The sequence below is a fragment of the Sphingomonas bacterium genome (genome assembly GCF_028292945.1).
Lineage (GTDB): Bacteria > Pseudomonadota > Alphaproteobacteria > Sphingomonadales > Sphingomonadaceae > Sphingomonas.
The window spans coordinates 1-57671 of sequence record NZ_JAQGLJ010000040.1; the positions used below are offsets into that span (position 1 = coordinate 1).

Genomic DNA, 57671 nt, shown 5'->3' on the forward strand with positions numbered 1-57671 from the left:
GAGAGCCTGCAGCACGTCGACCATACGATCTTCGAGATCGCCGAGACGCTTGCGCCCAAGGCCTATTCCAGCCGCGCGTTCATTCGCGAGATGGGCAAGTATCTGGTCGAGCATGGCAAGAAGGAGAACAGTCTCGTCAAGCTCGCCTATGAGCATGACGTGCCGATCTTCTGCCCGGCGTTCACCGATTCATCCGCGGGGTTCGGACTCGTCAAGCATCAGGTCGATGCGATGAAGGCGGGCAAGCCGTACCTGACGATCGATTCAATCGCGGACTTCCGCGAACTGACCGACATCAAGATCGCGGCGGGCACGACGGGCCTGCTGATGATCGGCGGCGGCGTGCCCAAGAACTTCATCCAGGACACGGTCGTCTGCGCCGAGATCCTGGGGCATCACGATGTCGAGGTACATAAGTACGCGGTGCAGATCACCGTCGCCGATGTGCGCGACGGGGCGTGCTCGTCCTCGACGCTGCAGGAGGCGGCATCGTGGGGCAAGGTCAATACCGGCATCGAGCAGATGGTGTTCGCCGAGGCGGGGTCGGTGATGCCGCTGCTGGCGTCGGATGCGTGGCACCGCGGGCTGTGGAAGGATCGCGAGCCGCGGCGCTGGGCGAAGCTGTTTGCCGGGGTAGACGCGTAGGATGAGCGCGATCGATCGCACGTTGCTGCAGCCCGCGATCGTCCTGGCGATCTGGACGCTGGTCATGCTGTTCTGGACGCTGGCCACACGGCTGCCGGCGATGCGCAGGGCTGGCGTGAACATGGGCGATCTGGTCGGCACCAAGCCAGCCGATGCCGACCGCGCGCTGCCCGCCGGAACCCAGTGGAAGGCGCACAACTACATGCACCTGCTGGAGCAGCCGGTGCTGTTCTACGTCGTGGTGTTCGCGCTGGTGCTGATGGGGGTAAACGACTTCGAGACGCGGCTGGTGGCGTGGGGCTATGTCACCTTCCGCATCCTGCATTCGATCTGGCAGGCGACCGTCAACCGGGTCCGGCCGCGCTTCTATCTGTTTGCGATCTCGACCGCGTTGCTGACCGGGCTGGCCGTGCGCGCGGCGCTGGCGGCGTGGGGTGTGGAGCCGTTCTGATGGCGAAGGACGGCGCGTTCGAACGGCATCGCCAGCCCTGGACGACCGACGAGATCCAGAAGCTGCACCAGCTCGCCAAAAAGGGCATGGCGCTGAAGGCGATCGCCAAGGCGATGACGCGGTCGGAGGAGTCGATCAAGGAACGCGCCAAGGCGGACGGGCTGGCGATCACGAAATTGCGCTAAAATCTGGCACGAGTCCCCGCATCTTCCTTCCCGGGAAAGCCGGGGTCCAGTTGCGGATAGCCGACGATGCGTATGGCATTTATCCAGCGCGGCTGACTGCGCCCCGGCTTCCGCCGGGGAAGCAGTGACGTTTCAGTCCGAGCGATACTAACCAAACAGCCGCTTAAGGCTCTTCTCCAGCATCAGGAACTGCCACAGCGTGCGACCGTGTTCGGCGCGGCCGGTGCGGTGGTCTTCGGCGAGGCGGCCGAGCGCGGCGAGATCGAACCAGCCGGTGTCCGCGAGCGTCTTCGATCGCGCCAGCGCGGCGGCCTCGGGGGCGAGACGGTCGCGGAACCAGGCGCTGACCGGGGTGACGAAGCCCATCTTGGGCCGGTACAGCACCTCGCGCGGCAGATAGGGCTCGAGCGCGCGCTTGAGCAGCCATTTGCCCTGCCCGCCGCGCACCCGCATCCTGGCGGGAATCGTCGCGGCGAACTCGACCAGGCGGTGATCGAGCAGCGGCTCGCGCGCCTCCAGCCCCACGGCCATGCTGGTGCGATCGACCTTGGTCAGCATCCCGCCGGGCAGCCAGCGCGTCAGATCGGCGTACTGCGCGCGGTCGAGCGGCTCGCGCGCTGGCGCGGCGCGCATCGCCGCGATCCAGGCGTCCTCCGCGCGATAGCCGCCAAGCTCGCGGCGCGCGTCGGCGGAAAGCAGCGTGCGGCGAACCTCGGGCGTGGTGACGCCGACGGCGCGCGCATATGCCTCGTCACCATCGGCGGCGAGCGAGAGCAGCGTCGTCTTGGCCCGCAGGGGGCGTGGCGCCCAGTCCGCCTTTGGATAGATCGCACCCAGCATCCCGGCGCCGCGCCGCAACGCGGCGGGCATGAAGCCTCGCACGCGCTCTTCGGCATGCTGAAACCGCTGGCGGCGATAACCCGCAAACGCCTCGTCCGCGCCGTCGCCGGACAGCGCCACCGTCACCGTCTCGCGCGCGAGCGCGGACACCTGATAGGTAGCGAGCGCGCTGGCGTCGGCGAACGGCTCGTCGAACGCCGCCACCAGCGTATCGAGCAGGTGGAGGTCGTCGGGACTGACGACCTGTTCGCGATGGTCGGTATGGAAGCGTTGCGCGACCAGATCGGCATAGCCGCGCTCGTCATGGCCGCGCTCGTCGAAGCCGATCGTGCAGGTCTTGACCGCGCGCTGCGACGCCTCGGCCATCAGCGCCACGACGGCGGAGCTGTCGACCCCGCCCGACAGGAACGCGCCCAGCGGCACGTCGGCGACGAGGCGACTGCGGACGGCGGTACGCAGATGGTCGACCAGTTCGGCGGCGAGATCGTCGGCCGAGCCGCGCGCACGCTCGGCGAACGAGACCTGCCACCAGCGGCGCGGCTCGGGGACCGGGCGCCCACGTTCGAGCAGCAGGAAATGGCCGGCCGGCAGCTTGCGCACGCCGGCGACAATGCAGCTGTCGTCGGGCACATAGCCCCAGGCGAGATAGTCCTCGACCGCGCGCAAATCGGGTGCGCGACGCACGAGCGGGTGGGCGAGCAGGCCCTTCAACTCGGACGCGAAGGCGACACTGCCATCGGCCAGCTCGGCATAGTGAAGCGGCTTCACCCCCAGCCGGTCGCGCGCCAGGAACAGCGACTGCGCGTCCGCATCGTGCAGCGCGAACGCAAACATGCCATTCAGGCGATCGAGCAGCCCCGGCCCCCACGCCCGCCAGCCGTGCAGCAACACCTCCGTGTCGCCCTGCGTACGGAAGCGCGCGCCCTGCCCCTCCAGCTCGCTGCGCAACTCGGCGAAATTATAGATCTCGCCATTATAGGTGACGGTGAGCGCGCCGTCCCCCATCGGCTGCGGCGAGCCGGCCACGTCGATGATCGACAGTCGGCGATGGCCCAGCCCGACGCCGGGCGCGGTCCATACGCCCTCCCCGTCCGGCCCGCGATGCGCGAGCGCGTCGATCATGCGATGGATGCGCAGCGGCTCGACCGGCTTGGGGGTGCCGGGGTGAAACAGCCCGGCAATGCCGCACATGCTACAGACCCGCCGCGCGCGGCAGCGGCCCGAGCGCATGGCGGAAGCGCGCTATTGTCGCGGCGGCGTCACGGCCGGGCGTCACCTCGGCGGAAAGGTGGACGACGAGCGCGCGATTGGAGCGGCCGAGCAGGCGTGCTTGCGCGGTGTGGCGCTTCACTTGCAGAGGACTGGCGGCATCGACATCGCCGACGCGATACCAGCTTGCGACCACGCGCTCCACTGGTCCGGGTGCGGTAATGCGCATGGCCCGGCCGCCGGCGATCGGGGGCAGATCGGCGACGCGCAACCAGCGATCCGCCTCGCGCAGCACGCCCGTGCCGAAGGAGACGAGTTCCGCGCCCTCGCGTTGGCGGGCGAAGACGGCAACGCCGACATCGACGGCATTGCCGCGGGCATCGACATAGCGGCCGAACAGCGTGTGATCGGCACCGGGATGGTGCGGCTGCCACGGCGCGGTCGTGGAGATCGGCGCCCTGGTCCAGCCCGGCAGTTCGGGCAGCGAGAGTTGCGGCGGCAGCGGCGCGGCACGATTGGCGGCGGCGCTCCAGCTGGGGAAGATCGTGGCGGTCGCGAGTACCAGAAGAACCGCGACGGCGAGCGGCACTGTGCGCGCGACCGGGGCTTGCAAGCGGTCGGGATCGAACGCGGGCGCGTCGGGGGCACGGTCGAACCAGCGCCACGCCGCGGCCAGCAGGCCCGCCATGACGACGGCGAAGAACAGCCAGCCATAGACGATGTGGTCCGCCCCCGTCGCCGCTTCCAGCGAGGTCAGATGCGCGGCGTAGATCGTCCCGAACGCACGCACGCCGTTGGCGATGACCGGTACGACGACGCATGCGGCGAGGAACACCGCGCGTCGCCGCCAGCGGGTGAAGCACAGGTTTGCGACCAGCACGCCGAACGCCAGCATCGCGAGCACGAACTTGCTGCCGGAGCAGGCCTCCGCGACCTCGAACCAATAACGCCCGGCGTGGATCAGCACGCCGTCGACCTGCGCCGGCACGCCGACCAGATCGAGCAGCGGCATGACGATGGCGACGGTGACCTGCTGCAGCGGCGGTTCCAGCTCCTCGCCGAACGGCACGAGAAACCCCGCATAGGCGAGCGGAAAGGTCAGACCGCGCGCGACCTGGGGGCCCAACAGCGTCACGGCCGCGCCGATCAGCATCGCCACCAGCCCGGCCTGACGCAGCACGGCCGCGGACGCCGCGTCACCGAGCAGCCAGCCGAACCCGCCCGCCGCGACGACGGCAAGTCCCGGCCACCAGGCAACCGGGCGGAGCTGTGCCAGCTCGGCGCGGCGCTGCCACACCAGCCAGGCGATGACCGGCGGGATGAAGATGCAATGGCCGTAGGTGGTCGATGTCCACCAGATGCGCGCCATGTCGCCCAGGTCGGTGCGGAAGAGGATGAGGAGCGCGGCGGCGGTGAGTGTGAGGGCGATGAGGTGCGGTTGCCAGGGTCGCGCGGCGATCCATTCCCTTCCCCGGCGAAAGCCGGGGCCAAGTGTCGGCGCACCGCGCCGCCTTTTCTTCTTGGCTGGACCCCGGCTTTCGCGCGGGAGGGGCAGGTCTATCACGCCGCCACCCGCTCCGCAGGCAGCCCGAGCAGCGCGTCCAGCGGCTGCAGGCGCGCGCGCCAGTCATACCGGGCGATCACCTGCGCGCGGGCAGCCCCACCCTGCCCCGCACCGTCCAGCGCCGCGCAGACCTGTTCGATCCAGTCTTCCGCCCCGTCGGCGACCGCGATCGTGCCGGCATGGTCGATCCCCTCCGCAGCACCTGGCGAGGCGATCACCGGGCGCGCCATCGCCATCGCCTCCAGCACCTTGTTCTGGATGCCGCGAGCCAGCTGGAGCGGCGCGACGCAGACCTGCGCCGCCGCCAGCCAGCCGCGCACATCGGGCACCGCGCCGGTGACGAGGACGCCGGGCAGTTTGGCCAGCGCGTGGACCGCGGGCGTCGGCGCGCGGCCGACGATCGCGAACCGCGCCGCCGGGCGTCGGGCGCGGACGGCGGGCAGCACTTCGCGCGCGAAGAGGGTCACCGCGTCCACATTGGGCTGATAGTCCATCTGCCCGGTGAACACGATCAGCTGCCCCGCCCGGTCGACAGTCTCGAAGCTCGCGGCGGGATCGAAGAAGCGGGCATCGATGCCGTTCTCGACCACCTCGATCCGGCCGGAGCCGCCCGTCGAACGAAACAGCGCCGCCTCGCTGGCGGTGACGAACAGGCTGGCGGTCACCCGCGCGGCGACTGCGCACTCGAAGCGGCCGAGCAGCCGTGCCTCGCGGCGGAGCAGCGGGCGCAATGGCAGCGCGGCAGTGGCCGCCTGTTGCGCGAACTTGGCCGAGTCCACGTCGCAGAAGTCCATCACCGCAGGCGTGCGCGCGGGCAGATACTGCGCCATCTGACCGGAGAAGCAGTAGGTCGCGTCCGTGCGCGGCGCGGCGGCCATGGCGGCGTGCATCGCGGGGTGATCGAACGCAGTCAGCGATACGGGCAACCCACTCGCCAGCGCCTCCAGCGTCGCGCGGACCCGGCCCTTGCGGCGGGGCACGATCGTGCAGCTGGCGATGAGCTCGCGCAGGTGGGGGTGCGCCTGACAGTCGGCCGGATCGTCGGCGAAGGCGACCAGATGCACGCGCGCGCGTGCCGCGAGGTAACGGAGCACTTGGTAGCTGCGGATCTTGTCGCCGCGATCGGGCGGGTATGGAACGCGATGGGCGAGAAACAGGATGTCCCTCACCCCAGCCCCCGCGCGATCGGTGGCCCAAGCAGATTGGCGACCGGCAGCGGCAGGCGCTTCCAGGTCCGCACCATCAGCGCGTATTTCGGGTTGAGGGGGTTGATCTCGCGCTTCGGACCGACGCTTCTGCTCCAGTAGGTCAGCGGCTCGGGGGTGAAACCCCAGTTCTTCTTGAACGCCGCCGGCCCGGTGCCTGCCTTGGACCGGCCGAAGTCGAACCGCGTGCAGCCGCGTCCGCGCGCGTGGCTCATCAGCGCAAAGTACATCCGCTCGTTGGCGCGCAGGCCGCGCGCCGCCTCGGTGCCGCCCCCCCAATAGGGATAGACGGTGCCGTTGAGGTAGAGGCTGAGCACGCTGGCGACCGGCTGGCCGGCGTGCCGCACGGTCAGGATGTCGGCGTCGAGCTGGTCGAGGACGGCGCGGAACAGCTTGGCGGGAAAGACCGGCGTGCCGAGGTTGCGGACCGACTCGGCGTAGATGCGGTAGTGTTCGCCCAACGCGGGCGCGTCGCTACCGATCGCGATCTCCCCATCGTTGCCGAGCGCGCGGCGGACCTCGGCGCGCTGCTTGCGCGGGACGGCGAGGAGCTCGGCGTCGTCGCTAGCGGCGAGCGCGCGGGTGAACCCGACATAGGTGGTTTGGTCCGATGCCCAGCCCGCCGGTCCTGTCCCCCCGCGCAGCTCGACAGAAGGGCAGCCGAGCCGTTGCGCCAGGTCCCACGCTCCAGCGGCGAGTTCCTCCGTCGCGTCGCCCAGCACGCCGCCGCCGACGCCGAATCCGGCGGAGACCAGCGCGCGGCCGACCAGGGGCGAGCGCATCTCCGTCAGGGGAAGGACCCCGGCAATGCCCCCGCTCGCGCGCTCGGCAACGAGGTAGCGCGCGCGTTGACCGCAGCCGGTCGCGACGGCGCGGCTCCAGCCGGCGAGGTGAAAGGGGGTGGCGTGCGGGTGCGCGCGGACGAAGCGGTCGAGGCGTGACGCTTCGTTTGCGTCGCGCAGGTCGGCCTCGCGGATGCCGATCAGGGTGGAGGGCTGGAAGGTCACGCGGCCATTCTGTGCGTTGCGCCGGGCGGCGCGAGTGCGTCCACCACCGCATCCACCCTGCCCCAGTCGTGGCGTGCGATCAGGCCACGCAGTTTGCCGGCCATTGCGCCCAGCCGGCTATAATGGCGCAGGCGCGACCGCAGCGGCGCGTTGGCGACGCGCGGCTGGTCGGGGTCGATCTCCCATGGGTGAAAGTAGAAGACGGCGGGCTGCCCCTCCGCATTGACCTGACGCACCGCGAAGTCGGTCAGCGCGGCGGGGAGCAGGCGAAAGAAGCCGCCGCCGGTCGCGACCCGACGCGAGCCGATCTGTGCGACGGTCACCGGCAATTCGACCAGCGCCGCGTCGGCGAGCGGGCGAAAGGCATAGCGGGGCGCTTCGGGCCAGCCATAATGGTCGTGGCGCAGCGGTGCCACGCTGGACGAGTAGCGATAGCCCGCCTCGGCCAGCTCCGCGAACGCCCATGGGGTGCGCGTGTCGATCGAGAAGCTCGGCGCGCGATAGCCGCTGATCGCGACGCCACCCGCGTCCTCCAGCGCGCCGCGCGCACGGACGAGGTCGGCGCGGAATTCGGGCGCGGTCATGGTGAATACGCGCTGGTGATCCCAGCCATGGCTGGCGAGCTCGTGTCCCGCCGCGACGATGCGGCGGATCAGCGCCGGATACCGCTGCGCCACCCAGCCCAGCGTGAAGAAGGTCCCCTTTGCCCCGCTCTCCGCGAACAGCGCCAGCACAGCATCGGTGTTGCGCTCGACCCCGGGCGACAGGCTGTCCCAGTCGGCCTTGTCGATGACGCGCTCGAACGCGCCGACCTGGAACCAGTCTTCGACGTCGACGGACAGGCCGTTACGCGGCACGGGCGCGCTGGCCCAGCCTGGGCGCGGGCGCGTCCCCTTCGACCCAATCGACCAGCAGGGTGAGCACACGGCGCAGCGCCTGGTCCTGTTCCTGCAGCCGTGCCTCCAGATCGGCGAGACGGCGCGTCATCTCGGCATCCGGGATCGCATGATCTGGTGCCGTCGGCGAAGCGTCCACGGCCGCGCCGGGCAGATCGGCCGCCATGTCGGCCTGTACGGCGCGGACCACGTCGCCATCGATCAGGTCTTCGCCCGTCACCGCCGCATGCAGCATGACGCGCGCGGCAAGCACGTTCAGCCGGCGCGGTACGCCGCCCGATGCCGCGAACAGCGCCGTGAACGCCTCCTCGCTGAAATCCGGCCGCCCCTGCCAGCCGGCCAGCGCCAGCCGATGGGCGATATAGTCGGCGACCTCTTCCTCTTCCATCGGGTCGAGGTGATGGACCGCGATCACCCGCTGGCGCAACTGCTCCAGCCCGGTGCCATGATTGAGCCGTTCGCGAAACTCGGGCTGGCCGAGCAGGACGATCTGCGTCAGCGCGTGACCGCCGGCCTGGAAATTGGACAGCATCCGCAGCTCTTCCAGGCTCTCGACCGGCAGCGCCTGCACCTCGTCGACGACCAGCAGCGTGCGCTTGCCCGTCCGCGCCACCGCGTGCAGCCCGCGCTCGATCGCGAGCAACAGCTGCGCCTTCTCCAACTCCGCCGTATCGACACCCAGCTGCGCCGCCACGATGCGGAGCAGGTCGGCGGCGTCGATCGCGGTGGAGACGATCTGGACGACGTGGAACGGCGTGCGATCCATCGTCTCCAGCAGATGGCCGATCAGCGTCGTCTTGCCGGCACCGATATCGCCGGTGATGACGATGAAGCCCTCCTCCTGCGCCAGCCCATAGCTCAGATACACCATCGCCTTGCGGTGGGTGGCGGTCTCGAACCAGAAATGCGGATCCGGCGTCAGCTGGAACGGCCTGGCGGTCAGCCCGAAATGTTCGTCGATCATCGAACGCGACCCTTTAGAAGCTGTAGCGCGCGCCGAGCAGCGCCTGGCCGCGCAGCGACGTGTCGATCCCGTCGCCGACGCGGAACGAGTAGATGCCGACCGACGCGGTCGTGCTCAGCCGGCCGAAGTCGTGGAAATAGCCCGCCGTGGTCCCGACCGAGAGGACGTCGTCGGACCCTGCCGATGCCGGCTCGTAATAGTCGGCAAACGCCTGGACGTTGAACCCGGACACGGGGCTAAGCTGACGGGTGAAGAAGAGTTGCGCATAGTAACTCTCGTCCTCCAGCCCATAGAGGGTGATGCCGGGGCGATCGGGTCCGAACAGCTTGCGGTTGGCATAGCCGATGCCGGCGCCCGCCGTCGTCGCGCCCTTGGTCGCCGACACCACCGCGTCGATCCCGCGCGCGCGGTAACTCGCGGTCGTCACCGACTGGAAGACATTGTCGAGGCAACCGCCGGGCGCGGTGCCTGTCGTGCCGAAGGTGCAGCCGTTGAACGCCTGGGCGAACTGGTCGCGGGTGGCGATGAAGCTGGTCGGCAGGTTGGCGATGCCCTGGCGCAGCTGCCGCCCGAAGGTGGTGACGACGTCGTACACGCCGACCTGGACGCCGACCGTCGGCGCCGCGGCCCAGCTCGCCGAACCGGTGTAGCTGGTCGAGCCGTAGCGGCGGCCGACGCGCGCGGACACCGAGGTGCGCCGGCTGGGCCGCCACACGACGCCGGCATCGTAGTACACGCCGTCGGTGCGATAGGTGACCCGGCGGGCGGAAGCGTCGTCCAGCACGAAGCGGCCGTTTTCGTCCACCACCGGTGCACCGGTGGGGGTGAACAGCGCCGCCCGCTGGCTGGTCTCGACCTCTTCATAGCCGACGCCTGCCTGCAGCGCGACGGTGGGCGAGACGGGCGCGAGCACGTCGCCGCGAACATACCAGCTGTCGTAACGCTGCTTGAGCGCGCCGCTGGTCTCCCGCTCCCACCCGGCGCTGGCGGTCAGCCCGACCGGAAGGACGGCGCGTGGCGGCAAGGCGGCGGTGACGCTGGCGATCTGGCCGACCGAATCGTCGTAGTAATCGAGCCGCGGCTGACCGGCGATCAGAGACGACCGGTCCGGGGTCTCCACCTTCGTATAGCCGATCCGGTACAGCGCGTTCAGCTCGACCGGCCCGGCATATCTGGACAGCGTCGGGCCGGCGTAGAGCGAGTAGAGCTGCGAGACGTTGCGATTGTCGCCGGCGAACACGCCCGGCGCCTCGCCGCGGATGTCGGAGCGCGTGCGGGTCGCAAGTGCGCCGCCTTCCAGCATCACGCCGGGAGTGAGCCGGAACGCCGCGCGCGCCAGGCCCGAATGGACGCTGTCATCGCCGTAATCGTCGTCCCAGCTGAAGCGATGCTCGTAACGGTACGACGCTTGCGCGGTCAGTCGCGCGGTATCGACCGCCACGTCGACGCCAGCCGCCAGCGACGTGTAGGTCAGCACGTCGCCGCTCTTCAGATCGGCATCGAACGTCTGGCTCACCTCGATATAGGGCTGCACGGTCGTGCGCGCGCGCGCTGCCGTGTCCTGGGCAGCGACCGGGCTGGCGATCAGCGCGAGGCTTGCGGTGCCGCAAAGCAGGAATAGCTTCTTCATGGGGTCAACTCCTGACCGTAATAGCTGCCGAAGCGGTGGCGATCGGGGACGAAGCTCACCGCGTTGAGGACGAGGCCGATGTGCTCGCAGCCGTCCAGCAGCGCGACGGCGGCGGCGACCTCGCTCTCCGGTGTGCGATCGGCGCGCACCACCAGCATGACCTGACCGACCAACCCCGCCAGGACGGCTGCCGGTGAAGCAGCAAGCGCGGGCGGAGAATCGAAGATGATGATGCGATCGTGCTGCGCGGCGAGAAGGCGGGCGATGACCGCGCGGGTACGCGCGCTGGCCAGCAACTCGGTATCCATCGCGGTCATGGCACCGGACGACAGCACGCTGAGGTTCGGCACGTCGGTGCGGACCACCAGCGCCTCCGGGTCGACCGTGCCGTCGTAGAGTGCGTCGAGCAGGCCCGGCCCGGGTTCCAGCCCCAGCCGGCGGCAGACGTCCGGCTTGGCGACGTCCGCGTCGACGAGCAGCACCTGCGTGTCGCGCTCGGCCGCCATCGAAAGCGCCAGGTTGATCGCGCAGAACGTCTTGCCGTCGCCCGGTCGCGCCGAGCAGACCAGCAGCGTGCGCGACTTGTCCACCTCGCCGGCGGACGCGAGCCGCTGACGGGTGACGGACAGCTGGCGCTTGACCAGCCGGAACTCCTCCGCGAGCGGACCGACCGGCGCGCCGGGCACGATCATGCCGTTCTCGGCCAGCCGGCCGCGATCGATCAGCGCTTCGCCGGGCGTGACCGGCGGGGGTGTGAAGTCGTCCTCGCCCGCGTCGGCGTTCGCCAGGAATTCCGGGGGAATGGCAGCAAGCGTACCGCCAAGGTCGACGACGCCAGTGCCGCTCGTCCCGCGCGAACCGCCTCCGTTCGGCCCGAACCATGTCGAGCGACCTTGCTGGCCCGGTGCGATTTGTGCGTCGACTTCGCTCGGCACGAACGGAGCCGAGGCAGGGACGAGTAGCCGCGGCTTGGGTCGCGACCCCGCCCCCATCGCCGCCGCGCGTTCCAGCAGCGACAGCTCGCGCTTCTTGGGAAAGGGAGTCATGTCGTTCATGCTGCCAGCCCCCGCTGCAAGGTCTCGACCCCCAGCAGCAGCGCGTAGGCCGCGACCAGGCCACCGGCGCCGCCGGCGAACAGTTTGAAGCGCCGGGCGCGCGCGTCAGCCTGCGCCCGCGTCACCATCTCGCCAATCGCACCCAGCACGGGCAGGCCCGCGGCGCGCTCCAGCTTGGGGGCGGTGGCGAAGGTCTGGCGTAGCTGGCCAAGCGCGAACGCCGCGCCGACGCCGGCCGCGATGCCGGCGAGCAACACGCCGGTCAGCAGCAGGAAGCGGTTGGGCGCCGCGGGCGTGCGCGGCGTGGTGGGTGGATCGATCACCGAGAAGCGGACCTGATCGGTCTGCGACTGTGCCTGCCCGCGCAACGCGATCTGCTCGCGCTGGGTGAGCAGCTGGTCGTACTGGTCCTTGAGGACGCGATAGTCGCGCTCGATGCGGCCCTGCTCGGCCGCGACCTGGGGATCGACGGAGAGCTTGGCGTTGAGCTGATCGAGATCGCCCTGCAGCTGCGCCCGGCGGATGCGGAGCGACGCGACCGCCGCTTCGCGATCCGCGCGCATCGATTGCAGCGACAGGTACAGCGGGTTGGGCGTGCCGCTCCCGGCTCCGCCGCCCGACATCGGCTCGCCGCGCGCGGCGGCGGTGGCGGCCGCGTACTGACTGCGCAGCGCCACGACATCGGGATGGTTCTCGGTGTAGCCGCGGGCGCGCGCATCGGCGAGCTGGCCGTTGATGGCATTGAGCCGCGCGCGCGCCGGGCCAAAACCTGCAGCGGTGGCGACACCGGGCACGGAGGCGGGCACGCCCGCCATCTGGCCCTGCACGGCCGCGAGCGCGGAGGTTGCGGCAGCGAGGTCACCGTCGACCTGACTCAGCTGTTGGCGGGACGCGCCGATGCGCTCGGCGATCGATCCGGTTCCGGGTAGCGAGCCGAGATAACGGTTCTGGAAGTCCGCCTGCTTCGCCTCGGCTTCGGACAGCGCCTTTTGCCGCGCCGCCAGCTGCTCGTCGAGGAAGCGCAGCGAGGATGCGGTCTGCGTGCGGTCGCCGGCGAGGTTCGATTCAACAAAGGTGTCGATCAGCTTCTGCGTCACGGTGCGCGCCAGCTTGGGGCTGGGCTGCGTGGTGGTGATCTCGAACAGATTGTCCTGCTGCGGCGTGATCTTGATCGCCAGCATCAGCGAGGCGACGCGATCCGCCACGTCGCGATCGCTGGCGACGGTGTTGGCGAGGTCGGTGCCGCGCACGACCTTTTCCAGATTGACCGCGGAGACGATCGTCTGGCGAATGGTGGTGTTGTCGACGGTCGGCTGCGGCAGGCCGTTGGGGCTGGCGGGCAGCAGCGACTGCATCTGCACGAACACCCGCGCCCGGCTCTCATATTTGCTGGGGATCTGCGAGACGACCAGCCAGCCGAGCACGCACACGGCCCACGCGACGCCGAGCGCAAGCCAGCGTCGCGTCCAGATGCTGTGCAGCGCCAGCCGGGCTTCGTCGTAGATATTTCCCACGCGCGGCTCAGAACATCGATTCGGGGATGATGATGACGTCGCCCGGCGCCAGGCGGACGTTAGCCTTTGAATCCCCCTGCTTGAGCAGCCGGCCGACCTGAATGGCATATTCGGTCTGCTTGCCGGTATCGCGATCGTATCGGACCAGCTTGGCCTTGTTGCCGGCCGCATATTGAGACAGTCCGCCGACCGCGATCATCGCGTCGAGCAGCGTCATGTTGGCGCGAAACGGGATGGAGGCGGGCTTTTCGGTCGCGCCGACGATGCGGACCTGCTGGCTGAACGTGCCGGAGAAATTCTCCACGATCACCTGGACGATCGGGTCCTTGATATACTCGCCCAGCTCCTTCTTCATGTCGGCGGCGAGCATGGCGGGCGTCTTGCCCACGGCGGGCATGTCCGCGACCAGCGGCGTGGTGATGCGGCCGTCGGGGCGGACCTGGACCTTCGACGACAGCTCCGGATTGCGCCACACGAAGATGTTGAGCTGATCGAGCGGGCCGATGACATATTCCTCGCCCGGCCGCTCCTGGCCGGCCACATAGGAGGCCGCCGGCAGCTGGGTGCCGCCGCCCGAGGCACAGCCGGTGAGGGCAGTTGCGGTCAGGGCGAGGATGAGAATGGGGCGGGCAAGCGTACGCATGGGGCCTCCTGGCGGCCCCGATCGGACCGCTAAATCAGGCCTTGGCTATGCGCGGGAGAGGTGAAGATAGCGTTTAGGACGGGCCGTTCGCGAAGCTCCAGCCGCGGAGACGTTGCTCAATTCGGCGCTCGCCGATAGATGCGCGCTACTTTGCACCCCCCCCCCGCAAGGATGAGCTGCTTGACGACAGATGGATTTGCCGAGGTCGATGCCGCCGTCCGCGCGGTGCTCCGCGATGTGCTGGGGCTTTCGGCCGAGCGGGTGGCGCGGTTCACCGAGGCGACGCCGCTGTTCGGCGCGCTGCCGGAGCTCGATTCGATGGCGGTCGCGGGCGTGCTGACCGAGCTGGAGGACCGGCTAGGCATCACGGTCGAGGATGACGAGGTCGACGGCGAGATGCTGGAGACGTTCGGCGCGCTGACCAGTTTTGCCGCGGGCAAGGCGCTCAACTAAGCGCTCGCGCTCACCACGTCGCTTCCGCATTCTCCTTTTCGCGCGGCGGCTCGCGCATCGCGGCCGCGTCCGATTCGTGCGCGGCATGGGCGAGGAAGCGTTCGGCATCGAGCGCCGCCATGCAGCCGGTGCCGGCGGCGGTCACCGCCTGACGGTAGATCTTGTCGGCCACGTCTCCGCACGCGAAGACACCGGGAACGTTGGTGCGCGTCGAGCCCGTCTCCACCGCGAGATAGCCGTCGGCGTCCAGCTCCAGGTGGCCACGGAACAGCTCGGTTGCCGGGTGATGGCCGATCGCGACGAATCCGCCGTCCACGTCGAGCCGGCTGCGCGCGCCGGTGACGGTGTCTTCCAGCTCCAGCGCGACCAGCCCGGCGGTGCCGCCGCCGTCGACGAACTCCAGCACTTCCTTGTTCCACATGACGGTGATCTTCGGATTGGCGAACAGGCGCTCCTGCAGGATGCGTTCGGCGCGCAACGAGTCGCGGCGGTGGATCAGCGTCACGTCGGGCGAATGATTGGTGAGGTACAGCGCCTCCTCGACCGCGGTGTTGCCGCCGCCGATCACCGCCACCTTCTTGCCGCGATAGAAGAAGCCGTCGCAAGTGGCGCAGGCGCTGACACCCTTGCCCTTCATCGCCTCCTCGCTGTCCAGCCCAAGCCATTTCGCCTGCGCGCCGGTGGCGATCACCAGCACCTCGCCCTCGTACACGTCGCCACCGTCGCCGGTGAGCCGGAACGGGCGGCGGGACAGGTCGACGCCCGTGATCGTGTCCCACATCATCGTCGTGCCGACATGCTCGGCCTGCTTCGTCATCTGCTCCATCAGCCACGGGCCCTGAATGACGTCGGCGAAGCCCGGATAGTTCTCGACATCGGTGGTCGTGGTGAGCTGGCCGCCGGGCTGGATGCCCTGCACGACGATCGGCTTCATGCCCGCGCGTGCGCCGTAGATGGCGGCGGACAGGCCGGCGGGGCCGGAGCCGAGGATGAGCATGCGGGTGCGGTGAATAGCCATGGGGGCGATCTAGGCTACGCGGCGGCGCTTTTCCATGGCACGCTTGCGGCGCCAGACCGTTGGAGGCGCATGACCGAGAAGGTGGAGATCAAGCCGTACGGGGGTGCCGCGGGCGGATGGGGGTCGGTAAAGAGCCTCGCCACGATTGGTCGCCGCGAGCAGTCGGGACCCGAGGTGCTCAGGGAGCTGACGCGGCAGAACAAGCCGGACGGCTTCCAGTGCGTCAGCTGCGCGTGGGGGAAGCCCGAGCATCCGCATCCGGCGGAGTTCTGCGAGAACGGCGCCAAGGCCACCGCCTGGGAGCTGGCGCGGTTCCGGGTCACGCCGGACTTCTTCAAGGCTCACACGGTGGCCGAGCTGCTGGGCTGGCGCGACCATGACCTCGAACAGGCCGGACGGCTGACGCACCCGATGCGATACGATCAGAGCAGCGACCGCTATGTCGCTGTAAGCTGGGAGGAAGCGTTCACCGATATCGGCGCGAAGTTGAAGGGGTACGATCCCACCAAGGCGATCTTCTACACCTCCGGGCGCGCCGCGCTGGAGACCAGTTACATGTGGCAGCTGCTGGCGCGGATGTACGGCAGCCACAACCTGCCCGACTCGTCGAACATGTGCCACGAGACGACGTCGGTGGGGCTGAAGGCGTGCATCGGTTCGCCGGTCGGAACGATCCAGCTGACCGACTACGAGCATTGCGACGCGATCTTCTATTTCGGCCAGAACCCCGGGACGAACAGCCCGCGCTTCCTCCATGACCTGAGATCCTGTGCGAAGCGTGGGGTGCAGATCATTGTCTTCAATCCGCTCAGGGAACGCGGGCTGGAGCGGTTCACCGACCCGCAGAACCCGGTCGAGATGGCGACCAACAGCTCGACCCAGATCGCGACCCAATATCATCAGGTGAAGGCCGGTGGCGACATCGCGGCGATCCTGGGCATGATCAAGCACATGCTGGCGCTGGACGATGCGGCAGGCGGCACGGTCCTTGATTACGAGTTTATCGCGCAACATACCAAAGGCTTCGACGGTGTCGCTGCCAAGGCGCGCGAGACGAACTGGGACGAGATCGAGCGCGAAAGCGGGCTGACGCAGATGGCGCTGGAGGGCGCCGGAGCGATCTATGCGCGATCGAAGGCGGTCATCTGCGTCTACGGCATGGGCCTGACGCAGCATCGGCACGGCATCACCAACATCCAGATGCTGGTCAATCTGATGCTGCTGCGCGGCAATGTCGGCCGCCCCGGCGCGGGGTTCGGACCGGTGCGCGGGCACAGCAACGTGCAGGGCCAGCGTACGGTTGGCATCACCGAGAAGCCCGAGCTGATGCCGCTCGACCAGCTCGCCCGCCAGTTCGACTTCGAGCCGCCGCGCGAGCTGGGCTGGGACACGGTCGCCGCGTGCGAGGCGATCGTCGGCGGCGAGGCCAAGGCGTTCCTCGGCCTCGGCGGTAATTTCGCGCGGGCGGTTCCCGACACCGCAACGATGGAGCCCGCGTGGCGCGAGCTGGATCTGGTGGTCAACATCGCCACCAAGCTCAACCGCACCCACCTGTGGCCGGGCCGGACGACGTACCTGCTGCCGTGCCTGGGCCGCATCGAGCTCGATCGGCAGGCGAGCGGCGCGCAGACCGTGACGATGGAGGATTCATTCAGCCGTATCTACGGCTCACGTGGACGTGCGACGCCGGCGGCGGCGGCGCTGCTGAGCGAGCCGGCTATCGTCGCGGGCATCGCCAAGGCCACGCTCGCGCCCAATCCAAAGGCCGATTGGGACGGCTGGGTCGGCGACTACCGCCTGGTCCGCGACGAGATCGAGAAAACCTGGCCCGACCTGTTCGCGCGCTTCAACGAGCGACTGGGCACGCCCGGCGGATTCTGGAAGGGAAATCACGCCGCGCACCGCGAGTGGAAGACGGGCAGTGGCCTCGCCGAGTTCAACGTGCCCGAGACCTTGAACGGGGCCGGGTTCGAGGATGGCGAGGATCGCTTTCGCCTCATCACGCTGCGGTCGAACGATCAGTTCAACACCACCGTCTATGGCTATGACGACCGGTTCCGCGGCATCAAGGGCACGCGCGATGTGGCGATGATGAACCGGCAGGACATGACGGCGCTCGGCGTGGTCGATGGCGAAACGGTGAGCCTCGTCGGCGCATATGGCGACAACGCAGACAAGCGTGTCGGTGGCCTGCGCGTCGTGCCCTACAACATCCCGCGCGGCTGCATCGCCGGCTATTTCCCCGAGCTCAACATCCTGATTCCGATCGCGCACCACGCGCTGGAAAGTCATGTTCTGGCGGCCAAATCGGTGCCGGTGCGCGTGGAAAAGACATGACACGCCAGCCGATCCTGGGCGCGATCCTGACCGGCGGCCGATCCTCGCGCTTCGGGTCGAACAAGGCGGACGCGCAGTGGAACGGGCGCAGTCTGGTCGAGCATGCCGCCGCCATGCTGGAGCAGCATGTCGACACCGTGGTACGGGTCGGCGGCGACGGCGAGGTGCCCGACCTGCCGCACCCGCATCTCGGCCCGCTGGGAGGCATTGCAGGCGCGCTCGACCACGCCGCCTCGCATGGCTTTGCCACCGTGGTGACGATCGGCTGCGACATGCCTCGCGTGCCGATCGCGTTGCTGACCGCACTGCTGCGCCGGGCGCCGGCCTATTGCAGCGACGCGCCGGTGCTGGGGCACTGGCCCGCCGCGCTGGGCGCTCAACTGCTCGGCTGGCTGGAACGCGAGGATCGTTCGGTGCGCGGCTGGGCGCGGCGGATCGGCGCGCTGCCGATCGCCTCGCCGGTGCCGCTGGGCAACGTGAACACGCAAGAAGACCTGCTGGCGCTATGACGTCGATGCGGGTCGAACCCGCCGCCACGCTGCGTCCGGATGGCGTGACCACCGGCGAGCGGAGGCTGGCCGTCGAGGCACCGGTGGCGATCGAGGTCGATGGGCTCGGCTATGCGGTGATGATGATGACGCCTGCCGATCTGCGGGCATTCGCGATCGGTTTCATGCTGACCGAGCGGCTCGCCGATGCGAGCGCGGACGTGGCGGACATCGACCTGTTCGAGAGCGAGGCAGGGTGGATCGTCCGGGTCACGCTAGCCGACCACTGTCGCGGCCGCATCCACGACCGCGTCCGCCACCGCACCAGCGACACGAGCTGCGGCCTGTGCGGGATCGCCGGGCTGGAGCAGCTGCGGCGACCGGTGCCGGGACCATCACCCGTCCCGCGCGCCGACGCGGAGGCGCTGTTCGCAGCGCTGGCAAGCCTGCGCGCGCGTCAGCCGCTCAACGGCGCGACGGGCGCGGTACATGCGGCGGCGGCGTGCGATGGCTCCGGCGCGATCGTCGCGGCGTGCGAGGATGTCGGGCGGCACAATGCGCTCGACAAGCTGGTGGGGACGCTGGCGCTGGAGGGCAGGTCAGCCGACTTCATCCTCGTCACCTCGCGGCTGAGCTTCGAAATGGTCGACAAGGCGCTGATCGCGGGGGTGGCGATGCTGGTCGGCGTCTCCGCGCCGACGACGCTGGCGGTCGAACATGCGCGCGAGCACGGGCTGACGCTGATTGCGCTGGCGCGGCCGGACGCGATGCTGGTGATGCATGACCCGCATGGCCGGTTCGGCTAGGCTGCCGCCATGATTCGCTTCGCCCTTCTGCTCGCCGTGGCCGGCACCACGCCGGTGCAGACCGTTGCCCCCGCACCCACGCCGGTTTCGGTCACCATGCCCGCTCCCGCGACCGTGCGCGTGGCACTCGTCACCGCACAGGGGCGGATCGTGCTGGAGCTGGAAAAGGAACGCGCGCCGATCACGACGGCCAACTTCCTGCGCTATGTCGACGGCAAGCGGCTGGACGGCGTCAACTTCTATCGCACGGTCAAGGTGCAGCCGGACTTCGGATTCATCCAGTTCGGCGTGCAGAATGCGCCCAAGCGCGTGCTGCCGCCGATCAAGCACGAGCCGACGACGGTCACGGGCGTGAGCCACGTCGACGGCGCGATTTCGCTGGCGCGGCTGGGGCCGGGTACGGGAGCGGGCGACTTCACGATCAGCGTCGGTGATCAGCGGCCGTCGCTCGACGCCGATCCGAAGCGGCCGGGCGACAACCTCGGCTATGCGGCGTTCGGGCGCGTGGTGGAGGGAATGGACGTGGTGAAGCGCATTCTCGACGCGCCGGTCGCAAAGGGCGGGTATTTCAAGGGCGAGCAGATCGCCGTGCCGGTGCCGGTGGCGACGGCACGGCGGGTGGCGAACACGGCCGCTTCGGCGCCGCCTCGGCCATAAGGCTCTATTGCTCCTCCCGGCAGTGACTCGGGTTGTCTTCAGCAATTCGATCAGAGGCACCTGCCCTGTGGTTCGGCGTTGAGCAGTCGATGCCCACCGCCCCCCTGCTCTCCCCATCCCGCCAGTGGCTTCCCAAACGCCTGCTCGCCACCAGGTCATCGCTGAGCTGGGATCATGGCCGCGCGATCGCAGGACGCGCCGCGCAGCTGGGGGTGGAGGTGGTCGAACTCCCCTCCGATCGCCTCGCGCTCGACATTCCCGACGACCCGCGCCGCGCCTATGCAGAGGCGAAGCAGACCCTGGCGCTGGTCGTCGCGCCGCCGTCCAAGCGCAAGCTGCAGCCGATCGCGCCGTCGGCGGACTGGCGCGTCGATCTGGCCGAGGGGTGTCCGGCGCATTGCAGTTATTGCTATCTCGCCGGCAGTCTGAAGGGGCCGCCGATTACGCGCGTCTATGCCAACCTGCCGGAAATCCTTGACGAGCTGCCCCGGCATTTGGGGCTAGGCAAGGTGACGTCGCGATCGCGCGCGCGCCAGCATGAGGGCACGACGTATGAAGCGTCCTGTTACACCGATCCGCTCGCGATCGAGCATCTGACGGGCGGGTTGGCGGCGCTGATCGGCTATCTCGGGGCGTGGGACGCGGATGCGCAGCTGCGGTTCACGACCAAGTTCGCCGCCGTCGAGTCGTTGCTGACGCTGCCGCACAACGGTCGCACGCGGATGCGCGCATCGCTCAATCCGCCACGCTATGCCCGGTTCGAGGGCGGGACCGATCCGGTCGCGGCGCGGCTGACGGCACTGCGCCGAATGGCGGACGCGGGGTATCCGATCGGGCTGACGGTCGCACCGATCATCGCGGCGGACGGATGGGAAGCGGCGTACGGCCAGCTGATCGCCGATGCCGCAGCGGCGCTGAACGATGTACCCGATCTGGATCTCACCGTGGAGCTGATCACGCACCGCTTCACGCCGGGATCCAAGGCGGTGCTCGACAGCTGGTATCCCGGATCGGCGCTGGAGATGGACCCGGCCGCCCGCACGACGAAGCGCACCAGGTTCGGCAGCACCAAGCATGTCTATGACGTGGAACTGATGAAGACGCTGCGCCGCTTCTTCGAAGCCGAGCTCGCCCGCCTGCTGCCGGCGGCCAGAATCCTGTACTGGACGTGAGGGTCAGGGCAGCAGCACCGTGCTGCCCTGCGTCTCGCCCGCCTCGATCGCGCGATGCGCCGCCGCGGCGTCGGTCAGCGCGAAGGTCTGGCCGATCTCGGGCCTGATCGCCCCTTGCGCCAGCATCGCGAAGACGCGGTCGGCGAGCGCCTGCCGCTCCGAGGGCGTGACGGCGTAATCGAACAGCGTCGGTCGGGTGACGAACAGCGAGCCGTGCCGGGCAAGCAGGCCGAGATCGACGCCGGCCACGGGGCCACTGGCGTTGCCATAGCTGACGATCAGCCCGCGTCGCGATGCGCTGGCGAGCGCGGCCGGCCAGGTGGCCTTGCCGACGCCGTCCAGCACCACGGGCACGCCCTGCCCGTCCGTGATCTCGCGCACGCGGGCGACGACGTCGTCGCTGCTCAGAAGCACATGGTCGGCACCGGCGGCGCGAACGCGCAGCGCCTTCGCCTCGGTGCTGACGGTGCCGATCACGGTCGCGCCAACGGCCTTGAGCCAGCCGACCAGCAGATGCCCGACGCCGCCCGCCGCTGCTGTGACGAGCACCGTCTGCCCCGTCTGCACGCGCGCGCATTGCTCGACGAGGAACGCAGCGGTGGCACCCTTGAGCATGATTGCGGCGGCGGTGCGGTCGTCCACGGCATCGGACAGACGCACGAGCTGGGCGACGGCGATGTTGCGCGCGGTGGCATAGGCGCCGAGCGGTCCGGAAAAGGTGCCTGCGCGGTCGCCCGCCTGCCACTGGTCGACCCCCTCGCCCACCGCCTCGACGATGCCCGCCGCCTCCAGTCCGAGGCCGCTGGGCAGTGCCAGCGGATACAGACCGCTACGATGATAGGTGTCGATGAAGTTCAGCCCCACCGCGCCGTGCCGAAGCCGCACCTCGCCGGGCCCCGGCGGCGGCAGGTCGACCTGCCGCCAGCCGATCACGTCCGGGCCGCCGGTCGCCTCGATTACCGCTACCTGTTCCATCGCCACCTCCGTTTTCCGTTGCAACGCTTCTGCCTGCGAAGCATTGCCCGAACAAAGCAAATCGGGAGAGCGACCATGAACAGCTACCTCAAGCATTACATCGCCGGTCAGTGGGTCGACAGTGAAGGCGGCCAGCGTCACCAGGTCATCAACCCCGCGACCGAACAGCCGGTGACGGAGATCGTGCTGGGCACCCCCGCCGATGCGGACAAGGCGGTCGCCGCCGCGCGCGCCGCGTTCGACGGCTGGTCGCAGACGCCGGTCGCGGAACGCATCGCGCTGCTCGAGCGGATCATCGAGGGCTACAAGGCGCGCATTCCCGACCTGGCCAAGGCGGTGAGCGAGGAAATGGGCGCGCCGATCGGCTTCGCCCAGGCCGCGCAGGTTCCCGCCGGTCTCGGCTATTTCATGACCACGCTGAAGGCGCTGACCGAATTCCAGTGGGAAGAACGGATCGGCAAGGCGCGGGTGGTGCACGAGGCGATCGGCGTCGTGGCGATGATCACGCCTTGGAACTGGCCGCTCAACCAGATCTGCGCCAAGGTCGCGCCGGCGCTGGCGGCAGGCGACACGATGATCCTCAAGCCATCGGAGGAATGCCCTTCCTGCGCGGTGATCCTGGCCGAGATCCTCGACGCGGCAGGGGTGCCGGCGGGCGTATTCAACCTGGTCAACGGCGACGGGCCCGGTGTCGGCGCGACGCTTTCCGCGCATCGCGACGTCGACATGGTGAGCTTCACCGGCTCGACCCGCGCCGGGATCGCGGTGGCGCAGGCGGCGGCCCCGACGGTCAAGCGCGTGCATCAGGAACTGGGCGGCAAGGCGCCGAACCTGGTGCTGGAAGGCGCGGACCTGGCCGCCGTGCTACCCCCCACGGTGCAGGGTGTGCTCGCCAATACGGGGCAGAGCTGCATCGCGCCGACGCGGCTGCTGGTCCACGCCAGCCAGTTCGACGAAGCGACCGCGGTGGTGAAGCAGATCATGGAGTCCGCCGCGGTCGGCGATCCGCAGGAGATGGGCGCGCATATCGGCCCGGTCGTCAACAAGGCGCAGTTCGACAAGATCCAGGAGCTGATCCAGTCCGCGATTGACGAGGGCGCGACGCTGGTCACCGGCGGCGTCGGACGGCCCGACGGGCGCAACGCGGGCTATTACATCAAGCCGACCGTTCTGGCGGGCGTCACCGCCGACATGCGCATCTGGCGCGAGGAGACGTTCGGCCCGGTGGCTACGATCACCCGCTATGACGGGCGCGACGAGGCGGTCGCGATGGCGAACGATACCGACTATGGCCTCTCCGCCGTCATTTCGGGCGACCCCGCGGAGGCCGCCAAGGTCGCATCGAAGCTGCGCGCGGGCATGGTCACGATCAACGGCTGGGGCGGCAGCGGCGGCGGCCTGCCGTTCGGCGGCTACAAGCAGTCGGGCAACGGCCGCGAGGGCGGCAAGTTCGGGCTGGCCGATTTCATGGAGGTGAAGGCGATCGTCGGCGGGCCGGCGTAGCGAGTGCGCGCGGCCGTGCTCACGCATATACGTGTGAGCACGGCCGCGACGATGAACGTCCAAGTAAAGGGAAAGGTCTTCAAGAGCGGCAACAGCGTGGCTGTCCGGCTGCCCAAAGGCTATGGTTTCAAGGCAGGCGAAGACATCACGCCTGGAGAAGAACGGATCCAAGGTCACGATCGCGCCCGCAACCGGGCCGGCCGCGGCGCTGGCGAACAACCGAGCGCTGGTCGATGAAATCCGTGCAATCCGGGATCGGTACGGTGGTCCGCCTGGGGAGATCGGCAAACGCGAGCCCTTCGAGGCACCTGATCGGCCGGGTTGATCTGATTGCGTTATCTACTCGATACCGATGTCATCATTCACATTCGCGATGCCGACCTCCCGATCACGCAGCGTCTCGCCGCATTGTCGGCTCCGGTAATCATCTCTCTCGTGACGATCATGGAACTGCAAGCCGGACTCGTGGCGCAACTCTTCCGCGACATACCCGGCCTCAAGCTCGAAGTCTGGCCTTCCCCCGCTCAGTAATCCCGCGATACGCGCACGTTGGCGCTTTGCCGGCCCAGCGTGGAGATGCTCGACAGCAGCGACAGCCAGCGGGTGACCTGGAACTCGACGCGGGTGGCGGAATAGCCCTGCCCGTCGGAGACGATCTCCGCATACAGCCGCCGCGTCACATATTTGCCTGCGGCAATCGACGTGCCCTGCCCGGTCTGCGGATCGGCCGGCAGGATGCGCAGACGGTCGAGACCGGCGGCGCGGCGAACGGCGTTGATCGGGTTCAGGCCGTTGCCACCGTCCTGCAGCGCCGCCACCGCAGCGGCGAGCTGTAGTGCTTCGGGCGCGGACAGGTTCGTGATCGAGGTGCCGAACAGCAGGCGCGACAGCAGCTCGTCCTCGGGCAGCGCGGGCACGCTGGTGAAGCCGATCTCGGGCTTGAGCGCGTTGCCCGACACCCGGATCGCTGCGGTCAGCCCGTTGCTGTCGGCGTTCGCCACGATGTCCAGTGCAGGGTTCGCGGGTACGTCGCCGGTGAAACGGATGATGCCGCGTTCCAGCCGGAAGTCCCTCCCGGCGAACTCATACTCGCCGCGCACCAGCGTCGCGCGGCCGGTGATCGCCGGGTTGCGCGGCTCGCCGCCGATCTGCAGGTCCGCGCCCCATTCGCTGTCCAAGCCCAGGCCGGTGACGAGCAGGCCGTTGGCGGCGCGCGCGCGCAGCGCGAGGCTCCAGGGCGTGCGACGGACCTCTTCCTCCTCGCCGCCATCGGGCAGGTTGATCTCGCGAATGCGCAGGCGCGGCACGGCCGACGCAGCGGTCGCCTGACCCAGCCGATAGCGCGCGCGGTCCAGCGTCACGTCACCGCCGATCGTGCCGCCCCGGCCGTCGGAGCGGAAGGTGAGCGGACCGGTGACGGTGGCGCCGATGTCGTCGCGGTCGATCATCACCGCCGCCTTGGCGTCGACGCGCAGGTCGATGCCGATGCCGACGCCGCTGGCCGGCGCGAAGTCGAACTGGCCCGCGCCGCTGACGCTGCCGCCGCGCCCCGCCTGGCCCGTGAAACGATCGATCACCAGCCGCGACCCGCCAAAGCGACCGGTCGCCTCGACGCCCGTCACGACGGTGCCGGTGGTGGCGCTCTCGACCCGAACGTTCTGCGCGCGCACCGCCCCGCGGATGAGAGGTTGTGCCAGCCGGCCGCCGATGTCCGCACCGATCGTCACGGGGCCGGACACGTCGAACAGCTCCACCCCCGTCAGCCGCCACAACGTGTCGGCCGGACCGGCATAGCGCAACTGCGCGGTCAGGGGCGCTTGCCGCAACCTCGTGACGAGGTCACCGCCCGCGAGCGGACCGATCAATGCCTGGCCCCGGCCGATCGTCTTGCCACCAGATGCCGCCACCGCCCGCAGGCCAAGCCGGTCGGTCGACAGCACGCCGGCGATGCCGACGTCGACCGGCTGTGAAGTGAGGACGAGTCCGGAACGCGACAGCCCGCGCACGGTCATGTTGAGGCGACCGGTCGGTGCCGACCCGGCCTGAGTCGCATAGTCGAGCGTACCCGACGCCGTCCCGCCGAGCCCCAGCCCGGGATAGCCGATGTCGAGCAGCGCCAGCGGCATGCGCGTCAGCCCGAGCTGGACCGCGTTGCGTCCCTCGCCGAACGCCCCGCCGACGCGCGCCTCGCCGCCCGCGAAGCTGAGCCGGGTCGGCGAGAGCCGCCACCCTGCCCCGTCGCGCGCGAACACCGCCGGCTCGAGCAGGCGCAGCGGGCGGCGGTCGAGCGTGCCCTGCGCGGACACGGCGTAGCGATCGGGTGCGATCTGGACCAGCGACTGGATGTCGAACGCGCGGCCACGGGTGCCGGCGATGGCGGCGCGCAGCTCGCCGACGCCGCCGACGAGCCGCGTCGTGGCGGAAAAGCGCGCGAGGCGCAGGTTGCCGCGTGCGAGCCCGGCCCCGCTCACGGTCGCCTCCAGCCGCGTGCCGGCGGGATCAAGCAGCGCCGTCAGGTCCAGCCGCCCGCGTCGCAGCGTCGCGACATCGCCGAGCCGCGCATCGGTTGCGGCGAGCTGGAGCTGCACCTGTTGCAATGTGCCCACTGGACGCAGCTGGACGCTGCCCGTCAGACCGCCCCCGACGACCCGCAGCCGGCCATCGAAGCCGCCGGGCACGATGTTCAGCATGCCCGAGGCGCGCGTGCCGCTGACGTCGAGTGCGGCGATGTTGACCGCCGCCTGCCCGCCCGGCGGCAGCAGGATGGTGCCACCCGCCACGAAGGGTCCGAGCCGCGACCCCCCCGCCGCACCGAAGGCGAACCCCTGCGGCGTTGGATCCAGCCGCGCGCGCACGTCGCTTAGCCCCAGGGCAGCATTCGGCCGGGCAAAGCGCAGGTCGAGCGTCGGCCGCTCGATGCGACCGTCCAGCACCAGCGTGACAGGGCCATAGCTGCGTTGCTGGCCGGACGCTTCGATATGAAAGCTGCCGTCGCGGCGGCGGTACCCGTTGCCGGCCAGGCGCAGCGCCGGGGACATGAGGATGAGGTTGCGCAGGTAGAGGATGCCGTCGGATCCCCGCTCCAGACCTGTCTCGACGCGCGGCAGTCCGCCGGTCAGACTGCGGAAAAAGGCGTTGTCCAGCCGCAGCACCTGCGCGGTGCCGCGCCCGACCACGCGCGACTTCCTGCCGCCGGGGCCGGGCACGACCTGCAGCGTCGAGCGCACATCCACCAGCCCGAGGCCGGGGATCAGATAGCGGTTGAGGCCGCCATTGAGCGTGACGTCGAAACGCCCGGTGCGCAGGTCGACGAACAGACCGACGCGGCCCTGCAACTGGTCGGACTGGAGCCGCAGGTTGTCGCCCCGTGCCTCGCGGGCGGTAACGCGCAGGTCGCCTGCGACCGCTAGATTGCGCAGGATGCCGCCCGCTACATCGCCGACCCCGGTCACGCGCGCGGCCTGGAAGCGCAGCGGCACGGTCACGGGCGATCGGCCCAGGCGTCCCTTGCCGGTCGCGGCAGCCACCTCGAACCCGGTGTTGTCGAACGCGAACCGCTCCGCCTCCAGCCGGTAGTCGAAGCGCGCCATCGAGAAGCCGCCGTCCAGCGTCACCCGCCCGCGCAGGTTGCGCGCGGTCATGTTGCCGAACAGCGCAGGCGGTTGCAGCAATTGCGCGCGGATGCGGACGTTGCGATAGGCGTTGGCGGCGAGATCGACCGCGCCGATCGCGGTTGCGGCGATCGACGGCGATCGCATCGTCACCGCGCCGTCGAGACGGCGGTTCGCGAGTCCCGCCTCGCCGTCGATCAGGATGCGGGGGCTGGTGAGGCGTTGCAGCTTGCCGCGCAGGAACGGCGCGGGCGCGAGCTGGCCGGTGAGCCGATAGCGGCCGGCCGTCGCGGCAAGACGCAGGTCGGCCACCTGCTGGCGGCCGAGGCGACCTTGCGCCGTGCCGGTCCAGCGCGTCCAGTTGCCGTCGCCGCGTATGTCCAGCGAGACCGGCAAGGCACGACCGACCAGTGCCGCGAGCGCGCCGTCCGCGCCGCCCCGAGCGGTGACGTCCACGTCGAACCGATCGCGATCGGGCTCGGCGTCCAGCTTGACGCGCAGCCGGTCGCTGCCCGCCACCACCGCGTCGAGGTCGATCATCGCGCGCCCGCCGCGCACGTCGGCCCGGCCCAGCACCGCCGCGACGCGCGCCGTGCCCAAGACGGGCCGGGCCAGCGTCAGCCGCGCGACGTTCAGCCGCCCGACCCGGATGTCGAAGCCGGGCAGCAGCGGCCGCGGCGGGATTGACGGTCGCGTGCGCGGGCGACGGAGCAGCGTCGCCTCGCCGATGTCGAGCGTGGCGATATCCAGCCGGTTGGACGCCCAGGCGAACGGCGACCAGCCGAGCCGCGCCTCGCCGGCATGGAACAGCAGCCCGTCGAGGTCGTAGACGCGCACGTCGCTCAGCCGTGCGTCGCCATAGATCGAGCCGTCGATCCGACCGACGCTGAACTTCAGGCCGCTATTCGTCTCCAGCGTAGCGAGCCGCCTTGCGAGCCAGCGATGGCCCGGCCCGGTGTCGATCGCGACCATGCCGGCCGCCACGATCACGCCGAGCATCAGCAACGCAGCGAGCAGCCAGCGGAACGCTCGGCTCAAAATGCCTGCCCCAGCGAGACATAGACCGCCACCCGGGCCACGCCGGGCTGCGGGTTGAGCGGGGTGCCGACATCGACGCGGATCGGACCGAAGCTCGAATAGTAGCGCACACCCAGCCCCGCGCCGTAGCGCATGCCCGAGAATTTCGGCAGCGGGCTGGTGTAGATGTTGCCCGCGTCCAGGAACGGCACGACGCCGAACTGGCCCCATACCGGCACGCGGGCCTCGATCGAGAACTCCGTCAGGCTGCGCCCGCCGATCGGATCGTTGTTGAGGTCGCGCGGGCCGACATCCTGATAGCCATAGCCACGCACCGACGCGCCGCCGCCGGCATAGAAGCGCCGCGACGGCGCGATCTGCTCGCGCGGCGCGCCCAGGATCGACCCGATCCGCGTGCGCGCCGCCAGCACCACGCCCGCCACCGGGCGGTAGACGCTCGCATCGAGCTGCATGCGGGTATAGCCGAACGCGGCCCCCTGCAGCGACAGCTCCGGGCTGAGCCGCCCGCCGAGGCGGAAGCCGCGCGTCGGGTTGAGCAGGTCGTCCGACCCGTCATAGCTGAGACTGGTCGGCAGGGCGCCGATCAGAAAGGTGCGGCGGCGCGCAAGCCCGGTCGCGCGCTCGACGTCGCGCTCGTCGGACGCGAGCAGCTCCGCGCCCAGCGACCAGGTCCAGGTCTTCTGGAAGAAGATGTTGGTCTGCCGCTCGAGGCTGCCCGCCAGCGTCACCGTATCGGCCTCGAAGGCGTCGCGTTCCAGATGCGCGGCGCTTGCCTGAAGCGTCAGTACGCGGTCGCGCCCGCGGAAATTGGCGCGGCGGAAGACGACGGAGGCGAGCTGCTCGCGCAGGCCGGCAACGCCGCGCACGGTCAGCGCGCCTTCTGGCGGGAACAGGTTACGATGGGTCCAGCTCAGTTCCGCGCGCGCGCCCTCGCCGGTGCCATAGCCCAGTTCGCCCGCGATCGTGCGCGGTGGTGCGGGTTCCATGCGGACGGCCACATCGACCGTGTCCTGGTCTGCGCCGGGAACGGGGGTGACCTCCACGGTCGACACCAGGCTGGTCTGGATCAACGCACGCCGCAGGTCGGCAATCGCGGTGGCGTCATAGGGCTGGCCGGGCGAGAAGCGCGCGATCTCGGCGATATGGTCGGCCCCGAACACGCCGTTGTTCGGGTTGGCGGTGATGCGGCCGAAGCGTCGTGCACCGCCGGGGCTGACGTCGATCGCCAGCGTCGCCGTGCCGGCGGCGCGATCGACGACGATCTCCGACTCGCCGACGGTGGCGAACGGAAAGCCCGCGCGCCCCAGCGTCTCGCGCAGCCTGGCCTCGCCGGCAACGATCGCGTCGGCGTTGACGGGGTCCGCGGCGGCCACGCCAAACTGCTGACGCAAGTCCGGCGCGCGCGCGCCCGCCGCCTCGACGCCGGCCAGCGTGACCCCGGTGAAGCGATACAACGCGCCCGCAGCCGCCTCCAGCACCACCAGCGGCCGTGGGCCGGACTCGATACGGGTCAGCACGCGCGCGTCGTAATAGCCCTCGGCCCGCAGCAGCGTGGTGAGTAGCGCCGCGTCCTCGCGCGCGCGCCGGTCCAGCTGCGCGGCGTTGGCCGGGTCGCCATCGTTCGCGTTGAGCGCGGACAGCTCATCGAAGCGCTGCCGCAGCACCGCGCTGGCGACACCGTCGATCCCCTCCAGCCGCCAGGCATAGCGGCGCTCGGCATCTGCATTGGTCTGAACATCGGCGGGCGTGGCGGCCTCGGCGACCAGATCGGGCCAGTCGACGCCGATGCCGGGCAGCTCGGCCAGCGGCGCGGACGGGTCGAGCGGCGCATCGGGCGCGCCTGTGCTCTGGGCAAGCGTGGGCGAGGCCATCAGGACGAGCAAGGACGCGGCGGCCGCCTGTGCGGGCGGCCCCATGCGGAACACCATTTTCAGGCGTTTAGCGGTGCTTTCGCGCCGATGACACCCTTAGTGCAGGGTGCCGGTCGTGCGCGTGGCGCCAAGCGTCGCGATCAGGCGGCCGACCTCTCGCCACCGGCAGAAATGCAGGTGATTGCCGATCCGGCGGCTGCGTTCCGCCCGACAGGCGGCTTCGTCGCCGGCATGGGCGCCGAAGCGGGCGATAAGCTGCCCCGCATCGTCGTGCGGGCGGGTGCTGGCGAGGTAGGGAAGAGTGTCTGTTTCCACTGGCGGAGACCTAGCGGATGGGTGACAGCGTTTCGGCAACGGAAAGGGTAAACGATCGATGAGCCTTGATTTAGGTCAAGGTGGCATATGCCCGCCGGACATGGCAGGGCAGCGTTCATGCCTGCCCATCGCCCTCCCGCCGCCGGCGGCTTTCCCATCGCGCTCGGTGCGATCGGCGGTGCCGCGATCGGTTTCATGCTGGGCCAGCCGACCTTGTGGTTCCTGGGCGGCACGGCGACGGGCATCGTCATCGCGCTGCTGATCTGGTGGCGCGGGAGCCGCTAGGCCCGCCGCCGTCAGAGGGGTCGGCGCATCTGCCACACGGCGCGGCCGATCACTTCGATCGGCGCATGGGGTAACGGCGGCGCGGATGGATTGTCGCTGGACGCCACCAAAAGCAGTCGCGAGCGACGAACTCGTTTCACCATCAGCATGCCGTCCAACCGGATGACATAGACGCCGCCGCGCGTGTCGGGCGTGCGGCTCGTCTGGTCGACGAGCAGGCGATCACCGTCCAGCAGGCCGGGCGCCATCGAGTCGCCTGCGACTCGGATGACCGCGGCCTGCCCCCGGCTTAGGCCGAGCGCACGGGCAGTTTCGATGGAGATGCTGTCCAGCCCGAGCAGCGCTTCGTCGCCGACTGCCGAACCCGGTCCCGCCGACGCGCTCACATCGAGCCGGGGAATACGCCACCCGGCGGCGTCCGCCTCGCCCCCGAGAACCTCCTCGGCGACGCCGAAAAAGTTCGCGAGCATCCGTCGATCCCGCTCGGCCAGTACCCGCGGGCTGCCATAGCGGACCCATTGCTGCAGATAGGCCGGCCCGCGCCCGAGCATGCGCGACAAGGCTGCAAGGCTGGTCGACGCGTCCTTTGCCAGCACCTCGAGCCGTGTTCTGGGATCGTCCGATCTCATGGCGAGACCGTAGCGTACGATTTTTCATAGACAAGTTGGATTTGAGAACAGAACTAGAACGACAGATGTAATCTGGAGTCGGGGAAGGCCCATGGAGCTGCTGTCAGAGATCAACGATTTTCTACGCCGGTCGCAGATGCCGGCGACCAGATTCGGTCGCTTGGCGGTCCGCGACCCGCGCCTGGTGGGCGACCTGAAAAATGGCCGGCAGCCGGGATCGCGGATGACCGCGCGGGTACGCGGCTTCATCGCGGGACCCGGCGCGTGAGTACGCGTGATCGCGTCGGGCAGTTGCTCCGCGCGCTACGGCGATCCGCAGCTGAAGCCGGCTGCACGGTGGCGGTTAGCCATTCGACGACCACTGCGTGGGCGAGCGCGACGTTCGTGGGCGCGCAGCATCGGGTGTTCGTTCGCGGCAATGCTTGGACCTGGCTCGCGGACTTGCCGGCGGCCGAGCTCCCCTTGCACGGCTGTTTCGTGGCAAGCTGCGACGTGGAGAGCGCGATCGGAGGCGCCGTGCTGACGATGCTGATCCTCGAAGAATGACGCTCATCTTTCCGTCGGGAAGGATGAAGTGGGCGGCGAAGCCGCCGAACCGCACTGACATCCGTTGTGACATTATCTCACAGCGGCTAGGCGGCGTAACGTTATAACGCAGTGCGAGTCATCCGATGCTGAAATGCGCCGTTCTTCTTACTGCCCCGCTCCTCGCTTCGACGGCCGCCGCTCAGACGGATCAGCCGGCCGGCCCGCCGCGTGACATCATCGTCACCGCGCCGGTGCGGACCAGCGAGTCCGACGTGCTGCAGGGCGCGTCCGTGCTGCAGGGCCAGGCGCTGACGCGCGACCTGCGGCCGACGATCGGCGAGACGCTGCAACGGTTGCCCGGCGTGTCGGCGACCTCGTTCGGGCCGAACTCGTCGCGCCCGATCCTGCGCGGCTTCCAGGGCGAGCGCATCCGGGTACTGACCGACGGGATCGGCTCGATCGACGTGTCCAACACCTCGGTCGACCATGCCGTCATCATCGACCCGCTGCTGGCGGACCGCATCGAGGTGCTGCGCGGGCCGTCGGCGTTGCTGTTCGGCTCGTCGGCGGTGGGCGGCGTCGTCAACGTCTTCGACAAGCGCATCCCCCGTGAGCGGCCGGCGAACGGCTATCGTCTCGACGCGATCGGTTCCTATGGCTCGGCGGCGGACCAGCGCTCTGGCGCGGCGTCGGCCGATGTCGCGGTCGGACCGTTCGTAATCAACGCCAACGGCAGCTATTCGAAGTCCGACGACCTGCGCATCGGCGGTTTCGCGCTCTCGCCCGCCGCGCGCGCCGCCGCGCTGAGCCAGGTCGGCTTGCCTCAGGAGATCGAGCCTGGTGAGGGCCCGATCGACTTCACGACTAACGCCGCCATTCGCGATCGCCTGCCCAATACCGCCGCCGAGACCTGGACTGCCGGCGCGGGCGCATCGCTGATCACGGATCGCGGCACGCTCGGCGTCGCGTACAGCCACTATGACAGCCTGTATGGCATCCCCATCCGCTTCGCGACGCAGGTCGGGCAGGCACAGGAAGCACCCCGGCTGGACGTCGTACAGGACCGTGTCGACCTTCGGGCAGATGTCGAGACCGGCGGTGACTTCCTTGAGCGCATCCGGGTACGTGCCGGCCACGCCAACTATCGCCATTTCGAGCTGGAACCCGACGGCGCAGTCGGCACGGCCTTCTTCAGCAAGGGCACCGAGGCGCGGCTCGAGCTGATCCAGCGTGAGCATGGCGCGTGGCGCGGGGCAACGGGCGTGCAGTTCTTCAATCGGCAGTTTGACGTCGACGGCGAGGAGGCGTTCCTGCCGCGCAGCGAGACCACGCAGACCGGCATCTTTACGCTCCAGCAGCTCGACCTCGGCCGGTTCAAGGCCGAGGGCGGCGCACGCTACGAAGTCACCGACCTGTCCGCGCGCAATTCGATCGACGACTTGCGATACTTTCGCGGCAACCGGCGGTTCGAGGCGTTCTCCGCCTCACTCGGCGGGTCGTACGAGGTAGCGCCGGATTTCCGCATTGGCCTGAACGGCTCGCGCACGACGCGCGCGCCTTCGGCCGAAGAGCTGTTCGCGAACGGCGCGCATGCCGGCACGCAGGCATATGAGGTGGGTTCCCCCGACTTCAGGTTGGAAAGGAGCTGGGGGATCGAGGCGACGCTGCACGCGCACGGCGCGATCCTCGACTTCGATGCGTCCGCCTATTACAACTGGTTCTCCGATTACATCTCCGAAAACCAGGTCGATCAGGCGGCCTGCGAGGCGGCCGCCGCACCGTCCGGTCGCGAGGTCGACCTGCCGTGTTTCCAGTACCAGCAGGGCGACGCGCGCTATTACGGAATTGAGGCGGAGCTGTCGGCACGGCTGTTCACGCTCGGCGGCACGACGATCGTCGCGGATGTGCTCGGCGACTATGTCCACGCGAGACTGGTCGGCAACGGTCCCGTCCCGCGCATTCCGCCACTGCGGCTGCTGGCGGGTCTGGAGGCGCAAGGTGAGCGGTTTACGCTGCGCGGCGAGGTTGAGCGCGTGTTCGACCAGGATCGAACCGCAGCGTTCGAGACGACCACGCCCGGCTATACGATCGTCAATCTGTCCGCGAGCCTGAAGCCGTTCGGCAAGGACAACCGCACGACGCTGCTGGTGAGCGGCAGCAATCTGTTCGACGTGACGGCACGGCGCCACGCGAGCTTCCTGAAGGATTTCGCGCCGTTGGCGGGAAGGGATATACGCGTGACGCTTAAGGTGGGTATTTGATCCTCCCCCCGGAGGGGGAGGTGGCAGCCCGCAGGGCTGGCGGAGGGGGTGCAGTGGCGCGGGCCGACCTCTCCACGAAGCCCCCTCCGTCACGCGGCCAAAGCCGCGCGCCACCTCCCCTCCGGGGGAGGATTCGCTAGACATTCCCCCTCGCCCTCTCCTAGCGACAGTCGCAACGAGGAGAGTATCTGATGGCCGGCATGGGCCCTTTCGACTGGGCGGACCCGTTCCTGCTCGACGAGCAGCTGAGCGACGACGAGCGCATGGTGCGCGACAGTGCGCGTGCCTATGCGCAGGACAGGCTCGCGCCGCGCATTGTGGATGCGTTCCAGCACGAGACCAGCGACCCGGCGATCTTTCGCGAGATGGGCGAGCTTGGCCTGCTCGGGCCGACCATCCCGGAGGAATATGGCGGCGTCGGCGCCTCCTACGTGGCCTACGGCCTGGTCGCGCGCGAGGTGGAGCGGATCGATAGCGGCTACCGGTCGATGATGAGCGTCCAGTCCAGCCTGGTGATGTACCCGATCCATACCTTCGGATCGGAGGAACAGCGCCGCAGATATCTGCCCAAGCTGGCGTCGGGCGAATGGATCGGCTGTTTCGGGCTGACCGAGCCGGACGCGGGCTCCGACCCCGGCGGGATGCGCACGGTCGCGACGAAGACGGCAAATGGATACAGCATCTCCGGGTCGAAGACGTGGATCTCCAACTCGCCGATCGCCGACGTGTTCGTGATCTGGGCCAAGACCGAAGACGGCGTGATCCGCGGCTTTGTGCTCGAGAAGGGCATGACCGGGCTGACCGCGCCGAAGATCGAGGGCAAGCTGTCCTTGCGCGCGTCGATCACCGGGATGGTGATGATGGACGAGGTGCAGGTCGGCGACGACGCACTGCTGCCCAACGTCCGCGGGCTGAAGGGGCCGTTCGGCTGCCTCAACCGCGCGCGCTACGGCATCAGCTGGGGGGCGCTGGGGGCGGCGGAGTTCTGCTTCCATGCGGCGCGCCAATATGGCCTCGACCGCAACCAGTTCGGCACGCCGCTGGCCGGGCGGCAGCTGTTCCAGAAGAAGCTCGCCGACATGGAGACGGAGATCGCGCTGGGGCTGCAGGCGAGCCTGCGCGTGGGCCGGCTGATGGACGAGGGCCGCTTCGCGCCGGAGATGGTCTCGATCGTCAAGCGCAACAACGTCGGCAAGGCCTTGGACATCGCGCGGATGAGCCGCGACATGCACGGCGGTAATGGGATTTCGGGCGAGTACCACGTCATGCGGCATCTGATGAACCTGGAGACTGTCAACACCTACGAGGGCGCACACGACGTCCATGCGCTGATCCTCGGGCGCGCGATCACGGGGATCGCGGCGTTTTGATGCGCAGGGCAGCCGGCTTTTTGGCTCCCTTCCCGCTGGCGGGAAGGGTTGGGCAAGTGCCGGTGAAGGTACGCGCTTGGTGACAGGCCCTCCCCCAACCCCTCCCGCGAGCGGGAGGGGAGCTCCCCTCACCGGCCTGAAGGTCGTAGAGCTTGCCCGCATCCTGGCAGGGCCGTGGGCGGGGCAGGTGCTGGCCGACCTCGGCGCCGACGTCGTCAAGGTCGAGGCGCCGCAGGGCGACGACACCCGCACCTGGGGACCCCCCTTCGTCGACGAGCCGGACGGGACGCGCACCGCCGGCTACTACCATGCCTGCAACCGGGGAAAGCGATCGGTGGTCGCGGACTTTGGCACCCCCGAGGGTCAGCGGATCGTATTCGATCTGGTCGCGGACGCCGACGTATTGATCGAGAACTTCAAGGTCGGCGGCCTTGCCAAATACGGGCTGGACTACGCCGCCTTGGCCGCGATCAACCCGCGGCTGGTCTATTGCTCGATCACCGGGTTCGGGCAGGATGGGCCGTACGCGCATCGCCCCGGCTACGACTTCGTCATTCAGGGCATGGGCGGCATCATGGAACTGACCGGCGAGCCGGACGGCGCGCCGCAGAAATCGGGTGTCGCGTTCGCGGACATCTTTACCGGCCTGTACTCGGTGATCGCGATCCAGGCGGCGCTCGCGCAGCGCGAGCGGACCGGGCGAGGCCAGCTTATCGACATGGCGCTGCTGGACGTGATGACGGGCGTGCTCGCCAATCAGGCGATGAACTGGTTCCTGTCGGGCGAGACCCCCCGCCGCGTCGGCAACGCACACATGAACGTCAGCCCCTACGCGGTTTTCCCCTGTGCGGATGGCTGGTTCATCCTCGCGGCGGGCAATGACGGGCAGTACGCGCGGACGATGGCGGTGCTCGGGATCGAGCCGCGCGCGGAATGGGCGACCAATGCCGGCCGGCTCGAGCACAAGCCGGCGCTGTTCGCCGCGATCGAGAACGCCACCAGCAGCTTCGCGCGCGACGATCTGCTGGCGCGGATGGAAGCGGCGGGCGTGCCGGTGGGTCCGATCAACACGGTGGAGCAGGCGTTCGCCGATCCCCAGGTGATCGCGCGCGGCATGCAGATCGAGGTGCGACGGGAGGACGGTTCGACGTTGCCGGGGCTGCGCACGCCGATCCGCTTCTCGGACGCGGAGCTGGCGCTCGGGCGGGCTGCGCCGATGCTGGGAGAAGGATGATCGCGGCCGCACCGCTGACCGGCATCCGTGTCGTCGAGCTGGCCGGGATCGGCCCCGGCCCGTTTTGCGGCATGATGCTGGCCGATCATGGCGCGGACGTGATCCGCATCGATCGCGGCACGCGCGGCGGGCTGACGATCGACGCGCAGGATCCGCTGCTGCGGTCGCGCCGCTCGATCGCGCTCGACCTGAAGAAGCCTGAGGCGGTGGCGGCGGTGCGCCGCATCGTGGGCGAGGCGGACGGGCTGATCGAGGGGTTCCGTCCCGGCGTCACCGAGCGGCTCGGCCTCGGTCCCGACGTGCTGCTCGCCGACAATCCGCGGTTGGTCTATGGCCGCATGACCGGCTGGGGTCAGACCGGACCGATGGCGCACGAGCCGGGGCACGACATCAACTATCTCGCCATCTCGGGCGCGCTGCACGCCTTCGGCCGCGCGGGCGAGAAGCCGACGCCGCCGATCAACATGGTCGCGGATTTCGGCGGTGGCGGGATGATGCTGGCGTTCGGGATGCTCGCCGCCCTCCTCCACGCGCAACGCACCGGCGAGGGTCAGGTGGTCGATGCGGCGATGACCGACGGGTCGGCGCTGCTGATGAGCATGATCTGGGGGTTTCGCGGCATGGGCCGGTGGTCGGGCAACCGGGGCCAGAACCTGCTCGATACCGGCGCGCATTTCTACGACACGTTCGAATGCGCGGACGGCAAATGGGTGTCGCTGGGTGCGATCGAGCCGCAATTCTATGCCGAATTGCGTGCGGTGATGGGGCTGGATGGGCCCGAATGGGACCGCCAGATGGACCCCCGCACCTGGAGTTCACTCAAGGTGGAGCTGGAGTGCCGCTTTCGTGAACGGACGCGCGACCAATGGGTCGCGGCGTTCGCGGGACATGAGGTCTGCTTCGCGCCCGTGCTGGACTTCGACGAGGCGCTCGCCGATCCCCACAACCGCGCGCGCGGGACCTTCGTCGAGGCCGGCGGCGTGACGCAGCCTGCCCCTGCGCCGCGTTACTCGGTCAGCGGGACGGTGCCGCCTGCGATGGCGGGTGAGCGCGACGATGCGGCGGTGTTGGCGGAACTCGGCTTCTCGCCAGAGGATATTGCGACCCTCGGCCATTGAGCTCCTCCCCGGCGGAAGCCGGGGCCTGGTCCGCGGCGCGGCCGACTGGACGCCGACTTCCGTCGGGGAGGGGCTGTTGTGCAGTTGGCCGCAGACCACAACCGTGCGATAATCCACCCGAAGAAAGTCTAGGAGAGTCCCCATGGCCACCGCGCTCCGCAAGCCAGAAATGTCCGCGCACGAGTGGGAGGCGCGCCAGCAGCTCGCCGCCTGCTATCGGGTATTCGACATGCTCGGCTGGTCCGAGATGATCTACAACCACATCACGGTGAAGCTGGATGACGAACCCGGCGCGTTCCTGATCAATCCGTTCGGGCTGCACTTCTCCGAGGTCACCGCGTCCAGCCTGGTCAAGATCGACCTTGACGGCAACAAGCTGGCCGACAGCCCCTATCCGGTAAACCTCGCCGGCTTCGTCCAGCATGCGGTGTTCCATCGGAACCTGCCCGACGCGCATTGCATCATGCACACGCACACCACCGCGGGCATGGCGGTCAGTTCGGTCGAGGGCGGGCTGCGGCCGACCAGCTTCTACGCCTGCAACTTCGCTGGCCAGATCGCCTACCACGACTTCGAGGGCGTCACCGTGCGATCGGAGGAGGGCGAGCGGCTGGTCAGGAATATCGGCTCCAAGCGCGTCATGTTCCTGCGCAACCACGGCATCCTGGTGATGGGCCGCACGTTGCCGGAAGCATTCATCAAGCATTGGTCGCTGCAGCGCGCCTGCGAGATCCAGGTGGCCACGCTGGGCATGAACGTGCCGCCGCTGGAGGTCGCGCCGGACGTCATCGCGGTCCACCAGCGCGATCTGCACATGGCGGGCGTACCGGGCGGCGCGGGCCAGGCGGACTTCGCGGCGATGGTGCGCAAGGTGGATCGGATCGATCCGAGCTGGCGGGACTGAATCCTCCCCGTTCACGGGGAGGTGGCGCGCGGCGAAGCCGCGTGACGGAGGGGGCTCTCGACGAGGGGTCACCTCTCTGGCCCGCCCCTCCCCCACCGCCTTCGGCGGCGGGTTCCCCTCCCCGTCCCGGGGAGGATTGAAAGAAGGCGATGCGCTTCACCGTCAACAACCAGCCGGTCGAATACCGGCTCGACCCCGCCACCCCGCTGCTGTGGGCACTGCGCGATGCGTCGAACCTTACCGGCACCAAATATGGCTGCGGCACGGGCCATTGCGGCGCCTGCGTCGTCGACATCGACGGCGCGGCGGTGCCGTCGTGCCGGGTCGCGGTCGGGTCGATCGAGGGCAGCTACGTCACCACGATCGAGGGACTGTCGCGCGAGCGCAGCCACCCGCTGCAGCTCGCTTTCCTGGCGGAGAACGTGGTGCAATGCGGCTTCTGTATTCCAGGCATGATCATGCAGGCGTCGGTGCTGCTCAAGAAGACGCGGGACCCGAGCGAAGCGCAGATCCGCGCGGCGATCACCGTCACCTGCCGGTGCGGCGTATATCCGCGCGTCGTTGAGGCGGTGCAGCGCGCCGCCCGCGCCGCGCGGGGCGAGGAAGTGATCCCCGCCGGCTTCCGCCCCGGCATCGACCCCGCCGATGCGGCGCGACAGGTGCCGGCGCTGGTGCCTCCGCAGCCGTGACGCGCGACATGAGCAAAGCTGTCTGATCGCTGACAAGCCAATTCAGCTTTCTCTCAGCGCCCGTGCGGCAAAAGGCGTGCATCATCGGGGCCGGCTCGTGCGCCGGCAGGTCGGGAAGCAAGACCATGAAGAAGTGGGTAATCGGAGCATTGCTGGCGGCGACAGCCGGGATGCCGGCCATGGCCTTGGCGCAGGATGCAGGTAACGGAGATCTCCGCGATCGGCGCGCGGCCGCTCGCGAGGCGCGAGCCGCTCGTGGCGAACAACCAAGCGCGGAGCGCCAGGCGCAGCGCGCTGAGCGGCAGGAACGCCGCGCCGAGCGCATGGCGGTGGCGCAGCCGACGGTGCAGGTTCAGCCCAGTGCCGAGGCGCAGGTTCGTCGCAACGGGATGCGCGGAGATGTGAACGCTGGCGCGCGGATGGACGGCGGATTTCGCCAGCAGCGCCAGCGCGACATGTTCGCCGGGCAAGCGCAGGCGCAGGCCGATGCGCAGCTTGCGGCCGAGCGGCAGCGCAACGAACAGCAGCGTCAGGCACGCGTGCAACGCGACGGGCGAAACACGGACGGCATCGTCCGGCTGGACCGGCGCAATCCAAGCTACGATCCGGCACGCGGCGATCGCCCGGACTTCGGTAACGACCGACGTGACGACCGGGCGGATCGGCGAGATGGGCGGCAGGACGGGCGCGCTCGCTCGAACCGGGACGGCTATAACACCGGATGGAACGGCCGCGACGGCTGGAACGGCGGCAACGATCGCTCCGGCTGGAACGATCGCAGTCGCAACGACCGGAACTGGAACCGTGATTGGCGCCAGGACGGGCGCTTTGATTGGAACCGCAACCGGCTGAACAACCGCAACGCCTATCGCCTGCCGCGCTACTATGCGCCCTATGGCTGGAACAACGGCTATCGGCGCTTTTCGATCGGGGTGAGCCTGTCCTCGGTGTTGTGGGGCCAGAACTACTGGATCAACGATCCGTTCTCGTACCGGCTGCCCGAAGCGTACGGCCCGTATCGCTGGGTGCGCTACTATGGCGACGCGCTGTTGATCGACATCCGCAGCGGTCAGGTGGTCGATGTGGTCCACGACATATTTTACTGATGGGCGTTCATTGATTGCGGGGGCTCGGAACCGTTGTTCCGAGCCCCTTGCCTTTCGCGGGCGGCGCGGCAAACAGGCGGCGCTATGCCATTCCTGTCACGCAAACGGCCTGTCGGCGGCGCTCCGTCCAAGGTCCGGGCTCATGCCGGCGAGCAAGTGTCGCGGCGGCTGGAAGCAGATCCGCGCGTGCGCCGTGCGCAGATCGACGCGGCGCAATTCTATTATTGTTCCGATTTCCTCACGGCGGAGCAATGCGACCAGCTGATCGCGATGATCGAACGGGACAAGCGCCCCTCCACGCTGCTGTCGGACAACCCGGATGCGAATTTCCGCACCTCGGACAGCTGCGACATGGACCGCTGGTCGCCGCAGGTGCGCCCGATCGACGAATCGATCGCGCAGCTGCTCGGCCTGGACGTGTCGCACGGCGAAACCATGCAGGGCCAACGCTATGCGCCCGGCCAGCAGTTCCGCGCCCATCACGACTATTTCCATGAGGGCGAGCGGTACTGGCCCGAGGTCAGCCGGCATGGCGGCCAGCGCACCTGGACGGCGATGATCTTTCTCAATGACGTTACCGAAGGCGGCGCCACCTGGTTTCCGCAGGCGGGCGTCAAGGTTGCGCCCAAGCGCGGGCTGCTGCTGGCGTGGAACAATATGAAACCGGACGGCAGCCCCAACGAGAAGACGCTGCACGAAGGCATGCCGGTGGTCGAGGGCGTCAAGTACATCGTCACGAAGTGGTTCCGCGAAGGGATGTGGCTGGCGGGGTGAGAACCCGCTGTCCTACAAAAGCGCTTTGTGCCAAGACGTTGTCCGCTCTCCTGCTCGACCGGCGAGCCGGTGCGGACCGACCGACTTAGGCCTGAACTTCCAGTGAACTTCCGCGTCCCATGAGCCCCGTTCTCGGCGTCACCACATCCATTCTCGGCCAGCCGTGGCGGTGGCGTGCGACGGCGGCGGACGGGCGCGACGGCTGGGGCACGGACGACCTGGTCACGCAGCTGCTGCTTGCGCGCGGCTGTTCGCGCGAGGCGCTGGAGCAGCATCGCAGCCCCTCGATTCGCGGCTTCATGCCCGACCCCTCGTCGTTCCGCGACATGGATCGCGCCGCCGAACGGCTCGCCGACGCCGTGCAGGGCAAGGAACAGGTGGCGATCTTCGGCGACTATGACGTCGATGGCGCGACCTCGGCGGCGCTGATGGTGCTGATCCTGCGCGATCTGGGACTTGAGCCGCGCGCCTACATCCCCGATCGGATCGAGGAGGGCTATGGCCCGTCAGGGGCGGCGCTGGTACGGCTGGCGCGCGAGGGCGCGTCGCTGATCGTCACCGTCGACTGCGGGGCGCAGGGGTTCGAGGCGCTGGAGGCGGCACGCGTCGAGGGCGTCGACGTGATCGTCGCCGATCACCATCAATGCGCCAGCGCGCTGCCGCACGCGCATGCCGTCGTGAACCCCAATCGCCTCGACGAGACGGGCGGGCATGGTCATCTGGCGGCGGTAGGCGTCTGCTTCCTGCTCTGCGCCGCGCTGATCCGCACGTTGCGCCTACGCGGCTTCTTCGCAGCCCGCGCCGAGCCGAAGCTGATCGACCATCTCGATCTCGTGGCGCTCGGCACTGTGGCCGATGTCGCGCAGCTCAAGGGCCTGAACCGAGCGTTCGTGGCACAGGGCTTGAAGGTGATGGCACAGCGTCGCAACGTCGGCGTGGCGGCGCTGATCGAAGCATCGCGGCTGACGCGGGCGCCGACCTGCAGCGACCTTGGCTTCGCGCTCGGGCCGCGCATCAACGCCGGCGGACGGGTCGGCCGTGCCGACCTGGGCGTACGGCTGCTGACGACGCGCGATCCGGTGGAAGCGCGCGCGATCGCGCAGGAGCTGGACGCACTCAACGACGATCGGCGGGTGATCGAGGCGGGCGTGCAGGAAGCGGCCGAGCTGCTCGCTGCGAACGGTCGCCGCGTCGCCATCGCGGCGGGGCGTGGCTGGCACCCAGGCGTGATCGGCATCGTCGCGGGGCGCCTCAAGGAGAAACTCGGCCGCCCCGCCATCGTCATCGCGCTGGACGAGGCCGGCGTTGGCAAGGGCTCGGGCCGCTCGATTCCCGGAGTTGATCTCGGCGCGGCGGTACTGGCGGCGAAGGAAGCGGGCATCCTGACGGCGGGAGGCGGCCACGCCATGGCGGCGGGGCTGACGATAGCGGCGGATCGCATCGCGGAGTTCGGCGATTTTCTGGAGGATCGGCTGGCGGCGGCGGTCGATCGCTCGAGCGAAGGCCGCGCGCTGCTGGTCGACGCGGTGCTGGCGAGCGGCGGCGTCAATCCCGAGCTGGTGACCGCGATGGAGGTCGGTGGTCCCTATGGCGCCGGCTGGCCCGCCCCGCGCGTCGCCGCCGGGCCGGTGCGCATCATCCGTGCCGATGTGGTGGGCGCGAACCACGTCCGCTGCATCGTCGCCGGTGACGACGGCCAGAACCTGAAGGCGATGGCGTTTCGCCATGCAGAGTCAGCGCTCGGCCAAGCGCTGCTCGGTGCCGCGCCGCATCGCCGGTTGTGGCTGGTCGGTCGCGCCAAGCTGGACGAATGGGGCAGCAAGCCAGCGGCCGAACTCCACGTCGAGGACGCTGCGTGGGCTGATTGATCGATCGGGCTGTTCCGCCAACGGACGTTGTCGCGCGAGGGTGGAGCGGATTGACGAAGCGCCGCCCGCCCCCTAGTCGGCGGGCGTTGGCCCCTTCGTCTAGTGGTTAGGACGCGGCCCTTTCACGGCTGAAACACGGGTTCAAGTCCCGTAGGGGTCACCACGGACTCGAACAGCGCGGGGCGCTGTTCGTGCCGTGGCGACGGGAGGCGCAAGCCGACCTCGCTAAACGGACTCGAACAGCGCGGGGCGCGCTGTTCGTGCCGTGGTGACGGGAGGCGCAAGCTATCGCAGCGCGCGGCCGACGCCGCAGCGAGCGGCAAGCCGGCGCCCACGCCGCACAAGCCCGCGATGCTGTGGGGCGTCGTCGAGGTGCCGATGATCGGACCGGTGGCGGAGCTTGGTCGGCATTCGGGCGGGGCGCGCGCGCAAACGACTAGGCCGATCGGGGGATCACCGGCGACAGGAATTGTGGTAACGGCCCCGTGGGGGGCTTTGATGGCCATAGTCGTTGCGCAGGGGGAAACGCGCGCGCCGCAGTCGCTTGGCGGCCGCGACTCGCGTCCATCGGACGCAGGCTTCCGCGCGCTCGCGGCGATGATGCCGGGCCGGTGCTGGCTCGCCGATGCCGCTGGGCGCACGACCTGGACATCGCGCGCAGGCCCGCCACCGCTGCCGTGCGACCTGCCCGGCTGGACGACCGCAATCGCGGCGTGCCGGACCTTCGAGGCGGCGCTGCGGATCGATGGCGCGGTGCGGCTGTGCCGGCTGTCGCCATTGCGCGAAACGGGCGGCGCGGTGACCGGCTGGTGCGGGCTGGAGGTCGACATCGACCACGCCCGTTGCCGCGAGCAGCTCGCCGACAGCGACGCGATGCTGGGCGCGTTCATGACGCACGCGCCGTTCGGCATGCATTTGAAAGACGCCGACGGCCGCTATCTCAAGGTCAATGACGAGCTGGCGGCGGCGATCGGACGGCCCGCCGACGAGATCGTGGGTCAGTCGCCTGCCGAACTGTTCATTACCCCCGTCGCCGAACGGATCGCGGCGATGGACGCGACGGCGGCCGCGGGCGTCGCGGTCACCGAGGAACTGCTTATCGAGCCGCGCGATCGCTACGCCTCGGTGCTCGCCGTAACCTTTCCGACGCCTGGCGGCCATGCGGTGCGCACCGGCGGCTTCACCATCGACCTGACGCAGCGCAAGGCGGCCGAGGCGGCGCTGGAACGGTCGCGCGACGCACTGTTTCAGTCGGAGAAGATGTCGGCGCTCGGTTCGCTGCTCGCGGGCGTCAGTCACGAGCTCAACAATCCGCTGTCGATCGTCGTCGCGCAGGCGGTGATGATGGAGCGGCAGGCGGCCGGCACCGAACTGGCGGAGCGCGCGTTCAAGATCCGCAAGGCGGCCGACCGCTGCGCGCGCATCGTCCAGACCTTCCTCGCCATGGCGCGCCAGAAGACCCCGGCGCGCACGGCGGTGGATCTGAACGCCGTCGCCAATGGCGCGATCGAACTCGCCAATTACGGGTTGCGCGCCGACGGAGTCGGAATCACGCGCGCCTTTGCGCCCGGGCTGCCGCGCATCGCCGCCGATGGCGACCAGCTGCACCAGATCGTCACCAACCTGATCGTCAACGCGCAGCAGGCGATGGCCGGGGAGCGGTCGCTGCGCTGGCTGGAGGTGCGTACCGCGCGCGGGCCGGAAGCCAACACCGTCATCCTGGAGGTCGCGGACTCGGGTCCAGGCATTCCCGTCGAGCTGCGTCGCCGCATCTTCGAACCGTTCTACACCACGAAGCCGCAGGGCGAGGGCACGGGCGTGGGCCTGTCGTTCAGCCAGGGATTGGCGGAGGCGCATGGCGGCCACCTGACACTGGTCCCGTGCGAACGCGGCGCGACCTTTCGCCTCACCCTGCCCATCATCGAGAAGAAGGGCGCGACGCAGGTCGCGCCCGCCCCGCTCGCCTTGCCCACCGCGCGGGTCCGCCGCGCGCTGATCGTCGACGACGAGGAGGAGATCGCGGCATCGCTCGCCGATTTCCTCAGCATCGAGGGGTATGAGTGCGAGGTCGTGGTCGGCGGCGCGGCGGCGCAGGCGCGGCTCGCGGCGGGCGGGTCCTATGATCTGGTCGTCAGCGACATCAGGATGCCCGATGTCGACGGGCCCGCGCTGTACGCCTGGATCGGCGAGCGGCGGCCGGAGCTGACGGCCTGCACCGCGTTCACCACGGGCGACACGCTGGGGGCGCATGCCGCGCGCTTTCTGGCGACCGCCAAGCGTCCGGTGCTGGAGAAGCCGTTCATGCCCGAATCGGTGCGCCACTTCCTGGCCGAGATGGCCGCGCGATGATTGCCGCCCGGCCGCATGTCGTGCTGGTCGACGACGAGGAAGATCTACGGGAACCCGTCGCCGCTTACCTCTCCGAGCACGGGCTCGACGTGTCCGAAGCGGACGGCGGCCGGGCGCTGGACGCGGTGATGACGCAGCGACCTGCGCAGCTGGTGGTCCTGGACGTATCGATGCCCGACGAGGACGGCTTCTCGATCGCGAAGCGACTGCGCGCGCGGCCCGAGCCGGTAGGCATCATCATGCTGACCGCGCGGCGCGACGTCGTCGATCGGATCGAAGGGCTGGAGATCGGCGCCGACGACTATATCATGAAGCCGTTCGAGCCGCGCGAGCTGTTGGCGCGCATCCGCTCGGTCCTGCGCCGCATCGGCGAGCACCCCGCGACGAACGGCTCGCGGACCGCTGCGCAGGGCGATTACGCGAGCGAGTTCTGGATCCCGACCGGACGCGGGCAGATTCGGGTGCCGATCGACACGATCGAGTGGATCGAGGCCGCCAAGGACTATGCCCTGCTCCACACTGCCGATCGCGCACACATGCTGCGCGTCACCATGGCGGCGCTCGAACGCTCGCTCAGCCCGAGCGCCATGGTCCGCGTCCACCGCTCCGCCTTCGTGAGCCCGGACGCGGTGAGGTCGATCAATCAGGTCGGCCGCAACATCACCCTGGTGCTGAGGTCGGGCACCAGCGTACGCGTCGGTCCGCAGCATGCCGACGAGGTGCGGCAGAAGCTTGGGCAGTAAGCCGGCGGTCAGAGCCTTTCCCTGCTTTCGCCGACGCAGAGGAGCGTGCCTCTTCTATCCTTCCTGATCCCTGCTAACCTCCCCACATGCGCGCCCTGCTTCCGCTCCTCGCCCTCCTCCCCGCCGCTGACCTGCCCAAGAAGGGCGAACCGCCACTGACCCCGCAGACGATGCGGTCGGGTGGCGCAATCGACCCCGAGCAGGCCAAGCTGCGCTTCGACGCGGCCGACCTTGCCTGGGAGATATTGCCGGCGACGCGGCGGCTGACCGGCGTCGCCACGCTGACCTTTACCGCCAACGCGCCGCTGACGGTGCTGACGCTGGACCTCGACCGCAATCTGCCGGTCGACGCGGTGAGCATCGACGGCGCGCCGCTCCGACCGGGCAGCTGGAGCAATCCGGAGGGCAGGCTGATCATCCGCCTGCCTCGCCCGGTCCTGGCCGGACAGCGGGTCACCGCGCGCATCGGCTATGGCGGCGTGCCCCACGTCGCCGTCAACGCACCGTGGAACGACGGGGTAGTCTGGTCGAAAGCCCCTGCTGGGCAGACCTGGTTTGCTACCACGGCGCAGGGCTATGGCTGCGACCTGTTCTGGCCGTGCCTGGACTTCCCCACCGGCGAGCCGGCGGTGGCGACGCTGCACATCACGGTGCCACCCGGGTTGAAGGCACCCGGCAACGGCGTGCTGCTGGGCGTCGACACGCTGCCGGATGGGCGCACGCGCTGGAACTGGCGCGCGAAACAGCCCAACACCTATTCCATCGCGTTGCAGGTCGGGCCGTATGAGGAGGTGCGGGGCAGCTACGCCAGCCGCTATGGCAACACGATCCCGCTCCACTACTGGCATTTGCCGGGCAAAGGCGTGCAGGCGCAGGCACTGGTCGCCGAATTCGCGCCGACGCTCGACTTCTTCGAGGCGCTGATCGGCCCCTACCCGTTCGGCGACGAGAAGGTCGGCGTGGTCGAGACGCCGCACAAGGGCATGGAGCACCAGACGATCAACGCCTATGGCAACGACTATGCCAAGGCGCCCGAAGGCTTCGACTGGCTGTTCCATCATGAGTTCGGTCATGAATGGTTCGGCAATCAGCTGACCGCGTCCGATTGGGACGATTACTGGCTGCACGAAGGGTTCGGCAGCTACATGCAGCCGCTCTATGGTCGTTGGCGCGAGGGCGAGGCGCGCTATGCGACGATGCTGGCGTCACAGCGCGACAAGATCGTCAACAAGGTGCCGATGGTGCGCGACCGACAGTTGTCGGGCGATGACGTCTACGAGACCGAGCGCGGCGGGCCCGGGCAGGACATCTACTACAAGGGCAGCTGGATCCTCCACACCCTGCGCGGGCTGATCGGCGACGCGAAGTTCTTCGATGCGACGCGGCTGCTGGTCTATGGCCGCGCCGATCCCAAGCCGGGCAACTTTGCGCCTCGCTACGGCTCTACCCGCGAGTTCCAGGCCGCGGTGCAGCGAGTTACGGGCAAGAATTACGACTGGTTCTTCGATGCGTATCTGCGCGAGGCAGCGCTGCCCGAGCTGACCCAGGCGCGCGTGGGCGATCGGTTGAGCCTGCGCTGGCGCGTGCCGAACAACCGGCCCTTCCCCATGCCGGTCGAGGTGCAGGTCGGTGACCGGATCGAGCGCGTCGCGATGGCGGGCGGGACGGGGCACGTAAACGTTCCGACCGGCGCACATGTCGTGGTCGATCCGTGGTCGCGCATCCTGCGCCGCTCGGTCGCGATCGAGCAGACGCAGGCATGGCGCGCGGCGCAGGTGCGGCGGTAGCGGCGATCCCGTCACACCGGGCTTCGACCGCACGCCGGTGGACGTTTGTCACGACCCCGTTTACCATCTTCCACGGCGTATGAAGGGGGCGTCGGCGCGGCATGACGATGGGTATCTGGCTGACGATCGCGCTGCTGCTCAGCCTGGGTGGCTATGCCGTTTACCTGGCCGGGCTGCGTCGCCATCTGGTCGAGCCCAACCGCGCCTCCTGGCTGATCTGGGCGACCGCCGCCGGGATCGAGGCCGCCACCTATGCCGCAGTCAATCCCGGCGCGCCCCAGGCCTGGGTGTTCGGGCTGTCGGCGGTCGCCTGCACGGTCGTGACGCTGACGATGTGGCGACGGTCGCGGTGGCGCGCGCCCAGTCCGGTCGAGGGCATATGCATCGCGGTGTCGCTCGCCGCAATCGCGTTGTGGCTCGCCTTTCACGAGACGTTCTGGGCGCACATGCTGGTCGTCGCCGCCGTCCCGATCAGCTTCTGGCCGACCTGGGTCAGCGTGCGCGAGGATCCCGCGCGCGAGCGCTCGCCCGCCTGGGGAATGTGGACGCTGGGCGATCTGGCGACGCTGATCATCGCGGCGAACAGCGGCGCGACGGGCATCCGTGAGTATGGCTATATTCTGGTCGAACTGGGCGCGCATGGCAGCGTCTGGCTGATGGTCGGCCTGCTCAGTCTAAACCCCGCGCGATCGCTGGGGCAACGGCGTGGCCCCTTTTACGTACTCGACGCCTATCGCCCCCGGCCCAACCCGTTCGCGGTCGGCGAGAGCCACCTCGGCAAGGCGGTGTTCGCGGCACGGCCGTTCGCCGACGGCGAGACGCTGCTCCGCTTCTCCGGACGCCGCGTGCGCGGCACGCCACCCGAAGCGACCGGGCGACAGGACCGCTATGTCCAGATCGGACCCGACGAGTATCTCGGCCCATCTGGCCGGGTCGACGACCTGATCAACCATAGTTGCGATCCGAACGCTGGCTTGCGGTTCGGCGCGGGCGGCGTGTTCCTCGTGGCCCTTCGGCCGATCGCGGCAGGCGAGGAGGTGAGCTGGGACTATTCCACCACGCTCAAGGATAGCGACTGGCGCATGCCATGCGATTGCCGCGCCGCAACCTGTCGCGGCCTGATCGGTAATTTCGACACGATCCCGAGCGCGCGCCAGGCGTGGTTCGTCGAGCGAGAACTGGTCGCGCCTTACCTGCTCGAAGAACCCGCGCTGGCAGTCGTCAAGGCGGCCTAGAGTAGGCACCAGCCTAGATGAAACCCTTCCCCGGCGGAAGCCGGGCCCCAGTCCGCGGCGCGGCCGACTAGGCCCCGACTTCCGTCGGGAAGGCTGATTTAGCTTAGCGGCGTTGAATCAGAACCAGGCTCAGGCCGCCGCGCGCATCGCGGCTTCCGCCTTCAGCGTCAGCACCGCCACCGCGCCATGACCGCGCCCGGCGCTCTCCAGGCGTAGCGATCCCTCCATCGCGGTCATCGAATTGGCGCACCAGTGCAGGCCCAGCCCGCCCGATTTGTGGCTGCGGGTCGAGAAGCCGCGTTGGAACAGTGTCTGGCCGACCTCGGCGTCGAAGCCTTCGCCATCGTCGCGGATAGCCACCTCGACCTCCCCGTCGCGCTCGGTAACGCTCACCGCAATGGTGCCGCTACCGGTGCCGCAGGCCGCGATCGCCTCCGCGGCATTGCCGAACAGATTGCCGATGACCTGGCTCAGGATCACCCGGTTGGCGAGCACCCGATGCGCGTGAGAGGGGAAGGAAAAGGCGATCGACGCCTTGTCGGAGTAACGCGCGATCGTGGCGTTGCGCGCGACGATCTCCGTCACGTCGCACGGCTCCAGTGGAGGGCGTTCGTGCGCGCTCTTCTGTTGCTGACCAATGATCTCCAGCACATGCGCCATCGCCTCGCGGCCGACTTCCAGCTCGCCCTTCATCGCCTCGCGGCTGGTCGACCAGGCGTCGACCCCGGCCGTAACGAAATTGGTCAGCTTGGCGCGACGGGCCGGCGTCAGGTCGTCGCGGGCCAGTTCGGCGATCGCCCGGTCCAGCATGGCGCGTTCGACCGGCGGCGCCTGCGCTATTCCCTGCGACAGAATGGTGGATACTGGGTTCAACGCATTGCGAACATTATGCATCACCGCGACGGCGCTTTCGGACCGACCCAGTGCGAACGATTGTACCTCGATCTGCTCGCGCAGCTCGTTAAGCTGCCGCAGCATCGCGTTGAAACTACGCCCCAACGAGCCAATCTCGTCGCGGCGGCCGTCCTCGTCCAACAAGGCCAGGCTTCCCGAACCGCGCACGCGCTGCATGTGCGTCTCGACCCGGTGGAGCGGCTTCAGGACCTGCTGGGCGATCATCCGGCGCAGCACCATAAGGACGATCAGCAGCAGCACCGTGGTGCCGGCGACCGCCAGCAGCAGCATGCGCCGGCCGAGCAGCGACACATCGCGACGCACGTTGAAGCGTACGGACGCGACCGGCCGACCGTCCGCGCCGGCGATCGGCACCCGAACCTCGGCGAGCGCGCGGCTCGGTGTGTCGATCGCCACCCGGCGCCCGCCCGGGGCTTCGACTCGAGCCGCCAGCCGCAGCAGGTCGGCGACCTGACGCGAGGTGAGCGCGCGCGCCATCACCACGTGGCCGCGCGGAACTCCCGTGCCATCGGAGCGCCGCACCTGCGCCACCCCCACCGCCGCGACGGCGCCGCCGACGCGCAGGTAGAAATGTCCCGAATTGCCGTTCTTCAACGTGCGCGCGAGATCGATCCTGGCGATCGCCGCGATCAGCTGCCCCTGCAACGTCGGCACCTCTCCCTTGGCATCCAGCCAGCGCGCGATCACCACGCGCCCGTTCGGCGCGACATAGGCCATGCCCTGCACACCCAGGTTGCTCATCGCCAGTGGCGAGAAGCTCTCCTGCTCGAACGCAGGGGTCGGCTGCGCCATATACCGATAGCTGTCGTTCCAGTCGCCATAGTCACGCACCGCGCTTTCGACCTTCGACCCGTACTCAGCGAGCACCGCCGCGGTGCGTTCGACATGCCCGTCGATCGCCTGCCGCTCCAGCGCGTTGAAATTCGGCGTTATCACGGTGGCCAGCAGGACGGTGATCCCCAACGCGCCGGCCAGTCCGGCGGCGGTCAGGATCAGGACCAGCTTCGCGCCCAGCGACGTCGGCCCACGCCAGCGCCGGCGTGTCCGAACCCGCATCAGTTATTCGTCCCGTCCAGTGCCTCCACGGCTTCGTCCTCGCCGCCCAGAAACCGCTGTTCCGCCATGGTGCGAGCAATTTCCGCCGCCACGGGGCGTGAAAAGAAATACCCCTGCAAGTGGCTGGCGCCGGCGACGCGCAGCATCTGCACCTGCGCGGCCGTCTCGACACCTTCTGCGATCACGCCCAGGCCCAGCGCGCGGCCGAGATGGATGATCGAGTGGACGATCGCCGCCGACTCACGCTCACGGCCCATGCCGTCGATGAACGAGCGATCGATCTTCAGGCAGTCGAGCGCGAACTTGCGGATGTTGTAGAGCGACGAATAGCCGGTGCCGAAATCGTCCAGCGCGATGCGAAACCCCATCTGGCGCAGCTTGTACAGCGTCTCGGCCGCGCGCTCGGCGTCGTCAAAGATCGCCGTCTCGGTGATCTCGATCTGCAGCCGCTGCGGGCTGATGCCGGCGCGCTGGACGCATTCCATGATGTAGCCGACGAAGTTGTGGCGCCGGAACTGACGCGGCGAGAAGTTGACGGAGACATACTGACCCGGCCACGCCTTCAGCTCCTCCAGTGCCGCATGCAGCACCCAGTCGCCGAGCTGGTGGATCAGGTTCGATTCTTCCGCGATGGGGATGAACGTCGCCGGGCTGATCGGGCCGTAATCCGCGGTGTTCCAGCGCAGCAGCGCCTCGAACCCTTCGATCTCGAGCGTGTCGCGAGACACGATCGGCTGGTAGACGAGGCTCAGCTCGCCGCGCCCGATCGCCTCGCCCAGACCGCCTTCGATCCGGCGGCGGAAGCGGATGCCTTCGTCCATGCTCTCGTCGAACAGCCGCACGACGCCGCGTCCGGCGCGCTTGGCATCGTTGAGCGCCAAGTCGGCGCGCCGCACGACATCGATCGGGTCGCGCCCTTCGCCGCCTTCGCTGACGATCAGCCCGGCCGACGCGCCGCCCTGCACCGAGTGGCCGAACACGACGACGGTGGTGGTGATCGCCGCGATCAGCCGGTCGCACGCCATCACGGCAGCGTTTTCACCCGGCGTGTCGAACAGGATGCCGAACTCGTCGCCGCCCAGCCGCGCGATCATCGCACCGTCGGGCGCGGCTTCGTGCAACATGGTGCAGATCTCGCGCAGCAGCGCGTCGCCGGCGAGATGGCCCAGCGTGTCGTTGACCAGCTTGAAGCGGTCGAGGTCGATCATCGCCATCGCGAACAGCCCGGGCCGCTTGGTCCGCTCTCCGAGCGCGCGCACGAAGGCGAGCCGGTTTGGCGCGTCGGTCAGCGAATCGTGCGTCGCGATGTGGATCGCGCGGCTCTCGTTGGCGGCGAGTTCCGCGCCCTGCAGTTCGAGCTGCTCGATCTGTCGCGACAGTTGCAAGCGTGCGTCCGCCAGCATGCGATCATTGGCCCAGCGCGCGACCAATGCGGCGGCGGTCTGCTGGATCTCGGCGACCTCGAACGGCTTGGCGATATAGAAGATCTTGTCGGCCGGCCCTGCGACCTTGCTGATCTCCAGCGGCGAAAAGTCGGAAAAGCCGGTGACGATGACGATGGCGATGTCGGGATCGAGCGCGCGGATGCGCTTGGCGGTCTCGCGACCATCGATGCCCGGCGGCATGCGGATGTCGATGAATGCGACCGCGAACGGCGTGCCCGCGTCGCGCGCGCGCTCCACCTCCGCCACCGCATCGAGCCCCTGCGAGACGTGCTGGAGGTCGTAACGGGCCTCCTCCTCGACCGCCTCGGGCGTGTCGTCCCACAGGTCGGCGGCCATCGCGCCGAGCGCGTCGCCTTCGTCACTGCGCTGGCTGGCGAAGCTGCGGCGATAGCTGTCGTGCATCGCCGCTTCGTCATCGACGATCAGAATCCGGGGGAGGATGGCATCGGTAGGCAAGGCAGCTCTTCCCGTGATGGGCGAGAGTGAACCCCCGCCAAGGTTCATCAACGGTAAGCCGACGCGGTTAAGAGGCCGTAAACGCCTGCGCGCCGAGCAGCACCGCGCCAAGTGGCCCCGCGCTCTCGCCAAGGCCCGCCGGCACGACGAACGTGTCTGCCATCGCTACCTCCGGCAGCATCGAGTACCCGGCCAGGCTCTTGTGCATCGCGGTTCGCACACGCGGCAGCAGATGCGTGGCGCCCGTCATGACGCCACCGCCCATGACCACGCGGCGCGGCACGCCCGTCAATACCAGCGCATGCAACAGCTGACCGAGCGCATGCGCGACGCCGTTCCATGCCGGATCGTCCGCCGCGCAGTTCTCCGCCTTGCACCCGGCGCGCGACGCGATCGCCGGCCCGGACGCCAGGCCTTCGACGCAGCCACCGTGGAATGGACATACTCCGATCCAGTCGTCGCCCGGCAGGCGTACGGGTCGCAGATGGCCGAGTTCCTGGTGCGTCAATCCGTCGACCGGTTTGCCACCCGCGATCAGGCCGACGCCAACCCCGGTGCCGACCGTCACATAGGCAAGGTCCGCCAGTCCCGCGGCCGCGCCCCAACGCGCCTCCGCCAGCGCCGCACCGACCACATCGGTATGGAAGCCGACCGGCACGCCATAGCGGCGTTCCCAGCGCCGACCGATGTCGGTGTGCGACCAGCCCGGCTTGGACGTGACGGTCACCTGTCCCCAATCCGCCGCATCGCGCGCAACGCCGGCTGGTCCGAAGCTGGCGACGCCGATGGCGGCGAATCCGCGCCACCGATCGAGCACCGCCTCGATCGCAGCCAGTGTCTCGGCCGGCGCGGTCGTGGGCACCCGCACCTGTTCTTCGATCGCGTCGGGTCCGCTGGCGAGGATGGCCACGCATTTCGTCCCACCCAGTTCGACGCCCGCGATCAGGGGTTCTTGCATCGCCTGCTCACTCCACCGTCACGCTCTTCGCGAGATTGCGCGGCTGATCGACGTCCGCGCCTTTCGCGACGCCCACATGATAGGCGAGCAGCTGCACGGGGACCGCATAGACGAGCGGCGCGATCAGCGGATGCACTTCGGGCATCTCGATCGTGGCGATGCAGCCCTCGCCCGCCGCAGCGATGCCGCGCGCGTCCGAAATCAGGATCACCTTGCCGCCGCGCGCGCGGACTTCCTGCATGTTGGACACCGTCTTGTCGAACAGTGGCCCCGACGGCGCGATGACGATGACGGGTACGAGGTCGTCGATCAGCGCGATCGGACCGTGCTTCATCTCGCCCGCCGCGTAACCTTCGGCATGGATATAGCTGATTTCCTTCAGTTTCAGCGCGCCCTCGAGCGCCAGCGGGTAGTCCGTGCCGCGCCCGAGATAAAGGACGTCGCGGGCGGGCGCGACCAGCCCGGCCATCGCCTGGATTGCATCGTCATGCCCCAGCGCAGCGTTGATCGCTGCGGGTGCTTCCGCCAGATGCTCGACGATCGCCTTTTCTGCCGATGCCGGGAGTCGGCCTCTGGCGCGCGCGAGGTTCGCGGCGAGCGCGGCCAGGACGGCCAGCTGGCAGACGAACGCCTTGGTCGACGCGACGCCGATCTCCGGCCCGGCATGCGTCGGCAACAACAGGTCCGCCTCTCGCGCCATCGAACTGGTCGGCACGTTGACCACTACGGCGACCTTCTGCCCCTCCGCCTTGGCGTGGCGAAGGGCTGCCAGTGTGTCCGCCGTCTCGCCCGACTGCGAGATGAACAGCGACAGCCCGCCCGGCTCCAGGATCGGCGCGCGATAGCGGAACTCGGACGCGACATCGAGGTCGACGGGGACGCGCGCGAACTGCTCGAACCAGTATTTCGCGACCATCCCGGCGTAGAAGCTGGTCCCGCAGGCGACGATCGTGACGCGCGTCACCGCCGCCAGATCGAACTCCGGAATGGGCAGCGTCACGCGCTCCTCCATTCGCTGCAGGTACGACCGCAGCGTCTGCGCGACGACGATCGGCTGCTCGTAGATCTCCTTGAGCATGAAATGCGGGTGGTTGCCCTTGTCGATCACCTCGGTGGATGCACCCGACTGGACGATCGGCCGCTCGACCCTCTGATTGTCGCGATCGAACACCTCGACGCTCGTGCGGGTTACCGCGACCCAGTCGCCTTCTTCCAGATAGGCGATGCGCTGGGTCAGCGGGGCGAGCGCATGCGCGTCCGAGCCGAGATAGTTCTCGCCCTCGCCATAACCCACCGTCAGCGGCGCGCCGAGACGCGCGCCGATCAACAGGTCGGGCTCGTTGCGGAACAGCACGGCGAGCGCGAATGCGCCATGCAATCGCGGCAGGATCGCGGCGACCGCGTCGCGCGGAGCCGCGCCGTTTTCCAGCTCGCGCGCGACCAGATGAGCGACCACCTCCGTATCCGTTTCGCTCAGGAACGTCCGGCCATCGGCGATCAGCTCGTCGCGTAGCGGGCGGAAGTTCTCGATGATGCCGTTGTGGACGATCGAGACGTCACCGACGATGTGCGGGTGCGCATTGTCCTCGGTCGGTCCGCCGTGCGTCGCCCAGCGCGTATGCGCGATGCCTGTCGTGCCGGGAAGCGGCTCGGCGGCGAGCCGTTCGGCGAGGTTTGCGAGCTTGCCCGCCGCGCGCCGGCGCTCGATCCGGCCTTCGTGGACGGTGGCGATGCCCGACGAGTCATAGCCTCGGTACTCGAGTCGCTTGAGGCCATCGAACAATCGCCCGGCGACGTCGCCGTTGCCTAATATGCCAACGATCCCGCACATTTAACGCGCACTCCTCACTTTGACTTACGCGCCGTCATCGTAGCGCGGAAGCGGGCGGCCCAACCCTGCTTCGACGTTTGCTGCGGCCGTACCAGCGCCAACGCATCCGGCTCGACATTGGCGGTTATAACGCTGCCGGCCGCTACGATCGCCCCCGCACCGATCGTCACGGGCGCGACCAGTGCCGAATTCGACCCAATGAACGCGCCCGCGCCGATGCTCGTACGATGTTTGAAGAAGCCGTCGTAATTACAGGTGATGGTGCCCGCGCCGATGTTGGCACCCGCGCCGATCTCCGCGTCGCCAAGGTAAGTCAGGTGGCTGGCCTTGGCACCCTCGCTCAGCGTAGACTGCTTGACCTCGACGAAGTTGCCGACCTTCGCCTTGCGCTCCAGCACCGCGCCGGGGCGCAGCCGCGCATAGGGGCCGACCTCGCAGCGTTCGCCGATCGTCGCACCTTCGAGGTGGCTGAACGCGCGAATGATCGCCCCGTCGGCAACGCGCACGCCAGGGCCAAAGACCACGTTCGGCTCGATCGTGACGTCGCGGCCCAACACCGTGTCATGGGCGAACCACACCGTATCTGGCGCGGTCAGCGTGACGCCTGCCGCCATCGCATCGGCACGGCGGCCGAGTTGCCATGCCCCCTCGACCAGCGCCAGCTCGGCACGACTGTTGACGCCCGCCACCTCGTGCGCGTCGGTCTCGATCACCGCCGACGGACGCTCGGCGAGCATGACAATGTCGGGGAGATAATATTCGCCCGCTGCGTTGGCGTTGCCGATCTGCCCGAGCAGCGTGAACAGCTCCTCTGATCGCGCCGCCATCAAGCCGGAGTTACAGAGTGTTACTGCGCGTTCTTCAGGTGAAGCATCCTTGTACTCGACCATCCGCTCGATGCGTCCTTCGGGCGTGGCGATCACCCGGCCATAGGCGGCGGGGTCGGTGGGCCTAAAGCCGAGCACGACCGTTGCCGGCCCGTCGTCCGCATGCAGCCGGTCGAGCATGCGCCGCATCGTCGCGGCCGTCACCAGCGGCACGTCGCCATACAGGATCAGCACGTCGCCGACGAAGCCCGCCAGCGCCGCCTCCGCCTGCCGCACCGCATGGCCGGTGCCCAGCTGCTCCGCCTGCAGCACCGTGGTGGCGCCGCTCGCCGCGAGCGCCGCATCGACCTGCTCGCGCCCGGCGCCGGTGACCACCACCGTGCGCTGCGGCTCCAGCGCGGCGGCGCTGTGCAGCAGATGCAGCAGCATCGGCCGACCGCCCAGCGGGTGCAGCACCTTGTGCAGGTCCGATTGCATGCGCGTGCCCTTGCCAGCGGCGAGGACGATGACGGCGAGCGGACGGGAACTCATGACCCGGACTGCTGCCACGAAGCGATTGACATGACCATAGCGCCGGTGACGCTAGGCTTGGCGCCACTTGGTCCAAAGGTGCCGCGCCAGCATCGCGGGAGGCATCCGGAGCCAATGGGAGCGCGCGTAGAAACCGAGCCGGGTCATGGGACGGGTCGGTCGCCCCCAGCCATCGCGCGCGAGGAAGCGGCGGAGGTACAGCCGATCGCGCCGCTCCGCTGGCTGATCGCCGAAGACGATGCCGGACAGCCGGACCGCGCGCGTCACCGCCGCCTCCACGCCGTGCATTCGCGCCCGCTCGACTAGCCCGTCGTCGCCGAACTCCGCCAGCAGACAGCGGATGTCCCACAGGTTGCGCAGGCCGCCCGCCAGATCGCCATCGGCGAACAGATGGGCGGCGGCGTGGACGATCATGTCGGCCGGGGCGAGGACGTGCATCCCATTCCCCAGCGACACCGCGTCGGCGATCAGCGCCGTCGCGTCGGGCGTCGGCCGCGCCGTCAGCGGCAGGATCGTGTGATGGACGTCCACGATCCGGTCGCGCTCGCGATGGATCAGCGGCGGCAGCTCGTGCATCCAGCGGCGATAATAGGCGTCGTCATAGGCGTTGGGCTTCACCCACTCCCAGCCATGCGCCAGCAGCGCCGCCTCGACCTCGTCCAGCCGGCCACGCGGGACCAGCAGATCCAGGTCGCCGATGCCGCGCCCCTGCCCCGCCAT

At 69.0% G+C, this 57671-nt stretch carries 50 protein-coding genes and 1 tRNA gene (1 of these 51 running past the window's edge); 29 read left to right on the forward strand and 22 right to left on the reverse strand.

The features are described 5' to 3' along the window. The 3 genes from JWN21_RS04905 to JWN21_RS04915 form a co-directional block, all read left to right on the forward strand. On the forward strand, positions 1–645 hold a 645-nt coding region (locus JWN21_RS04905), incomplete at its 5' end, for a deoxyhypusine synthase family protein (RefSeq protein ID WP_299646840.1). Between the two features lies 1 nt (position 646). Further along, complete coding sequence (locus JWN21_RS04910) at positions 647–1096, forward strand: MAPEG family protein (RefSeq protein ID WP_367182912.1); 450 nt, start codon at positions 647–649, stop codon at positions 1094–1096. Then, complete coding sequence (locus JWN21_RS04915) at positions 1096–1281, forward strand: Myb-like DNA-binding domain-containing protein (RefSeq protein ID WP_299646843.1); 186 nt, start codon at positions 1096–1098, stop codon at positions 1279–1281. The genes JWN21_RS04910 and JWN21_RS04915 overlap by 1 nt, the downstream gene beginning before the upstream one ends. Before the next feature lie 147 nt (positions 1282–1428). On the opposite strand, the gene JWN21_RS04920 is transcribed toward JWN21_RS04915, so the two are convergent. The 10 genes from JWN21_RS04920 to JWN21_RS04965 all read right to left on the reverse strand — a co-directional run bounded on the left by JWN21_RS04920 (position 1429) and on the right by JWN21_RS04965 (position 13808). Beyond that, positions 1429–3312 (reverse strand): XrtA/PEP-CTERM system amidotransferase, encoded by a 1884-nt coding sequence (locus JWN21_RS04920; protein WP_299646845.1) that lies wholly within the window; start codon positions 3310–3312, stop codon positions 1429–1431. Between the two features lies 1 nt (position 3313). Next, positions 3314–4789 (reverse strand): exosortase A, encoded by a 1476-nt coding sequence (gene xrtA / locus JWN21_RS04925; protein ID WP_299646948.1) that lies wholly within the window; start codon positions 4787–4789, stop codon positions 3314–3316. Between the two features lie 101 nt (positions 4790–4890). After that, the gene (locus JWN21_RS04930) at positions 4891–6063 is read right to left on the reverse strand and encodes a TIGR03087 family PEP-CTERM/XrtA system glycosyltransferase (RefSeq protein ID WP_299646847.1); all 1173 of its coding nucleotides are present in this window, start codon (positions 6061–6063) and stop codon (positions 4891–4893) included. Continuing rightward, positions 6060–7106, reverse strand: coding sequence for a FemAB family XrtA/PEP-CTERM system-associated protein (locus JWN21_RS04935; protein ID WP_299646849.1), 1047 nt, complete (start codon positions 7104–7106; stop codon positions 6060–6062). The genes JWN21_RS04930 and JWN21_RS04935 overlap by 4 nt, the downstream gene beginning before the upstream one ends. After that, positions 7103–7963, reverse strand: a complete 861-nt coding sequence (locus JWN21_RS04940) for an XrtA system polysaccharide deacetylase (protein ID WP_299646851.1) — start codon at positions 7961–7963, stop codon at positions 7103–7105. The genes JWN21_RS04935 and JWN21_RS04940 overlap by 4 nt, the downstream gene beginning before the upstream one ends. Beyond that, positions 7953–8966: an AAA family ATPase gene (locus JWN21_RS04945; protein ID WP_299646854.1), complete on the reverse strand. Its 1014-nt coding sequence runs from the start codon at positions 8964–8966 to the stop codon at positions 7953–7955. The genes JWN21_RS04940 and JWN21_RS04945 overlap by 11 nt, the downstream gene beginning before the upstream one ends. 13 nt (positions 8967–8979) lie before the next feature. Beyond that, on the reverse strand, positions 8980–10596 hold the full coding sequence (locus JWN21_RS04950) for a hypothetical protein (RefSeq protein ID WP_299646856.1): 1617 nt from the start codon (positions 10594–10596) through the stop codon (positions 8980–8982). Then, complete coding sequence (locus tag JWN21_RS04955) at positions 10593–11651, reverse strand: AAA family ATPase (RefSeq protein WP_299646858.1); 1059 nt, start codon at positions 11649–11651, stop codon at positions 10593–10595. The genes JWN21_RS04950 and JWN21_RS04955 overlap by 4 nt, the downstream gene beginning before the upstream one ends. Beyond that, entirely contained in the window at positions 11648–13165 is a 1518-nt protein-coding gene (locus JWN21_RS04960) for an XrtA system polysaccharide chain length determinant (protein ID WP_299646860.1), read from the reverse strand. The genes JWN21_RS04955 and JWN21_RS04960 overlap by 4 nt, the downstream gene beginning before the upstream one ends. Positions 13166–13172: 7 nt before the next feature. After that, entirely contained in the window at positions 13173–13808 is a 636-nt protein-coding gene (locus JWN21_RS04965; RefSeq protein WP_299646862.1) for an XrtA/PEP-CTERM system exopolysaccharide export protein, read from the reverse strand. A gap of 180 nt (positions 13809–13988) precedes the next feature. Here JWN21_RS04965 and JWN21_RS04970 point away from each other — a divergent pair, with 180 nt between their 5' ends. Next, entirely contained in the window at positions 13989–14261 is a 273-nt protein-coding gene (locus JWN21_RS04970; protein ID WP_299646864.1) for an acyl carrier protein, read from the forward strand. A 10-nt stretch (positions 14262–14271) separates the two neighbouring features. Here the strand turns inward: JWN21_RS04970 and trxB are convergent, their stop codons facing one another. Then, positions 14272–15279 (reverse strand): thioredoxin-disulfide reductase, encoded by a 1008-nt coding sequence (gene trxB, locus JWN21_RS04975; protein ID WP_299646866.1) that lies wholly within the window; start codon positions 15277–15279, stop codon positions 14272–14274. Between the two features lie 69 nt (positions 15280–15348). Here trxB and JWN21_RS04980 point away from each other — a divergent pair, with 69 nt between their 5' ends. The 5 genes from JWN21_RS04980 (at position 15349) to JWN21_RS05000 (ending at position 20739) form a co-directional block, all read left to right on the forward strand. Further along, on the forward strand, positions 15349–17616 hold the full coding sequence (locus tag JWN21_RS04980) for an FdhF/YdeP family oxidoreductase (protein WP_299646868.1): 2268 nt from the start codon (positions 15349–15351) through the stop codon (positions 17614–17616). Beyond that, complete coding sequence (locus tag JWN21_RS04985) at positions 17613–18125, forward strand: molybdenum cofactor guanylyltransferase (RefSeq protein WP_299646870.1); 513 nt, start codon at positions 17613–17615, stop codon at positions 18123–18125. The genes JWN21_RS04980 and JWN21_RS04985 overlap by 4 nt, the downstream gene beginning before the upstream one ends. A gap of 5 nt (positions 18126–18130) precedes the next feature. After that, a complete protein-coding gene (gene fdhD, locus JWN21_RS04990; protein ID WP_299646872.1) occupies positions 18131–18910 on the forward strand; it encodes a formate dehydrogenase accessory sulfurtransferase FdhD in 780 nt (259 codons plus the stop codon). A gap of 9 nt (positions 18911–18919) precedes the next feature. Next, positions 18920–19567, forward strand: coding sequence for a peptidylprolyl isomerase (locus JWN21_RS04995; RefSeq protein ID WP_299646874.1), 648 nt, complete (start codon positions 18920–18922; stop codon positions 19565–19567). An 89-nt stretch (positions 19568–19656) separates the two neighbouring features. Next, a complete protein-coding gene (locus JWN21_RS05000) occupies positions 19657–20739 on the forward strand; it encodes a spore photoproduct lyase family protein (protein WP_299646876.1) in 1083 nt (360 codons plus the stop codon). Positions 20740–20742: 3 nt separating this feature from the next. Here JWN21_RS05000 and JWN21_RS05005 read toward each other — a convergent pair whose 3' ends face one another. Continuing rightward, a complete protein-coding gene (locus JWN21_RS05005; protein WP_299646878.1) occupies positions 20743–21714 on the reverse strand; it encodes a quinone oxidoreductase in 972 nt (323 codons plus the stop codon). Positions 21715–21789: 75 nt separating this feature from the next. Here JWN21_RS05005 and JWN21_RS05010 point away from each other — a divergent pair, with 75 nt between their 5' ends. The 3 genes from JWN21_RS05010 to JWN21_RS05020 all read left to right on the forward strand — a co-directional run bounded on the left by JWN21_RS05010 (position 21790) and on the right by JWN21_RS05020 (position 23748). Beyond that, a complete protein-coding gene (locus JWN21_RS05010) occupies positions 21790–23217 on the forward strand; it encodes an aldehyde dehydrogenase family protein (RefSeq protein WP_299646880.1) in 1428 nt (475 codons plus the stop codon). Between the two features lie 51 nt (positions 23218–23268). Next, complete coding sequence (locus JWN21_RS05015; protein WP_299646882.1) at positions 23269–23454, forward strand: hypothetical protein; 186 nt, start codon at positions 23269–23271, stop codon at positions 23452–23454. Positions 23455–23547: 93 nt separating this feature from the next. Further along, positions 23548–23748 (forward strand): hypothetical protein, encoded by a 201-nt coding sequence (locus JWN21_RS05020; protein WP_299646884.1) that lies wholly within the window; start codon positions 23548–23550, stop codon positions 23746–23748. On the opposite strand, the gene JWN21_RS05025 is transcribed toward JWN21_RS05020, so the two are convergent. The 3 genes from JWN21_RS05025 to JWN21_RS05035 form a co-directional block, all read right to left on the reverse strand. Next, positions 23742–27866, reverse strand: coding sequence for a translocation/assembly module TamB domain-containing protein (locus JWN21_RS05025; protein ID WP_367182913.1), 4125 nt, complete (start codon positions 27864–27866; stop codon positions 23742–23744). The genes JWN21_RS05020 and JWN21_RS05025 overlap by 7 nt on opposite strands. Further along, on the reverse strand, positions 27863–29737 hold the full coding sequence (locus JWN21_RS05030; protein WP_299646953.1) for an autotransporter assembly complex family protein: 1875 nt from the start codon (positions 29735–29737) through the stop codon (positions 27863–27865). Before JWN21_RS05030 ends, JWN21_RS05025 begins: the two co-directional genes overlap by 4 nt. 96 nt (positions 29738–29833) lie before the next feature. Further along, positions 29834–30052, reverse strand: a complete 219-nt coding sequence (locus JWN21_RS05035; RefSeq protein ID WP_299646886.1) for a hypothetical protein — start codon at positions 30050–30052, stop codon at positions 29834–29836. A gap of 117 nt (positions 30053–30169) precedes the next feature. On the opposite strand from JWN21_RS05035, the gene JWN21_RS05040 reads away from it, so the two are divergent. Continuing rightward, positions 30170–30337 (forward strand): hypothetical protein, encoded by a 168-nt coding sequence (locus JWN21_RS05040; protein WP_299646888.1) that lies wholly within the window; start codon positions 30170–30172, stop codon positions 30335–30337. 11 nt (positions 30338–30348) lie between these two features. Here JWN21_RS05040 and JWN21_RS05045 read toward each other — a convergent pair whose 3' ends face one another. Further along, a complete protein-coding gene (locus JWN21_RS05045) occupies positions 30349–30888 on the reverse strand; it encodes a S24 family peptidase (RefSeq protein WP_299646955.1) in 540 nt (179 codons plus the stop codon). A gap of 169 nt (positions 30889–31057) precedes the next feature. Between JWN21_RS05045 and JWN21_RS05050 the strand changes: the two genes are divergently transcribed. The 16 genes from JWN21_RS05050 (at position 31058) to JWN21_RS05125 (ending at position 48932) form a co-directional block, all read left to right on the forward strand. Next, the gene (locus JWN21_RS05050) at positions 31058–31234 is read left to right on the forward strand and encodes a hypothetical protein (protein WP_299646890.1); all 177 of its coding nucleotides are present in this window, start codon (positions 31058–31060) and stop codon (positions 31232–31234) included. Then, positions 31231–31512, forward strand: coding sequence for a hypothetical protein (locus JWN21_RS05055; protein WP_299646892.1), 282 nt, complete (start codon positions 31231–31233; stop codon positions 31510–31512). The genes JWN21_RS05050 and JWN21_RS05055 overlap by 4 nt, the downstream gene beginning before the upstream one ends. 125 nt (positions 31513–31637) lie before the next feature. Beyond that, entirely contained in the window at positions 31638–33755 is a 2118-nt protein-coding gene (locus JWN21_RS05060) for a TonB-dependent receptor (RefSeq protein WP_299646894.1), read from the forward strand. Positions 33756–33946: 191 nt separating this feature from the next. Further along, positions 33947–35125, forward strand: coding sequence for an acyl-CoA dehydrogenase (locus tag JWN21_RS05065; RefSeq protein WP_299646896.1), 1179 nt, complete (start codon positions 33947–33949; stop codon positions 35123–35125). Positions 35126–35204: 79 nt separating this feature from the next. After that, positions 35205–36359, forward strand: coding sequence for a CaiB/BaiF CoA-transferase family protein (locus tag JWN21_RS05070; protein ID WP_299646898.1), 1155 nt, complete (start codon positions 35205–35207; stop codon positions 36357–36359). After that, the gene (locus tag JWN21_RS05075) at positions 36356–37477 is read left to right on the forward strand and encodes a CaiB/BaiF CoA-transferase family protein (protein ID WP_299646900.1); all 1122 of its coding nucleotides are present in this window, start codon (positions 36356–36358) and stop codon (positions 37475–37477) included. Before JWN21_RS05070 ends, JWN21_RS05075 begins: the two co-directional genes overlap by 4 nt. A gap of 142 nt (positions 37478–37619) precedes the next feature. Continuing rightward, positions 37620–38381 (forward strand): class II aldolase/adducin family protein, encoded by a 762-nt coding sequence (locus tag JWN21_RS05080; RefSeq protein WP_299646902.1) that lies wholly within the window; start codon positions 37620–37622, stop codon positions 38379–38381. A gap of 149 nt (positions 38382–38530) precedes the next feature. Then, positions 38531–39070, forward strand: a complete 540-nt coding sequence (locus tag JWN21_RS05085) for a (2Fe-2S)-binding protein (RefSeq protein WP_299646904.1) — start codon at positions 38531–38533, stop codon at positions 39068–39070. A 125-nt stretch (positions 39071–39195) separates the two neighbouring features. After that, positions 39196–40176: an RcnB family protein gene (locus tag JWN21_RS05090; protein WP_299646906.1), complete on the forward strand. Its 981-nt coding sequence runs from the start codon at positions 39196–39198 to the stop codon at positions 40174–40176. Positions 40177–40260: 84 nt separating this feature from the next. Then, positions 40261–40950, forward strand: a complete 690-nt coding sequence (locus JWN21_RS05095) for a 2OG-Fe(II) oxygenase (RefSeq protein ID WP_299646908.1) — start codon at positions 40261–40263, stop codon at positions 40948–40950. 119 nt (positions 40951–41069) lie between these two features. Continuing rightward, positions 41070–42818: a single-stranded-DNA-specific exonuclease RecJ gene (gene recJ, locus JWN21_RS05100; protein ID WP_299646910.1), complete on the forward strand. Its 1749-nt coding sequence runs from the start codon at positions 41070–41072 to the stop codon at positions 42816–42818. A gap of 88 nt (positions 42819–42906) precedes the next feature. Further along, a tRNA-Glu gene (locus JWN21_RS05105) sits at positions 42907–42981 on the forward strand. Positions 42982–43316: 335 nt separating this feature from the next. Continuing rightward, positions 43317–45167, forward strand: coding sequence for an ATP-binding protein (locus JWN21_RS05110; RefSeq protein WP_299646912.1), 1851 nt, complete (start codon positions 43317–43319; stop codon positions 45165–45167). After that, the gene (locus JWN21_RS05115; protein WP_299646914.1) at positions 45164–45910 is read left to right on the forward strand and encodes a response regulator; all 747 of its coding nucleotides are present in this window, start codon (positions 45164–45166) and stop codon (positions 45908–45910) included. Before JWN21_RS05110 ends, JWN21_RS05115 begins: the two co-directional genes overlap by 4 nt. Positions 45911–45996: 86 nt before the next feature. Continuing rightward, entirely contained in the window at positions 45997–47697 is a 1701-nt protein-coding gene (locus JWN21_RS05120) for a M1 family metallopeptidase (RefSeq protein WP_299646916.1), read from the forward strand. A 101-nt stretch (positions 47698–47798) separates the two neighbouring features. Continuing rightward, on the forward strand, positions 47799–48932 hold the full coding sequence (locus JWN21_RS05125) for an SET domain-containing protein-lysine N-methyltransferase (RefSeq protein WP_299646918.1): 1134 nt from the start codon (positions 47799–47801) through the stop codon (positions 48930–48932). Between the two features lie 129 nt (positions 48933–49061). On the opposite strand, the gene JWN21_RS05130 is transcribed toward JWN21_RS05125, so the two are convergent. From JWN21_RS05130 to JWN21_RS05155, 6 genes are all read right to left on the reverse strand, one after another. Next, positions 49062–50903, reverse strand: coding sequence for a CHASE4 domain-containing protein (locus tag JWN21_RS05130; protein ID WP_299646920.1), 1842 nt, complete (start codon positions 50901–50903; stop codon positions 49062–49064). Further along, positions 50903–52750, reverse strand: coding sequence for an EAL domain-containing protein (locus JWN21_RS05135; RefSeq protein WP_299646957.1), 1848 nt, complete (start codon positions 52748–52750; stop codon positions 50903–50905). The genes JWN21_RS05130 and JWN21_RS05135 overlap by 1 nt, the downstream gene beginning before the upstream one ends. Positions 52751–52871: 121 nt before the next feature. Further along, entirely contained in the window at positions 52872–53762 is an 891-nt protein-coding gene (locus JWN21_RS05140; protein ID WP_299646922.1) for an ROK family protein, read from the reverse strand. Positions 53763–53769: 7 nt separating this feature from the next. Further along, positions 53770–55593, reverse strand: a complete 1824-nt coding sequence (glmS, locus tag JWN21_RS05145; protein ID WP_299646924.1) for a glutamine--fructose-6-phosphate transaminase (isomerizing) — start codon at positions 55591–55593, stop codon at positions 53770–53772. 14 nt (positions 55594–55607) lie between these two features. Further along, positions 55608–56951 carry a bifunctional UDP-N-acetylglucosamine diphosphorylase/glucosamine-1-phosphate N-acetyltransferase GlmU gene (glmU, locus tag JWN21_RS05150; protein WP_299646926.1) on the reverse strand — a complete coding sequence of 448 codons (1344 nt, stop codon included), beginning with the start codon at positions 56949–56951 and terminating at the stop codon, positions 55608–55610. 51 nt (positions 56952–57002) lie between these two features. Next, on the reverse strand, positions 57003–57671 hold the 3' portion of the coding sequence (locus JWN21_RS05155) for a nucleotidyltransferase family protein (RefSeq protein WP_299646928.1). The gene runs 309 nt beyond the window's last position; only the last 669 of its 978 coding nucleotides appear in the window; its start codon lies off the right edge, out of view; its stop codon occupies positions 57003–57005.

Excerpts from the sequence above, each read along its gene's own strand:
- JWN21_RS05080 (WP_299646902.1), top strand. The coding sequence starts at position 37,620 with ATGGCCACCGCGCTCCGCAAGCCAGAAATGTCCGCGCACGAGTGGGAG.
- JWN21_RS05010 (WP_299646880.1), top strand. The coding sequence starts at position 21,790 with ATGAACAGCTACCTCAAGCATTACATCGCCGGTCAGTGGGTCGACAGT.
- JWN21_RS05040 (WP_299646888.1), top strand. The coding sequence starts at position 30,170 with ATGCCTGCCCATCGCCCTCCCGCCGCCGGCGGCTTTCCCATCGCGCTC.
- JWN21_RS05085 (WP_299646904.1), top strand. The coding sequence starts at position 38,531 with ATGCGCTTCACCGTCAACAACCAGCCGGTCGAATACCGGCTCGACCCC.
- JWN21_RS04955 (WP_299646858.1), bottom strand. The coding sequence starts at position 11,651 with ATGAACGACATGACTCCCTTTCCCAAGAAGCGCGAGCTGTCGCTGCTG.
- recJ (WP_299646910.1), top strand. The coding sequence starts at position 41,070 with ATGAGCCCCGTTCTCGGCGTCACCACATCCATTCTCGGCCAGCCGTGG.
- JWN21_RS04920 (WP_299646845.1), bottom strand. The coding sequence starts at position 3,312 with ATGTGCGGCATTGCCGGGCTGTTTCACCCCGGCACCCCCAAGCCGGTC.
- JWN21_RS04915 (WP_299646843.1), top strand. The coding sequence starts at position 1,096 with ATGGCGAAGGACGGCGCGTTCGAACGGCATCGCCAGCCCTGGACGACC.
- glmU (WP_299646926.1), bottom strand. The coding sequence starts at position 56,951 with ATGAGTTCCCGTCCGCTCGCCGTCATCGTCCTCGCCGCTGGCAAGGGC.
- JWN21_RS04945 (WP_299646854.1), bottom strand. The coding sequence starts at position 8,966 with ATGATCGACGAACATTTCGGGCTGACCGCCAGGCCGTTCCAGCTGACG.
- JWN21_RS05125 (WP_299646918.1), top strand. The coding sequence starts at position 47,799 with ATGACGATGGGTATCTGGCTGACGATCGCGCTGCTGCTCAGCCTGGGT.
- JWN21_RS05120 (WP_299646916.1), top strand. The coding sequence starts at position 45,997 with ATGCGCGCCCTGCTTCCGCTCCTCGCCCTCCTCCCCGCCGCTGACCTG.
- JWN21_RS04965 (WP_299646862.1), bottom strand. The coding sequence starts at position 13,808 with ATGCGTACGCTTGCCCGCCCCATTCTCATCCTCGCCCTGACCGCAACT.
- JWN21_RS04980 (WP_299646868.1), top strand. The coding sequence starts at position 15,349 with ATGACCGAGAAGGTGGAGATCAAGCCGTACGGGGGTGCCGCGGGCGGA.
- JWN21_RS05095 (WP_299646908.1), top strand. The coding sequence starts at position 40,261 with ATGCCATTCCTGTCACGCAAACGGCCTGTCGGCGGCGCTCCGTCCAAG.
- JWN21_RS05115 (WP_299646914.1), top strand. The coding sequence starts at position 45,164 with ATGATTGCCGCCCGGCCGCATGTCGTGCTGGTCGACGACGAGGAAGAT.
- JWN21_RS05005 (WP_299646878.1), bottom strand. The coding sequence starts at position 21,714 with ATGGAACAGGTAGCGGTAATCGAGGCGACCGGCGGCCCGGACGTGATC.
- glmS (WP_299646924.1), bottom strand. The coding sequence starts at position 55,593 with ATGTGCGGGATCGTTGGCATATTAGGCAACGGCGACGTCGCCGGGCGA.
- JWN21_RS05045 (WP_299646955.1), bottom strand. The coding sequence starts at position 30,888 with ATGCTCGGGCGCGGGCCGGCCTATCTGCAGCAATGGGTCCGCTATGGC.
- JWN21_RS05140 (WP_299646922.1), bottom strand. The coding sequence starts at position 53,762 with ATGCAAGAACCCCTGATCGCGGGCGTCGAACTGGGTGGGACGAAATGC.
- fdhD (WP_299646872.1), top strand. The coding sequence starts at position 18,131 with ATGCGGGTCGAACCCGCCGCCACGCTGCGTCCGGATGGCGTGACCACC.
- JWN21_RS05015 (WP_299646882.1), top strand. The coding sequence starts at position 23,269 with ATGAACGTCCAAGTAAAGGGAAAGGTCTTCAAGAGCGGCAACAGCGTG.
- JWN21_RS05135 (WP_299646957.1), bottom strand. The coding sequence starts at position 52,750 with ATGCACGACAGCTATCGCCGCAGCTTCGCCAGCCAGCGCAGTGACGAA.
- JWN21_RS05090 (WP_299646906.1), top strand. The coding sequence starts at position 39,196 with ATGAAGAAGTGGGTAATCGGAGCATTGCTGGCGGCGACAGCCGGGATG.
- JWN21_RS05030 (WP_299646953.1), bottom strand. The coding sequence starts at position 29,737 with ATGGCCTCGCCCACGCTTGCCCAGAGCACAGGCGCGCCCGATGCGCCG.
- JWN21_RS04950 (WP_299646856.1), bottom strand. The coding sequence starts at position 10,596 with ATGAAGAAGCTATTCCTGCTTTGCGGCACCGCAAGCCTCGCGCTGATC.
- JWN21_RS04910 (WP_367182912.1), top strand. The coding sequence starts at position 647 with ATGAGCGCGATCGATCGCACGTTGCTGCAGCCCGCGATCGTCCTGGCG.
- JWN21_RS05050 (WP_299646890.1), top strand. The coding sequence starts at position 31,058 with ATGGAGCTGCTGTCAGAGATCAACGATTTTCTACGCCGGTCGCAGATG.
- JWN21_RS04985 (WP_299646870.1), top strand. The coding sequence starts at position 17,613 with ATGACACGCCAGCCGATCCTGGGCGCGATCCTGACCGGCGGCCGATCC.
- trxB (WP_299646866.1), bottom strand. The coding sequence starts at position 15,279 with ATGGCTATTCACCGCACCCGCATGCTCATCCTCGGCTCCGGCCCCGCC.
- JWN21_RS05000 (WP_299646876.1), top strand. The coding sequence starts at position 19,657 with ATGCCCACCGCCCCCCTGCTCTCCCCATCCCGCCAGTGGCTTCCCAAA.
- JWN21_RS05060 (WP_299646894.1), top strand. The coding sequence starts at position 31,638 with ATGCTGAAATGCGCCGTTCTTCTTACTGCCCCGCTCCTCGCTTCGACG.
- JWN21_RS05130 (WP_299646920.1), bottom strand. The coding sequence starts at position 50,903 with ATGCGGGTTCGGACACGCCGGCGCTGGCGTGGGCCGACGTCGCTGGGC.
- JWN21_RS04995 (WP_299646874.1), top strand. The coding sequence starts at position 18,920 with ATGATTCGCTTCGCCCTTCTGCTCGCCGTGGCCGGCACCACGCCGGTG.
- JWN21_RS05075 (WP_299646900.1), top strand. The coding sequence starts at position 36,356 with ATGATCGCGGCCGCACCGCTGACCGGCATCCGTGTCGTCGAGCTGGCC.
- JWN21_RS05110 (WP_299646912.1), top strand. The coding sequence starts at position 43,317 with ATGGCCATAGTCGTTGCGCAGGGGGAAACGCGCGCGCCGCAGTCGCTT.
- JWN21_RS05065 (WP_299646896.1), top strand. The coding sequence starts at position 33,947 with ATGGCCGGCATGGGCCCTTTCGACTGGGCGGACCCGTTCCTGCTCGAC.